Source organism: Rhizobium sp. 10PS4, assembly GCF_032464805.1.
GTDB lineage: Bacteria > Pseudomonadota > Alphaproteobacteria > Rhizobiales > Rhizobiaceae > Rhizobium > Rhizobium laguerreae.
The window spans coordinates 113,687-170,012 of record NZ_JAWDIW010000012.1; the positions used below are offsets into that span (position 1 = coordinate 113,687).

The window sequence follows — 56,326 nt, forward strand, 5'->3', positions numbered from 1 at the left end:
GATAGTTGCAGCAGCGAGGAGGCGCAATGACTTAATCTTGACGGTAAGCAGCATGGTCGGTCTCCTGCGGCAGTTTCCGATTGGCTTCTCAGATCGAGAAGCCACTTTCGATCAAACTATCCCGAGAATACGTTTGACTCGACAGCTTATTCCCTCGCGTGCGAAAAAGCGGAATGACCAACGACACGCAGACAGTACCCGAACGGCTGGTTGCCTTCCTGCCGAACCTCAGGCGTTTTGCGATCTCGCTGTGCCGTTCCCGGGAATTGGCAGACGACCTTGTGCAGATGGCCTGTGAGCGCGCTATCCTGGCAGCCGACAGCTTTGTACCCGGCAGCCGGTTCGATGCCTGGATGTTCCGCATTCTGCGCAATTTGTGGATCGACCACCTGCGCCGCCAGAAAACGGCTGGCCCCAAAGGCGATCTGGAGGATGCGCGCGATGTGTCGATTCCGTCCGGCGAGGCTGCATCGCTTGCGCGCATGGATCTGCTCGAAGTGACCGCCGCCCTCCAAAAGCTGCCGGCCGAACAGCGGGAAGTGCTGGTGCTTGTCTGCGTTGAGGAGTTCAGTTACCGCGATGCCGCCGAGGTTCTCGCTATCCCGATCGGCACGGTGATGAGCAGGCTTGCCCGCGCACGGAAAAATCTGATGGAACTGACGGGAATAAGTTTTGGCGAGAGCCGTTCGCCCGATACGAAAGGCGGCGTTCTATGAGCAGGAAAGATTTTGACGATGAAACATTGATGGCATTTGCCGATGGCGAACTGGACGAGACGCAAAGCCGCGCGCTGGAAGAGGCGCTTGCTGACAACGAGGCGCTCTGCGAACGCCTCGCCGTTTTCCTCGACAGCCGCCGGTTGGTGGGTGATGCGCTGAAACCCCTGATCGACGAGCCGGTGCCTGAGGCGTTGCTTGCTTCGGTCCGCAGGATGGCGGATGAGGCACGGCGCCAAACGCCGCAGGATAACGTCGTTTCCTTCCGTCCAAAACAACAGCAGCAGACGATGCGGCGCTGGCTCGTGCCGGTGGCGGCAAGTCTTGTGGCGATCGTGACCGGCATTGTCGGTTTTGCGCTGGGCCGCATAAACCCGTCTGCATCGAATTCCGGCGCAGAGATCGCTGCTGTCCTCGACCGCGAGGTGTCTGGTCGGGACGTGACGCTGCCTTTCCCGGAAACGGTGCTGCATGTCGTCGCCTCATTCCGCGACGAACGCGGCGAACTCTGCCGCGAATATGAGCTGAAGCAGCCGAAAAGCAGCACGCTCACCGTTGCTTGCCGGCAGAACGGCGCCTGGGCGACGCGGCTCGCACTAACATCTGCGAAAGCCGACGGATACGTACCTGCCTCGTCACAGGAGACGATCGACGCCTATCTGGCCTCGATCCAGGCGGGGGCACCACTTTCGCCTGAGGAAGAGCGAAAGGTTCTGGCCCCTGAATGAATATTTGCGATCATCAGGAATAAGTCTTTCCGGGCGCCGTTCTTCCCCGCATCGATTGATGGGAGAACAGCGATGACAATGGCCTTTCTGAATAAACCGCAGCCCCGATTGACATTTCTCTGCCGCAAGGAGGACGAGGGGGTTATCCCCGCTCCCGTGCGCGCCAAGACGGCGCTGCCCGACTGGTTCCGCAGGCTGCCTGCCGTCGATGAGGCACATGTCTCATCCAACAACAGCGGCTTGACCGTGAAGCGTTGCATGCCCTTCCTCGACGCGATGGCGACGGGCTGGGTGATCGGGCTGGCGGCAAGCGTACGCATGGAAATCTCCGACGATGGCAAAACGGTCGATTGCGGTTGGGATTTCGACCGCACGCTCATCAGCAACCATGCCAGCCATCAGGTCGCTGGCAATCCGCGCGAGCCGCTGCCGCCGTGCAAGTTCCACAATTATTGGACCATCCGCACGCCGCCCGGCTGGAGCTGCCTGTTCGTGCCGCCGCTCAATCGACCGAACGGCGTCTTCGAGGTCGTTGCCGGGGTCGTGGATACCGACACCTACCAGTCGGAAATCCATTTCCCATTCTTCGCCACCGGTGAGGACGGCCTGCATGTGCTGGAGCGCGGTACACCGATTGTCCAGGTCATTCCATTCCGCCGCGACGCATCCGACCTCGACGCCGACATCCGCACCGAAAACCCGGAGGAAGGCACCGTTCGCAAGACGATCCTGCGCAAGACACTCGCATCGGACGGCTGGTACCGCCGCTTCGCCCGCGCGCAGCGATAGTTTTTGAGACATATTTTCCGGTTTGCCGTCGCTGCCCATCGCAGCGGCGGTGCTTCCGCGTGTGTGGCAGATTCAAATTATCCTATTGAAAATATTTCGTTTTTTGAGGAATAAACATCGCCCACCGCCGTTTCTCCCTCGCAGCCAAGGAGGTTGTCACTCAAAGGAGAAACGTCATGAAGAAGTTCATCGCAATCCTGAGCGCGTTCCTGGTGGTCGGTGCCGCGGCACCCGCGCCCGCCCTCGCCGATGACCCGGTCACACGCCTTTTGCAGAAGATGACGCAAAGCAACAAGGCGAGCCACGCCCGCTATAACCGCGACCGGGACGATGACCGGCGCAGCAGCTGGAGCTCGAACCGCAATTCCAACAGTTCGTCGAACTCCTCCCGGAATTCCAATTCGAATTCGAGCTCAAACAGCAGCTCCAACTCGTCGAGCAACTCCAACTCGAACAGTTCATCCAACTCTTCGAGCAATTCGAACTCGAATTCTTCCTCCAATTCCTCGTCAAATTCGTCCTCCGACGACGATTGAGGTTCAGTCTGAAACCCGAAAGGAGGGCGATCGTGGCCCTATATGCAATCGCCCCTCTGGACCCCCACGCCAACCGGCGTGGGGAACCCTCTATGGCAACCGAGCGCACCGTGCCGCTTGCCCGCGTCAAGCAGATCGTCGCAGCGATCGTGCTCGCCTTCAGCGCCATGCTGATCTTCCTGGCGATCGACGACCTCACCCTGAGGATGCGGCTGACACTCGCCGTCTTCGTCGCAACGATCACCGCCTGGACCATCCTTGACCTGCCGGACACGCCCGTGGCGCTCGCCGCCGCCGCTCTTCTGCCGGTCGTCGGCGCGATTGACGAGGATGTGCTTTACCGCTCGCTCGGCAATGATATTGTTTGGCTGATGCTGGCGGCCTTCGTTGTGGCCGGCGTGCTGCGTCAGGTCGGCGTAATCGAACAAATTATCCGTTGGCTGCTCGCCCGCTTCGCCACCGTGCAAGGCTTGTTCTGGGCGCTGACGTTCTTGATCTTCGCCACCGCCTTCATCATCCCCTCGACTTCGGCGCGCGCCGCCATGCTGGCACCGGTCTATCTTGGTCTCGCAGCCGCGATCGACAATACACGGGTCAACCGGGCGCTCGCGCTGCTCTTTCCCTCGGTCATCCTGCTCTCCGCCGGCGCTTCGCTGATCGGTGCCGGTGCCCACCTCGTCGCGGCCGGGATGATGGAGCGCCTGCAGGAGCAAGGGCCCGATTTCCTGGGCTGGATCGCGCTTGCCGCACCCTTTTCGCTGCTATGCTCGCTGCTCGCCTGCGCCGTGCTGCTGCGTCTTTTTCTGACCCGCGAGGAGCGGGCGATAGTGATCGCCGAGCGCAACGCCGACGAGGCCCCGACCCCTTTGACACACCAGCAATGGACCGTGCTCGCCGTGACCGGCGCGATGATCCTGCTCTTCGCAGCGCAGCCCATGCACGGCATCGGCATGCCGCTCATCGGCATCGCCACTGCCCTGCTGTTGGCGAACCAAAAGGTCTCTGGCCTACCGCTGAAGGCGGCGCTCAAGAGCGTGGAATGGAACCTCCTGCTCTTCCTCGCCGGCACGCTCGTCATCGGCGAGGCGCTGTTGGAGACCGGCACCGCGAAAGTGCTGGCCGAGCGGATGGTCGACCTTGCCGGAAACAGCATCGCGGCATCGCCCGCACTCCTGGTCTTTTTCGCTGCCGTGGTCGCGACGCTTTCCCACCTCGTCATCACCTCGCGCACGGCGCGGGCGACCGTTCTCATACCTGCGCTTGCCCTGCCGGTCGCAGCCCTCGGTGTTGACCCGCTCAATCTCGTCATGGTCGTTACGTTGGCGAGCGGCTTTTGCCAAACGCTGATGGTCTCCGCCAAACCGGTAGCGCTATTCGGCGCGATGGATCCGCCCCCCTTCGGACAGGCCGACCTGTTCCGGCTCGCCGGTTGGCTGATCGTGCCCTTCGTGGTGCTGCTGGTCGTCTTCGCCACGCTCGTCTGGCCGCTGCAGGGCCTGCCTCTGTACTGAACAGTACAGATAGACAAAAGGGAAAGACCGCAGCGTGCGGTCTTTTTATTTAGTCGGCTAATTTATTTTCATACTGCTGGAATAACCACGGGGCTGCCCCGTTCCTCCCCTGTCACATCATTGTCATAGTAGAAAGGAACATCCCATGTCGTTCACGGTTCTCGTCGCGCCCTCCGGTTTCAAGGAAAGTCTGTCAGCAGATCAGGCAGCGGATTGCATCGAAAGTGGCGTTCTGCGCGCCTTTCCCGGCCTTACCGTCATCAAAACGCCAATGGTCGATGGCGGCGAGGGTTTCACCAAGGCGCTCGTCAAGGCGACCGGCGGTACGCTTCACCAGCTGACGGTGAGCGGCCCGGTCAACGACCCAGTCGAGGCGCATTTCGGGTTCCTCGGCGGCAGCGACGAGCCGACCGCCGTCATCGAGATGGCTGCGGCCGCCGGGCTCAGCCTCGTACCGCGCGACCAGCGCAATCCCTGCGTGACGACGAGTTATGGCGTTGGCGAACTGGTGCGTGCCGCGCTCGACCGAGGTGCACGCCGCGTCCTTCTCGGCTGTGGCGATAGCGGCATCAACGATGGCGGCGCCGGCATGGCCGAAGCGCTCGGCATCCGTCTCCTGGACCAAGAAGGCAATCGCCTGCCCCACGGCGGCGCAGCTCTTTCCCGCCTCGCCGCCATTGATATGAGCGGCCGAGATCCTCGTCTTGAAGGCGTGCGCATCGATGCTGCCGTCAACTGGCACAATGTCCTCCTCGGTGAACGCGGTGTTGCACGCATTTTCGGGCCGCAGAAGGGCGCAACGCCGATGCAGGTGGAGCTGCTCGCTGCCGCCATGGAGACGTATGCCACGGCGATTCGGTGCACGACGGGCATCGATGTCGGCATGGCGCCCGGATCCGGCGCCTCCGGCGGACTTGGTGCCGCGATACTCGGCCTCCTCGGCGGCAGATTGCATCCGCGTTACGACATCGTCATGCAGTATCTGGAGCTCGACCGGTTTATCGCACAGGCTGATTTGGTCATCACCGCGGAGGGCAGCCTTGACGGGCAAACCCCATATGGAAAGGTGCCTGCCGAAGTGGCTGCACGGGCAAAAATTGCCGGAGTGCCCGTCATCGCACTCGCCGGCACCATCGGCAAAGGCGTACGCCTTAATTTCGAGCATGGCATTGATGCCTTTGCGTCGATACTGAGCAGGCCCTGCTCGCTGGAAGACGCCATCTTCAGCGCCCCGAAACTACTCTCCCGAGCGGCAGAGGATGCAGTCCGCATGGTCATGGTGGGCATGAAGCTTGGAGCACGATGGCGCCAGGTTGCATGACCTTGAGCAAGGGTAAAGGGGACAAAGTTAGCTTCTGCAAGCACCATTTCATCCCGTCTTCGCTCTCATCGGCGAATTGCTGCGGGCAAGGGCCATCAACATCGGTCCGATGGCGAATTCCCCTTTCTCGGCGCGTCGCGTCAGGTCGCGCAGGTAACCACCGGCGGAGTTGATGTGCCCTGCCCTTTCGAGAACGCAGGCCATGACGGTGGCCGCATTTTCAGGTCCCATGATCTCGCAGGCCTGCTCATAGGCCGATGGGCTGACGCCGAGCATCGAGCGAACTACCACAGCCGCGGCCATCAGCTCGCGCCATGTGCCGACCGAGCCTTGCGGTCCATAGGCTGCGATTTCCGGGCAGGCCTGCAGCACCAGCCCCAGCGGGAAGGATTTGAGCGCGGCGTTGGCAGCGGGGGCAGAACTTGCGGCCGGCACACGCCCGTTCCTCTCTTCATCTTTCTGTATTCGGACTGCCGGTTCGGCTCGACCCGCCGATCGATCGTCCGCCGTTGCGCCCTGCTTCTTTTCGGAAGCTGGTTCAAGTTCAGTGATGGATTGTGGATTTGAATTCTGTATGTGCCGCTCATAATGTTGGGCATTGCCGCTTTGATTTTGAGTTTTAACCTGCATTTCCAACTGATTGATGATTTCTTCGCGCAGCAGCTCCAATTCGTCGAGGGCGGCTGCGACCTGTTCGGCGGAAGGCGACCTTGGCAGCCGCTCGACGATCTCACGAAAATGCAGATGAATCCGGCTCCAATCGCCCGCGGCGCCCTCCTCCAATGCCATCTCGATGAGCTTGGCGACATCGCGCCGGCAAAGCGTCAGGCGTTCTCTGAGCCGCTGCAGGTGCAACCGCTCAGCAACCACCTCCGCCGCCAACCGCTCGATTTCCTCAGCGCGCACCAGCAGCGGCGCCAGCGAAAAACCGAATGCCTCGCGAATCTCCCCGCCATGCTCCTTGCGGGCGTAGCGCTTGCCGTTCGGGCTGTCCTTGCGGATCAGCAGCCCGGCCTCGATCAGGGCCGCCAGGTGGCGACGGATCGTCTGCTCCGCCATTCCATGCGCACGTAGCGAGAGCTGTGCATTGGAAGGGAACACCACGAGCCCGTTTTCCTCAGAGAGCTCTCCCTTGGGATAAAAGCTCAGCATGGCGTTCAGGATAGCGAGCGCCCGGTCGGTGATGCCGAGCAGCGGCTTGGCCTCGCACAGGGCACGATAGAGTTTCCACTTGTCGATAGATTGGCCGGGTTCGATTTCTCGAGCAGCCGCCTGGCTTGCTAACATGCCAAGCGTCATCGGCCGCCGCCCGAAGGGCGTCGTCACATGTCCGCTTTCCATTTTCTTCGCCTTCTTCAAGGCAAAAGATCGCGGCTCACCAAATTCGGTGCCAAAGACTCTTGACTATGATTCGCGGAAATGTGATTCTCTGGGTGTCTAGATCAGAGAGGGCTTCCGCGACGGCAACGTTCGGGGGCCTTTTCTTTTGCTTATTGATCTCCGTTCTTGGTCAAATCCTGCGTCTTCTCGAACGCCTCGTAGAGACGATCCAGATTGCTGGCGATGTAGGCTCCAAAGGCAGACGCCTTCTCCGCCTTCAGCGCGATGGTGAACTGTTTCCCGTCATCCTTGATCTTCGCCTTGACCGCGCCGTCCTTGCGCTGCCAGGCGTGGGCGGCGGGCTGAATCGCCGCTATGGATGAGGCCTGTTGTTGCCTCCTGCTGATGAAGGCAACCAGCATATCGAAGCGGGCATCCGGCTCCGCCGTCCCGAATTCCCCCGATCTGGTGAACTCGATCGCTCGTGCGCCAATGTTTTCGGTTTCGAATTTCACTGACAGATCGTGCCACCGATCACGGCCGGTGGTCTTGGCCGCACCGATCGCGGTCAGGACTTCGGCTGGGATCCGCTTGGTGACGGACAGCATCTTGGAAACCGTCGTCTTGTCGGCGCTGAGCGCGGACATGATCGTTTCCCTGTCGAAGCCCAACGTGTCGAGCTTGTCGGCAAACATGGTCCTCTCGATGAAGGAGAGATCGGCGCGTGCCGAATTCTCCTGGCCCTGCGCAATGACATGGTCGCGGTCGTCGAGTTTCTTGACCACGGCCCGGACAGGTCGGCCGAGTTCCTTGGCGGCCCGCGCGCGACGGTGGCCGAAGGCGATCTGATATCGGCCGTCCTTCTCAGGATGCGGCCGGACGAGGATCGGTGAATCCTGACCGCGCAGCCGGATCGCCTCGACCAATTCGCGAAACTGTTCGTCGGTATGCGCCAGCCGGTCCGTCACGAAGGAATCTTCGATCAGGGCAGGGTCGAGATCAATCACCGTCTCACCGGTCGCCAGCTTTTCCTCGATCGCTTTGGCCGCATCGGCCTTGGCAGCCAGCGCATCGATACTGCGCGTCACGGCGCCGAGAGCGCCGATCCCCTTATAGGTGATCTGCTGCTTCTCGTCCCTGTGGAGCGGTTCGTCCTCATTGTTTACCGCAGTAAACTTCTTGGAATCGTCCATCAGACCCGAAAGGAGATTCTTACGCGCCATCAGCCAGCTCCTCGTCCCAGTTTACCGCAGTAAACTTCTCGGTCATTTCCGCCCCCAAGCCTTGTGGATGAGATCGGCGATCTCGGTGTTGACGGCATCCATCGCCTCCATGGCGCGGTCATAGGTCGCGCGGGTAAACTGGTTCCGCTCGACTTCGTAAAGCGTCTGATTGGTCATCGCCGCATCGGAGATGGCGACGCTGCGCAACATCGGATTGGTGAGCACGTGGTTCTTGAACATCGAACGCATGAAGGCGACCATTTGCGTCTGCGGCCCGTCCTGCGGATCGTAGCGGGTGACGAGATAACGCAGCCAGTCGAGGTTCATGTTACCGCCGGCACCTTTCAGTGTGTTCAGCACCTCGCCGAGCATCTGCAGAAATTGGCACATCGACATGACGTCGAGCATCTGAGGATGAACGGTGATCAGAACTGCTGTTGCGCCGCAAATGGCGCTCATGGTCAAAAAGCCGAGCTGGGGAGGGCAGTCGATGATGACCACGTCGTAATCGTCGGCGACTGAGGACAGCGCCTCGTCCAGCCGCGCGAAGAAGACACGTCCATAGTCACCCGCCTTGCCCTGAGCAAGGACGCGCGGCGTATCGTGCTCGAATTCCATCAGCTCGAGATTGCCTGGCACCAGATGAAGGTTCGGGAAATTCGTCGGACGGATGATCTCTCTCAGCGGCCGCCGCTGATCGTCATAACGAATGGCGGCGTAGAGCGTCTCATTTTCGTTGACGTCGAACTCCGGCTGAAAACCGTGAATGGCAGAGAGAGAGGCCTGCGGATCGAGGTCGACGGCAAGGACACGGTGACCCGTCAGGGCAAGATGCTGGGCAAGGTGTGCTGCACTCGTCGTCTTGCCGCTGCCACCTTTGAAGTTGACGACTGCAACGACCTGCAGATGTTCGTTGCCGCGGCGATGACGCATATAATGCGTTCCGGCGCGGGCATTGTGCTCCAGGAAGCTGCGCATCTCTTCCATTTGCTCCGCCGTATAGGATCGACGGCCCGACGGCGTGACCTGGGGAAGGGCGCCTTTGCCTTCCAGCGACAGGTTGCGAAGATAGCCGCTGGTGACGCCGAGGAAACGCGCCGCCTCGGCAAGCTGAAATTCCCTCAAACCCTTCAATGCACGCGGCGGAAACATCTCGAGCCGATGCTGCTTCAGCTTGTCGGATAGTTCCTGCGCCTGACCAATAATCAGTTGGTCGACATCGGAAATTGCTTTTTCTATCTGCGGTGCCATATTCATGGAAATCTCGAAAATGCGATTTAAAAGCCCTACGTGCTGTGAAACCGCATTTAGCGCCGATTCTGGAGGGGTGGCAAGGCAAATAGGGTTAACAAGACCCTACCGCGAGGTTGTCCAATCTTTTTCAAAGGCTTGAACGTGCCGCCCGGTGCCGCAGTCGGATCAGCAATCGCGCATTCGCCGGCCGAATCGGAAGGCCGCACAACCGGCATCATAGCCGATCGGATACGTCGAAATCGAGATATCGAGCGTGCACAGCTCTTTGAAGTGCGCCCGCAATGGGCATAAGCACCTGGACAGTCAGTGGCTGTTCAGGCCGCGTGGCGAAGAACCGTCTTGATATCTGCCTGGGGGAGGGACACGGCGCTTCTGTCGAGGTCCTGCTGCAGAGCGCCCAGCGCAAGATCCAGGCGATAGGCGGAGAATTCAGCGCCGAGCTCGGCGCCGTCCCTCAGATAGCGATCCAGCAAATGCCAAATCGCAAGTAGGCCCTTTCGGGAAATGCCACTGATTGTCCGGTCGGCTCGCCAGGCGCAACGCTGCGATACCCGCCTATTCTCCGAGCGGAAGGGTGATATCCGCTGCGGAGGCTCCTGATGTCAGACCGCGACTTTCCGCCTGCGCCATCGCCTTCACCAGCGCGATGACCGTTTCGCGGATATTGCTGTCGGCGATCTTTAGAAAGGCGCGATTGAGCACCAATCCCTCTTTCGTTCGCAGGAATTCGGCGACCGGATCCATATTCGCGGATAGATCCAGCCCTTGCAGCGTCAACGGCTCGGAATTCTCCTGTTCGAAGAAGAAGCTCGGCGACGTGTGCAGCACCTCGGCGATCCGCTGCAGCCGGCTCGCGCCGATGCGGTTGATGCCCTTCTCGTATTTTTGAACCTGCTGAAAGGTCACGCCGATCTGCTCGGCAAGCCGTTCCTGGCTCATCCCGAGCAACTGCCGGCGCATTCTGATGCGCGCTCCGACATAGCTGTCTATTGCATTCGCTGTCTTGACATTCATCGTGTGTTTTCAGCCTCGATCGCATTTTCAATCGGCGCAGCTGTAGTATCCCCCGCATGGCTTTTCCATGGTTGTTTTCATATAGCATAGTGGATATGCGACGATCGCGCCTGACTGTGATATGAAAGCCCCCGTCCAGAAAAACGTGAAATCACTCGGCGGAAGCGTAAATCGAACAAAAGCCGTACCGATACGGATAAAAGAGGGCTGTAATTGCGCTCCGGCTTACGCTAAATGCAGTTCAGCGACCGTCGCACGAGAGTCTTCCCAGCTCGATCGCCCGAAAATCCATCGAACAAAAGCGACGTCGCACGGCACCGGCCGTGTCTGTGCAGGAGAAGTATTGATGGCAACCGTTGCCGAGCGCGCGCCCCGTTTCGAAAAAACAACGATGTCTATCCTCATGGCGGTCAGCTTCTGCCATATGCTGAACGACATCATGCAGTCGCTGCTCGCCTCGCTTTATCCGCTGTTCAAGGCGAATTACGATCTCGATTTCGTGCAGATCGGTCTCCTCACCATGACTTTCCAGGTCACGGCTTCACTGCTGCAGCCGCTGGTCGGCATCGTCACCGACCGCTGGCCGATGCCCTATTCGCTGCCGGTTGGTATGGCGAGTACCTTCTGCGGCCTCATTCTGCTCGGCAACGCCAGCAGCTTCGAACTGCTGCTGGTTGCCGCTGGCTTAATCGGCTTCGGCTCGGCGGTCTTCCATCCGGAATCTTCGCGCGTTGCCCGTCTTGCCTCCGGCGGCCGCCACGGTTTCGCGCAATCCTTCTTCCAGGTCGGCGGCAATGCCGGCCAGGCGATCGGTCCGCTGCTTGCCGCCTTCATCGTGCTGCCGCTCGGCCAGCACAGCGTCTCCTGGTTCGCCGCCATCGCCATGGTCGGCATGGTCGTGCTGAGTTGGGTCGGCAACTGGTACATCAGCCACAGGCGCCAGAATGCCAGTAAGCCGGCAATAAGCCGGACCCTGCCGCTGCCGCAGAACCGGGTCGTCTGGGCGCTGCTGATTCTCGTGCTGCTGACGGCAACGAAGAATGTCTACATGGCAAGCGTGTCGAGCTACTTCACCTTCTATGTCATCGACAGGTTCGAGCTCAGCGTGCAGCAGGCACAACTGATGCTCTTCCTGTTCCTCGGCTCGGTTGCCATCGGCACCTTCCTTGGTGGGCCGATCGGTGACCGCTTCGGCGCGCGTTTCGTCATCTGGTTCTCGATCCTCGGCGTCATTCCCTTCGCACTCCTGCTTCCCTATGCGAACCTCTTCTGGACAGGTGTGCTAAGCGTCGTCATCGGCCTGATCTTCGCTTCGGCCTTCTCGGCAATCGTCGTCTTCGCGCAGGAACTGGTGCCCGGGCGCGTCGGGCTGATTGCCGGGGTCTTCTTCGGCTTCGCATTCGGGGCAGGGGGGCTTGGTGCCGCGCTGCTCGGCGAGTTCGCCGATACCCATGGCATCGATTTCGTCTACCGCATCTGCTCTTATCTGCCGCTGCTCGGTCTCCTGACCGTCTTCCTGCCGCGCATTCCTGAGCAGAAACCAGCCTAAGACGATATCGGCTGCATCATGCGGTTTCGCATGTCGCGATGGCCAACAGCAGCGGACTTATTTTTCTCCTCCTATGGGGAAGAGGGATCACCATTCCTTTAATCCACTATTTTTATAGATAATATTCATCCAATAATGACGTCGGTCCCGGCACGATATTGGAAGGAAATGGCATGTCTGCTCACAAACTGGTCGGCCTTGCGGGTAGTTTCAACCGCCCCTCGAAGACCTTTGCGCTTGTCGAAAACATTGCCGGTCTCGCCGCCGAGAAATACGACTTCGACAACACCATCTACGATCTGACCGACGTCGGCCCCTCGCTTGGGCAGGCGCTGCGCCGTGACGATCTCGACAGTCGCGCCAGGGAAGTCATCGACGACATCGTCAATGCCGATGTGCTGGTCATCGGAGCGCCAACTTACAAGGGCAGCTATCCCGGCCTCTTCAAGCATCTGATCGACCTGATCGACCCGCATGAACTGCGCGCCAAGCCGATCATCATCACTGCGACCGGCGGCGGCGACCGGCATGCGCTGATGGTCGAGCACCAGCTCCGCCCGCTCTTCGGTTTTTTCATGTCTTACACGCTGCCGACCGCGGTTTATGCGTCCGACCGCGACTTCACCGATTACCGTGTCTCATCCGATCCGCTTTCCAAGCGGATCGGCGAGGTCATCGGCGAGATCGAGGCGTTCTTTCCTGTGCGAAATCACGCCCTTATTGCTGCCGAATGAGCAATGCCGGAATGAGCTTGAGACGGCGCCGAGGAGGCGCCGTTTTCAGTTTTGGAGCATGCTCTCAAGCCGCAATTAATCCATAAATTTGGTGGAAATTTATCCTGCCGATATCGATGGCAGGGCAAGAGTTTTTCCGGCCTTTCCTCCGCATCAGACATTCGTGCTTCGCTCCCGATCCGCGCATTTGCCATGATCGGCCTGCTCGGGGCGTTCGGCCTCATTCAGTCAGACGGGATAACAATGACCAAGAACAAAAATCTTCACAGCTTCCACCTTTCGCGCCGCGCGGCTCTTGCCGCCATCGCCATTTCGGCGGCGGCATTCTTTTCCTTTGCAGCACCCGCTCCTTCCCATGCCGAGGATAAGTCGATCAAGGTCGGCATCATGGCCGGCGAGGAGGAGGATATCTGGCGCGTGGTCGCGAGCGAGGCGGCCAAGAAGGGTCTCAAGATCGAGACCGTCATCTTCAACGACTACACCCAGCCGAATGAAGCGCTGGAGCGCGGCGAAATCGATGCCAACGCCTTCCAGCACCAGCCCTATCTCGACAACCAGATCCAACAGCACGGCTATCACATCGTTCGCGTCGGTTATACCGGGGTCTGGCCGATCGGCCTTTACACCAAGAAATACAAGTCCGTCGCAGAGATCCCGGAAGGTGCCATCATCGGCGTGCCGAACGATCCCTCGAACGAAGGCCGGGCGCTGCGCGTTCTCCAGAGCGAAGGCCTGATCAAACTGAAGGACGGCACCGGTATTCTCGCGACCGTCGCCGACGTCACCGACAATCCGAAGAAGATCGAGATCAAGGAACTCGACGCCGGCATCGTCGGCCGTTCGATCGACGATCTGGATGCCGGTATCGTCAACACCGACTGGGCGCTGAAGAGCGGTCTTTCGCCGGCCGAACGCATTGCCCAGGAGCCGATCACTGATAATCCATACCGCAACTTCATCGCCGTCAAGGACGACAACAAGGATACCGAATGGGTCAAGACGCTTGTGTCTTCTTATCAGAACGACACCGTCAAGGCCGAATTCGACAAGGTCTACAAGGGCACCGGTCTCAGCGCCTATTGATCAGAGGCAGGGCTGGGGTTAGAGCCTTTCCGGGTTAGATTGCAGCATTCTGTTGGCTCAAACGGAGTCGGATGGTCGACCGGCCGGCGCGCGTCGTAGCCAAGCTCTACGGCCAAGCCGGCCGGTCGATCAGCCGGCCCGTTTCAGCCAACCCGAAGGGCCGGGCATCTTTCCGCCAGCGCAGAGGCGATCGGCTCGGACGTACCACGAAGTATGCCCGTCGCCAATCGCCTCTGCCCTGACGAAAACCTGCTCCGGCAGAATGCTTCAATCTAACCCGGAAAGGCTCTAAGGCCTGCCGAGAGGCGGTCCGGGCGTTCTCTGCCCGGACCGCCTTCAGTATTTGTAAGGAAAAACACATGAATTCCCTTGTTTCCACCACGGCGATCGAGGCACAGTCGCAAGCGGCGGCTTCCGAAGAGGTGGTGAGGCTGACCGACGTGAAACGGCGGTTCGGAGCCACTGCAGCCCTCGACGGTATTTCGCTGACGGTGAAGAGAGGCGAGATCCTCGGCATCATCGGCCGCAGCGGCGCCGGCAAATCGACGCTGATCCGCTGCCTGAACGGCCTGGAGCGCGCCGATAGCGGCGAGATCCTCATCGAAGGCCGAGATATCACCGGACTTTCGGAACAGGAATTGCAGCCGCTGCGCCGCCGCATCGGCATGATCTTCCAGCATTTCAATCTGCTTTCCGCCAGAACCGTCGAGGAGAACGTCGCGCTGCCTCTGAAGATCGAGGGTCTTGCAAAGAGCGAGCGCCTGAAACGGGCGCATGAGCTGCTCGAACTCGTCGGCCTTGCAGACAAGGCGAAGGCTTATCCCGCATCGCTATCCGGCGGCCAGAAACAACGCGTCGGCATCGCCCGGGCGCTGGCGGCACGCCCGGCACTGCTGTTGTCCGACGAGGCGACATCGGCGCTCGATCCGGAAACGACCCGGTCGATCCTGGCATTGCTGAAGGACATCAACCGTAAGCTCGGACTGACCATTCTGCTCATCACCCACGAGATGGAAGTGGTACGCGGCATTGCCGATCGCGTCGCGGTCATCGATGCCGGGCGCATCGTCGAGGAAGGGCAGGTCTGGTCGGTCTTCGCCAATCCGCAGGCTGAGATCACGGGGAGCCTGCTCGGCGGCATCCGCCCGCAGCTTCCCGAGCATATTGCCGGCCGGCTATCGGCGACGGCGGGCAGCGAAGCGATCCTCAGCGTCGATCTCGCCGGGCCGCAGGCGCAGGGCGCACTGTTTGCCGAACTCTCAGCAGCATTGCCGCATTCCTTCCGCCTCGTCCATGGCGGCATCGACCATATCCAGAATCAGCCGGTGGCGCGGTTCTTCATCGCCGTTCCCGCGCGCGACCCCGCGCTTGCCGGAAAGGTCGAACAATTCCTGACGGCCCGGTCCGCCCGGGTGGAGGTGCTTGGTTATGACACCGATCATGCTTGAACTGCTTATTCGCTCCCTTTGGGAGACGATCCTGATGACCCTCGCCTCGGGATTGATCTCGCTCGTCGCCGGCCTGCCACTCGGCCTTGCCCTGGTTGCGACGGCGCGCGGCGGCATCGCCGAAAACCCCTGGATCAATCGCGTGCTCGGCGCAGTCATCAACGGCTTTCGCTCGGTGCCTTTCATCATCCTGCTGGTGGCGCTGATCCCGCTGACGCGGCTGATCGTCGGCACCGCGCTCGGCACCTGGGCGGCCATCGTGCCGCTCGCCATCGCTGCAACGCCCTACTACGCCCGTATCGCCGAAGTATCGCTGCGCGAGGTCGACCGCGGGCTGATCGATGCCGTGCGTGCCATGGGCGGCAATCGCTGGACGATCATCCGCGAGGTGCTGGTGCCTGAGGCGCTGCCGGGCATCGTCGCCGGTTTCACCGTCACGCTGGTGACGCTGATCGGCGCCTCGGCCATGGCGGGCGCAATCGGCGCCGGCGGCCTCGGCGATCTGGCCATCCGCTATGGCTATCAACGTTTCGAAACCAGTGTGATGATCGCGGTGGTGGCCGTCCTCATCGTGCTCGTCTGCGGCATCCAGTGGCTTGGCGACCGGCTGGTTGCCAGGCTGGACCACCGATAAGTCAGCGCCGGAACTGGGCGGCGGGATGAGCGGCGGGCAACCTGCCGTTCCCGCCGCCGAAAAGCTTCTGCCGCAAGGGTCCTGCAGCATAGTCCGCCTTGAAGACGCCGCGCTCCTGCAGCACCGGCACCACCAGCTCGACGAAATCGCGCAGGCTCTCCGGCGCCACTGTCCGCGCCAGATTGAAGCCGTCGATGCCACCCTCTTCGATCCATGTCGCGAGACGATCGGCGATCTGTTCCGGCGAACCCACTATCGGCTTCATCCGGCTGCCGAGCACCATCTGGTCGATGATGTCACGCAGCGTCACCGGCTTTGGCGCCTGTTTCGTGATGGCCGCAAGCGCCGACTGATTGGCGTTGGTCGAGCTCTGGTCGATGACGTCGTCCAATCCATACTTCGAAAAGTCGATGCCTGTCGAAGCGGAGTAATGCGCAAGCGAAGCTTCGACGCTCGCATGGCGGCGATACTCCTCCAGTCTGTCCCGTGCTTCCTTCTCCGTCCGCCCGACGACGACGGTGATCAGGCTCAGGATCTTCAATGCGTCGGCGCCGCGGCCGAATTCCGTCGCCTTCGCCCGCAGCGCATCGACGGTCGGCTTGGCCGCCTTGGGATTCGGCCCGGCAACGAAGACGCATTCGGCGTGGCGTGCGGCGAAATCCTGCCCGCGTGCCGAGGCGCCGGCCTGGAAGAGCAGGGGCGTGCGCTGCGGCGAGGGCTCGGAAAGATGGATGCCTTCCATCCGGTAATATTTGCCGTCGTGACGGACAGAGCGCACTTTGGAGGGATCGGCATAGACGCCGCCCGCCTTGTCGCGCACCACTGCATCGTCGTCCCAACTCCCTTCCCAGAGCTTGTAGAGAATTTCGAGATATTCTTCGGCTGCGTCGTAACGCGCATCATGTTCCGGCAGCTTGTCGAAACCCATGCTGCGAGCCGCACTGTCGAGATAACCGGTGACGATGTTCCAGCCGATCCGTCCCTTGGTCAGGTGGTCGAGCGTCGACATGCGCCGCGCCAGCAGGAAGGGTGGCTCATAGGTGGTGTTGACGGTCACGCCGAAACCCAGATGTTTCGTGACATAGGCCATCGCCGAAATCGGGATCATCGGATCATTGACCGGGATCTGCGCGCCCGTCTCGATCACCGGCGACGGGCTACCCCTGTAGACATCGTAGACACCGACGATGTCGGCCAGGAAGATGCCGTCCAGCTTGCCGCGTTCCGCGGTCTTGGCAAACTCCGTCCAGTAGTCAAGATCGGTATAATGCGCTGAGCGGTCGCGCGGATGCGTCCACAGACCGTGGTTGATGTGCCCGACGCAGTTCATGTCGAAGGCATAGATCTGCATGGTCTTCATCTGGCGGTTCCCAAAGCCGGCAATAGAAATCAAGGATTTGCCGCATTAATTATCCTGGAGCATGATGCCGAAAAGTGTGAGCGGTTTTCGGACGACATCATGCTCTAACTATATAATGTAGAACAGGATTCAGATTTTAGCCGGCTCGGCCTAAAATCATCCTCTTTGGGCTCTATCGCACGATGAGCCTGTGAAATGGTAGGGTGGGGATGAAAAAAGCCGGAGGAACCGCATGACGAAGAAGACGCTGTCGGATTGGGCGGAGCTTGCTCAAAAGGAACTGCGCACCTCGCCCGAAACGCTGACCTGGCAGACGCCGGAAGGCATTGCCGTCAAGCCGCTCTATACGGCCGAGGATCTCGATGGCGCCGGGCACCTTGGTTCGCTTCCCGGCTTTTCACCTTTCACCCGCGGCCCGCGCGCGACGATGTATGCCGGCCGGCCTTGGACGATCCGCCAATATGCCGGCTTCTCGACGGCAGAGGAATCGAACGCCTTTTATCGCCGCAATCTCGCCGCCGGCCAGAAGGGCCTGTCGGTCGCCTTCGATCTTGCCACCCACCGCGGTTATGACAGCGATCATCCGCGCGTCGAGGGTGATGTCGGCAAGGCGGGTGTGGCAATCGACAGCGTCGAGGACATGAAGATCCTGTTCGACGGCATTCCACTCGGCGAAATGTCGGTGTCGATGACCATGAACGGCGCCGTCATCCCGATCCTCGCCTCCTTCATCGTGGCAGGCGAGGAGCAGGGCATTCCACGAGCCGACCTTTCGGGGACCATCCAAAACGACATCCTCAAGGAGTTCATGGTCCGCAACACCTATATCTATCCGCCGGAACCCTCGATGCGGATCGTTGCCGACATCATCGAATATACGGCCAGGGAGATGCCGAAATTCAACTCGATCTCGATCTCTGGCTATCACATGCAAGAGGCCGGCGCGACGCTGGTGCAGGAACTTGCCTTCACGCTGGCCGACGGTCGCGAATATGTCAGGGCGGCGATCGCCAAGGGCCTCAATGTCGATGATTTCGCCGGCAGGCTCTCCTTCTTCTTCGCGATCGGCATGAACTTCTTCATGGAGGCGGCAAAACTTCGCGCCGCCCGCCAGCTCTGGACCCGCATCATGGAGGAGTTTGAGCCGAAGAAGGCCTCGTCGCTGATGCTGCGCACCCATTGCCAGACCTCCGGCGTCTCGCTGCAGGAACAGGATCCCTATAACAACATCATCCGCACCGCTTTCGAGGCGATGTCGGCTGTGCTCGGCGGCACGCAGTCGCTGCATACCAACTCCTTCGACGAGGCAATCGCCCTGCCGACGGAATTTTCCGCCCGCATCGCCCGCAACACGCAGTTGATCCTGAGCCACGAAACCGGCGTCACCAAGGTGGTCGATCCGCTGGCGGGCTCTTATTACGTCGAGAGCCTGACGAAGGACCTTGCCGACAAAGCCTGGGCGCTGATCGAGGAGGTGGAAGCGCTCGGCGGCATGACGAAGGCGGTCAATGACGGCCTGCCGAAACGGCTGATCGAGGAAGCGGCTGCGCGCCGCCAGGCAGCCGTCGACAAGGGCGAGGAGGTCATCGTCGGTGTCAACCGCTACAGGCTCGACAACGAGCAGCCGATCGACATTCTGGAGATCGACAATAGCGCAGTACGCAAAGCGCAAATCAGACGTATCGAGGAAACCAAGCGGCGGCGCGATGGCGCAGCCGTGCGCGAGACGCTGGCGGCCCTGGCCGAGATCGCACAGAGCGGCAAGGGCAACCTTCTGGAAGCCGCCATTGAGGCGGCGCGGGCCCGCGCCACGGTCGGCGAGATATCCGATGCGATGCGCGATGCCTTCGGCGATCATGCCGCCACGCCTGTGGTGATCAAGGGCGTCTATGGCCAAGCGTATGAAAATGAGCCGGAACTCGCCGTGCTCAAGACTCGCATGACGGAGGTGGCGGAAGCGATGGGGCACCGGCCGAAGATCATGGTCGCCAAGCTCGGTCAGGACGGACACGACCGAGGCGCCAAGGTGATCGCCTCGGCCTTCGGCGATATCGGCTTCGATGTGCTCGCCGGTCCCCTCTTCCAGACACCGGAGGAAGCCGCCGGCGTCGCACTCAGCGAAAAGGTCAACGTCGTCGGCGTCTCGTCATTGGCGGCCAGCCACAGGACGCTGCTGCCGCAGCTGATCGACAGGCTGAGGGAACAGGGCGGTGGGGACATCATCGTCGTCTGCGGCGGCGTCATCCCGCGGCAGGACTATGAATTCCTGCACGAACACGGCGTCGCAGCGGTATTCGGCCCGGGGACAAACGTTCTCGAGGCGGCAAACTCCGTCCTCGACTTGCTGCAGGGCAGGCGACGGAATCAGTAATTTAGAGAAGACCGCGCTTTGCCAGATTGCTCATCAGCGCCGAAATGCCGAAGGTCCAGGGCGGACATTCGGTGGAAAGGCGCACGGTGTTGACGAGGGCGCCGAGGCCTGCCGAGGAAATCTCGACGACATCGCCAATCTTGTGGGTGAAGCCTTGCTTTGGCGCGTCGCGGTCCTGCGTCGGCGCAAACAGCGTGCCGAGGAAAAGCATGAAACCGTCAGGATATTGATGATGGGCGCCGACCGTCTGCTTGACGAGATCGGTCGGGTCGCGGCTGATCTGTGACATCGAACTCTTGCCATGCAGCACGAAACCGTCCTGGCCGGTGACTTTCAGGTCGAGTTCGGCCTTGCGCACGTCATCGAGGCTGTAATCGGCGTCGAACAGGCGGATGAAAGGACCGATCGAGCAGGAGGCGTTGTTATCCTTGGCCTTGCCGAGCAACAGTGCCGAGCGGCCCTCGACGTCGCGCAGGTTGACGTCGTTGCCGAGCGTCGCACCCTTGATTTCGCCGCGGCTGTTGACCGCGAGCACGATTTCCGGCTCGGGATTGTTCCAGGTCGAGATCGGATGCAGGCCGACATCCGCACCCCAGCCGACGGAGGAGAGCACCGGCGCCTTGGTGAAGACTTCGGCATCCGGCCCGATGCCGACCTCGAGATATTGCGACCACATGCCCTCGTCGATCAGTGCCTGCTTGACCTTGGCGGCCTCCGGCGAGCCGGCCTTCAGATTGGTGAGGCTGCCGCCGATCAACGTGCTGACGCGCTCGCGGATCGAGGCCGCCCGCTCCGGACTGCCGGCGGCCTTCTCCTCGATGACACGCTCGATCATCGACTGCGCAAAGGTAACGCCGCAGGCCTTGACTGCCTGCAGGTCGACAGGCGCAAGGAGATAAGGGCGCGTTTGATCCGAAGCTCCGGTACTGTTAGAGGCGATGTCCGCCAGCGAGCCAACCGCCTTGCCACTTGCTGCACGGACGAAGGTGGCGGCATCCTGCCGCTCGAGCAGGGCGCTCAGCGTTGGCGCCTCGCGCGACGTGATGTCGACCAACATACCCTCTCGTAACATCACAATGCTCGGTCCCTGCACTTCGGGATTCCAGATGCGACCGACAAAAAGACCATCCGAAGTGGCGACATCGAGCAGAGGTTGAGACATGGTGATTTTCCGTCACAGGCGAGCGGGGAGCGCTCTTCAAAACATTGCGGGGTGTTGCCGCCCTCCAGCCCGGCGGCAGCCGAAATCGATCACATTCACGGAGAAGGGGCAAGATGCGTCGGGGAAAAAGACTTTCGCCTGATCGGCTCGGGCGGCTGACTTCCTCGGGAATCCAATTGCAAAAGCTCACAAAATAACTATTTAGATACAAAATAACTGTTATATTTCAGATATTTAAATACAGGCTGTGACGATTTTGCCGTTCATCTCGCCTTGACAGGAGCCGGCTTTCGTTATCTGTTTTGCCCGACATGGAGGAGGCGGGCGTCAGCCGGCCACACGAAAATCCCAGGAGGATATTGCAGCGATGTTGAGATTTGCCGTCGTCGGAATCGACCATGGGCACACGTTCGATCACGTAAAGGGATTGCTGGCCGCAGGTGGCGAGTTCGTCGGCTATTGCCCGCAGACCTCGGTGCCGGCGTTGCGCGAGGCCTTCGAGAAGACCTATCCTGACGCGCCGCAGATCGACAGGCAAAAGCTGTTCGACGATCCGTCGATCGATGTCATCTGCATTTCCGCGATTCCGCGTGATCGTGCCGGGCTTGCCATCCGCGCAATGAGGTCGGGCAAGGACGTGATGACCGACAAGCCGGGCGTGACCACCTTCGCCCAACTCGAGGACGTCAGGCGTACCGTTGCCGAGACCGGCAAGATCTTCTCGATCTGCTTTTCCGAGCGCCACTGCGTCCGCTCCGCCGTCAAGGCCGGCAAGCTCGTCGCTGAAGGCGCGATCGGCAAGGTGATCCAGACGCTCGGCGTCGGTCCACACCGGCTGCAACTGCCGACCCGGCCGGACTGGTTCTTCGATCCCGAAGCCTTCGGCGGCATCATCGTCGATATCGCTTCGCACCAGGTCGACCAGTTCCTGTTTTATACCGGCTCGACCACAGGCGAGGTCATCGCAAGCTCGATCGGCAATTTCGGCATGCCCGACAAGCCCGCCTTCGAGGATTTCGGCGAGGTGCTTCTGCGCTCCGACAAGGCGGCGGGCTATGTGCGAGTCGACTGGTTCACGCCGGAGGCGCTGCCGACCTGGGGTGACGGGCGCCTGACCATCCTCGGCACCGAAGGCTACATCGAACTGCGCAAATATATCGATATCGCCGGCCGGCCGGGCAAGGATCACCTCTTCCTGGTCAACGGCAAGGAAATGACCCATATCGATTGCAGTGGCGAAAAACTCGACTATTTCGACGCTTTCACCGCCGACGTCGGCAACCGCACACAGACGGCGATGACCCAGGATCACGTTTTTGAAGTCTGCCGTCTTTCGCTCGAAGCCCAGGCGAAAGCCGCGCGCATCGGCGCTCGCTGAGGAGGAAATCATGACCAGGAAATTGCGCGTCGGCGTCATCGGCGCAGGCATCGCTGCGCGGCATCTGGCCGGCTTCGGTTGGAACAAGGAGCTTTTCGAAGTTCCCGTGCTCTGCTCGCTCGATGAGGAGCGCGGCAGAGCGCTGTGCGAGGAGTTCGGCATTGGCGAATACACGCAGGATGCGGATGCGCTGTTTGCCCGTGACGATCTTGATATCATCGACATTTCGACGCCGCCGAGCTCGCATTTCGAACTCTGCCGCAAGGGCATCGAATCCGGCAAGCACGTCATCTGCGAGAAGCCGCTGTTCGGCTCGATCGCCGAGGTCGACGAGATGGGGCGCATCCTTGCCCGCTTCCCCAGCAAGAAGCTGATGCCGATCTTCCAGTATCGCTATGGTTCCGGCCTGCAGAAGCTGAAGCTGCTGATCGAACGTGGCCTGGCCGGCAAGCCGTTCCTGACCACGATCGAAACCCATTGGTGGCGCGGGCCGGATTATTATGCCGTGCCGTGGCGCGGCAAATGGGCGAGCGAACTCGGCGGTGGCCTTCTCGGCCACGCCATCCACGCCCATGACATGCTGAACTATGTGCATGGCCCCTGCGCCGAGGTGTTTTCCTATGGGGCGACGCTGGTCAATCCGATCGAGGTCGAGGATACGGCAGCCCTTTCGGTGAAGATGCAGAATGGCTCGCTGGCGACGCTGTCGATGACGCTGGGTTCGCGCAAGGAGATCTCGCGGTTGCGCTTCTGCTTCAACGACCTCGTCGCCGAAAGCATCATCGAACCCTACACGATGGGCCGTGATCCGTGGACGTTCGTCGCCGGGACAGAGGAACATCAGGCGCGGATCGACGAAGTGCTCGCCGCCCATGTGCCTGGCGAGGATGGCTACACCCGTCAGTTCGAGCTCTTCCATAAGGCGATCGTCGAAGACACCGACCCACCGGTGACGCTGCAGGATGCCCGCAATTCGCTGGAACTGGTAACGGCCGCTTATTTCTCGCAGCGAACCGGACAACCGACGCCGATGCCGATCGCCGCCGATCATCCGCTCTATCGCTCCTGGCTTCCGGCAGGGGAATGGCGTGCTGCGGCCACCGTCTGAATCGGGAAGGGCTCTCCGATGCTGAAATCCTTCGAGCACGTCGGCATGACGGTCGGCGACATGGACCGCACCGTCGATTTCTACTGTGGCCTGCTCGGCCTCAGCCTCGTGCTGCGCAAGACGATGGCGAATGGCATGCAGGTCGCGTTCCTCGATGCAGGCGGCGGCATGCTAGAGGTCTTTGCGCCGCCCGGCGGCGCTTCCAGGGCGGTCGACGTGCCTGAAGATACGGCCGGCGTCCGGCACCTCACCTTCTATTTCGACAATGTCGACGAGGCCTTCGCCCGCCTTGAACAGGCGGGCGTCGAGATCAAGGAGCCGCCGCGCTTCGCCGTCCACTCCGAGATGCTGAACAAGATCGCCTTCGTTCGCGATCCCGACGGCATCATCGTCGAGCTTGCCGAACGCTCTCAGAGCCGCCAGGGCTGACACAGGTGCTGCCGATCGCTTCGCTGCGGGCGGTCAGACCGTCCCGCAGCAGATCGATCAGGCGCCGGATGAGTTTAGCCGCCATGCAAGACTCTCCTCAGCTCGCCAGCTTGGCGCTGATATAGTTGCGCCAGCCGCCAAGCGCGGTGATTTCCTCGGCACCTTTCACCGCATGGGCCTCGCAGACGAAGCCGGAGACGCTGGAACCGTCTTCGAGCGTGAGCTTACCGATGCCGAGCGGTGCCGGAATCTTCTGGACGAACCTGCCGAAAGCATCGGCCGGCAGTGCCCAGACCTCGACCTCCAGCCCCTGACCCTTATGGCCGGGTTCGCGCAGCAGCCCCGGTTTCGGCGGCGTGGTATTGGGCAGAACGAAGAGGCGATAATCCCCGGCCGTGCGGCAGGTCTTGACCAGACGCCCGCCCGAGCCTGCCAGTTCGTGATTGAGCGGCATGCCGGTCAGATGCGCCCCGACGACCGCGATTTCGATGAAACCGTCATCGCCAGGCACAACACGGCTCGCTTCCGGTATTGCCGCCTGCCGGTCGATGCCCATGCCGGAGCTTGCTGCGCGGTGCAGCGCATCGGCGAGTGGCGCCAGCGCATCGTCGGTGAAGGCAGGCGCGATGACGGTGACGCCGCCCGGCAAGCCGCCTTTGCCGAAACCGGCCGGAACGGCGATCGCCGCGCAATCGAGCAGGTTGACGAAATTGGTGTAACGGCCGAGGCGGCCATTGAGCACGACGGGATTGGCCAGCATGTCGGCGACCGTGTAGGTGGTCGGTGCGGTCGGCAGCAGAAGCACGTTCGCCTTTTCCCATTCGGCTTCGGTCTTGCGGCGCAGCTCCTCCAGCCGGTATCGGCCGTTAAAGGCCTCGACCGCGGTCTTGCCCTTGGCGCCTTCGATAATCCCCCGCACCGTCGGGTCGAAATCGGCCGCGTTCGTTGCGAGGAAGGTCTCGACCGCCGCCAGACGTTCGGCGACCCACGGCCCGTCATAGAGAAGGGCGGCGGCCTCGCGGAATGGCGCATAATCGAAGGGCACGATCGTCGCGCCGAGCGCTTTGGCCCGCTCGATCGCCTGGTCGTAGAGCGCCTCCACCTCCTTGTCGCCGAAGAACTCCCGCTCGGCGTCGGTGAGGACGCCGATACGCAAGCCCGATACCGGCAGGTTCCCCGGCGTGGCGCGACGCGAGAAAGCATCGGCGGCATCGAAGCCTTCGGCGACCTTGCGGATCGCAACACCGTCACCGACGGTCGCGGCAAAGATCGTCATGCAGTCGACGCTCTTGCAGGCCGGAACCGCGCCGGTATTCGGCAGAAGGCCCGGCGTCGGCTTGATGCCGACAAGATTATTGAAGGCAGCCGGCACGCGGCCGGAGCCTGCCGTATCGGTGCCGAGCGCGAAGGCGGCGAGGCCGGAGGCCACCGTGACCGCCGATCCGGAGCTCGAACCGCCGGAGATATAGGCCGCATCGAAGACCGAACGCGGCGCGCCATAGGGCGAGCGCGTGCCGTTGAGGCCGGTCGCGAACTGATCGAGATTGGTCTTGCCAATGATGATGGCGCCGGCAGCCTTCAACCGGGCAACGACGGTGGAGTCCGCTTCCGGCCGATAGGCATAGGCCGGGCAGGCCGCTGTCGTCGGCAGGCCGGCGGCATCGATATTATCTTTCACCGCGAAGGGAACGCCCCAGAGCGGCAGGCTGTTTGCCTCGGGCGCACGTGCCATCAGCACTTTTGCGGCAGCGCGCAGCTCGTCGTCCGGCACCGGGGTGATGAAGATGGCCGGATCTTTCGAGGCGGCACGCCGCGCGATCACTTCTTCGATGGCGTTGAGCGGCGTCAGACCGGATTGATAGGCGGCGCGAAGGCTTGAGAGATCGAGGATGGTCGGCAGCATGTCAGCATTCCTCCAGAACGACGATGATATCGCCGGCTTTGACGTTTCTTCCCGGCCCGGCGCGCAGGTCGCGGACGCGGCCTGCCGCATGGGCGGTGACGTTGATTTCCATTTTCATCGATTCGATGATGGCGAGTGTATCGCCGGCCGCAACCGAGGCACCCCGCTCGACCAGCAATTTCCAGACATTGCCGGGCACTGCGCTGGCAACCCCGAAGCAGCCGTCGGGAATATCTCCATCCGGACTTTCGCCTGTGCCTTCGTCGGTGACGAAGCTGTCGAGCCCGGCTTCCTTCCAGCGCTGGCGCTCGGCATCGAAGGCGGCCTGCTGGGTTGCCTTGAAGCGGCCGATCGAGGCCGAGTTCGTCTGCAATTCCTTCTCATAGGCGGCATAGGAGAATTCCGTTTCCTCGATCCGGATCGGATAGCCGCCATGCGGGAAGGCGGCGCGCGCCTCCGTCAGCTCCTGGTTACTAACAGGGAAGAAACGGATCTGGTCGAAGAAGTTCAGCAGCCAGGGCTTGCCCTTAGCAAAGGCCGGCGTCTCCCGCCAAGTGTTCCAGACTTGGATGGTGCGGCCAAAGAGCTGGTAGCCACCCGGTCCTTCCATGCCATAGATGCACATATAGGCGCCGCCGATGCCGACGGCATTTTCCGGCGTCCAGGTGCGGGCGGGATTGTATTTCGTCGTCACTAGACGGTGGCGCGGATCGGTCGGGGTAGCAACCGGCGCACCGAGATAGACGTCGCCGAGACCGAGCACCAGATAGCTTGCATCAAAGACGATATCGCGGACGGCCTGTTCGTCAGGAAGACCGTTAATGCGGCGGATGAACTCGATATTCGATGGGCACCAGGGCGCGTTCGGGCGCACGAGCTCCTGATATTTGCGCATGGCAAGTTCCGCATCCGGATCGTTCCAGGAAAGCGGCAGATGCACAATGCGGCTCGGCACCGTGACCTCCTGGGCCGCCGGCAGCGTCGCCTCGATCTCGGAAAGCAGCCCGAGCAGGCGCCGGCGCGTCAGCTGCGTGCCGTCATAATGGATCTGCAGCGAGCGGATGCCGGGGGTGAGGTCGACGACGCCGGGGAGGCGGGCCTCCACAACCGCCTGCATCAGCAGGTGCACCCGCAGCCGAAGCGCGATATCGAGCGTCATCGGCCCATATTCGACAAGCAGATTGTCGTCGCCCTGGCGGCGATAAACGACGGAAACCGGGCCATCCTCGCAGATGCCGAGGATCGGCGAACCTGTTTCTTCCGCGACCCGCCGCACTGCCGGGCCGGCGATCGGGTCTTCCGGCCGCACTACTGCATGAAAACGGATGCGGTCGCCGGGCTTGAACTGGCCCATCTTCCACTGCTCGTCGCGAGCAATTACCGCCGGGCAGACGAAGCCGCCAAGGCTTGGACCGTCGGGGCCGAGAATGATCGGCATATCGCCGGTGAAATCGATCGCCCCGATCGCATAGGCATTGTCGTGCAGGTTGGAGGGGTGCAGCCCCGCCTCGCCGCCGTCGCTGCGCGCCCATTGCGGGGCCGGGCCGACCAGCCGCACACCGGTGCGGGCGCTGTTGAAGTGCACCTCGTAAGCCGTCGAAAACAGCGTGTCGATATCCCCATCCTGAAAGAAATCAGGTGCGCCGTGCGGGCCGTAAACGACGCCGACGTCCCATTCGCGCGTCAAGGCGGCGGGCTCCGTCGCAGACGTTGCCGGTTCGGCCGGCACTTGGCGGGCAAAATGCAGCACATGCCCTGTCTTCAGCGTGCCGGTGGCGTTGCCGCCGAACTGGCCAAGGCCGAAGGTCGCGCGCGAGCCGAGCACAACGGGAGCGGCAAAACCACCGGCGACGGCGAGATAGGCGCGCTGCCCCGGTCCTTCGATCGTACCGATCGACAGAACCTGACCGGCACGGATCAGTACTGGCGCATCATGCGGCAATTTTACGCCGTCGCATGTCATTGGCATCCACGCGCCGGCAAGCGCGATCGTCTGGTCGGCATAAAACTGCAGCGTCGGGCCGGAAACGGTCAGTTCGAGTGCTGCCGTCACATCGGCATTGCCGACTAGCCGGTTGGCGTGGCGGAAGGAGCGTTCGTCCATCGGCCCGCTCGGCGGCACGCCGACATGCCACAGGCCGAGCCGCCCCGGCAGTTCCTGAATGCTCGATTGCGCCCCGGGCGCAAGCACCTCGACGACGTCGGGAACGAAGGCGAAGTCGCGCAACGCCGTCGTCGCCACCTTGGCGCTTGCAAGCAGTTCGGAGGCGGCGATCGTTCTCAAATAATCGAGATTGGTCTCGATGCCTGATATCGACGTTTCGGCGAGTGCTGCCTTCAGCTTCTCGATCGCCGCCGGCCGGTCTTCCGCAGCCACGATCAGCTTGGCAAGCATCGGATCATAGAAGGGCGTGACTTCGGTACCCGTCTCGATCCAGCCGTCGACGCGAGCATTATCAGGGAAGACGACTTCGGTCAGCAAGCCGGCACTCGGGCGGAAATCGGCATGCGGCATCTCGGCGTAGATACGCATCTCGATCGCCGCACCCCTTGGCGTCAAGGCATTCGCACTCAAGAGCACGTCCTCGCCCGCCGCTTGCCGGATCATCCATTCAACGAGGTCAATGCCGAAGACGGCCTCCGTCACCGGGTGCTCGACCTGCAGGCGGGTATTGACCTCGAGGAAATAGAATTCCTCGCGCTGGGGATCATAGATGAATTCGACGGTTCCGGCCGATTCATAGGAGACCGAAGCCCCCAAATCGACTGCCGCCTTGTGCAGCCGCGCCCGCGTTTCCGCGGAAAGGCCAGGCGCAGGCGTCTCCTCGACCACCTTCTGGTTCCGCCGCTGCAGCGAGCAGTCGCGTTCGCCGAGCGCGATCACGCGGCTCTTGCCATCACCGAAGATCTGCACCTCGACATGGCGCGCTTCGGCTACGAAACGCTCGATATAGACGCGCGCATCGCCGAAGCTGGCGCGGGCTGTCCGCTGCACGCTTTCGAAAGAGGCCTTGAGGCTTGCCGCATCGGCGCAGAGCTGCATGCCGATGCCGCCGCCGCCGGCCGTGCTTTTGAGCATGACGGGATAGCCGACGGTCTCGGCAGCCGAAAGCGCCTCTTCGGCGCTCTGCAAGAGATCGGTGCCGGGCAGCAGAGGCACGCCGCTCGCTTTCGCCAATTCGCGCGCCGTATGCTTCAGGCCGAAGGCCGACAGATGCTCCGGCCGCGGGCCGATGAAGGCGATACCTTCGGCGGCGAGCCGCTCGGCAAAGCCGATATTCTCTGAGAGAAAGCCATAGCCCGGATGCACGGCCTCAGCGCCCGTTGCCTTGCAGGCGGCGATGACGGCGTCTACGTCAAGATAGCTTTCGGCAGCGGGCGCCGGACCGAGGCGGACGGCCTCGTCGGCGGTCAGCGCCGGCATCGAGAAGCGATCGGCATCGGAGTAGACGGCGACCGAGGCGATGCCCATCCGCTTCAATGTGCGGATAACGCGGACGGCGATTTCGCCGCGATTGGCGATAAGGACCTTGGTGAACATCGATCAGCCCTCGCCGTCCCAGATCAGCACCCGGATCGGCGTCGGATCGAAGCCGTTGCAGGGATTGTTGATCTGCGGGCAGTTGGAGATGACGCAGAGCACGTCCATCTCCGCCACCAGTTCGACGTAGTCGCCGGGCGCGGAAATGCCGTCGACAATGGTCATCTCGCCGTTCGGCTTGATCGGCACGTTCATGAAGAAATTGATGTTCGGCACGATGTCGCGCTTGCTCATGCCGTGTTTTGTCACCTCGAGCACGAAATTGTCGCGGCAGGCATGCAGGTATTTCGTGCCGTGGCCAAAGCGCACCGTGTTGCTCTCGCAGGAGCAGGCGCCAGCCGATGTATCGTGGCGGCCGCAGCTGTCGGCCGTCATGACAAGCATGACGTTGCCTTCGTTCGAGATGATCTTCGTGCCGGTGCCGATATAGGCGCCACTCTGCGCCCGCATCGTATCCTGGTTGGAATAACGCTCGGCAAAGTCGTCGGCTCGATAAAACAGCGTGTCGATCGCCTGCTGGCCGTAACTATCCTCGATGCGGATCGTCTGGCCCTTGCGCACGATGCCTGACCATGGCGCTTCGGCCGCGATGAAATGATCCTGCACGGCATTTTCGAGGCTGCGCGAAGCTGAAGTGATGAAATCGGTCATCGTATCTTCCCTCAGGCCAGCATCGCGGCGTTATTCTCGAAGCCGCGAAGGGCTTCGGCGGTCGCGGTGCGAGAGAGATCGTCGACTGCGGGCGCGGCTGCGCGAAAGCGCGTGACGATGACCGGCTTCGGCGCGTAGACCGGATCGGGATCGAGCGGATGCGGGCAATTCGAGAAGCCGACGATCATGTCCATCTCGGCGCGCAACTCGGCATAATCGCCGCTGTTGGAGAGCTTGCCGCGCCAGTGGAAGCCGCCGTCATCGTCGACTCGGACCGGGGCGAAGAGATTGAGAATCGCCGGGATGTCGCGCCTGATGAGACCAAGCTTGCCGGCGACGAGCACGAGATTGTCTCGGGTGTTGCGGGTCTTGGCGTCAGGATATTTTGCGGCGTTCGAAGCTGCCGTCGAACCACCCATCAGGCAGTCATGAGCGCCGGAACTATCCTCGATCAGCGAAAACATCACCCGGCCCATATCCGAGAAGATGACGCGGCCCTTGCCGAGGGCGGTCGTCCACTGAACCTTGACCGTATCGACGAGATTGAGTCGTTCGCTGGTGTCAGTGGCGTTCCAGGCGACGAGCGCCACGGTCGATCCGCCTTCGCCCTGATCGATGCGGAGAGCTTCGCCGCGCTTCAGCGCGGTCGACCAGTACCAGCCGCCGGGGATGATTTCCTGATGGATGATCGCGGCAGCATCGATGGCGGGGGCGGGCAGGGGGCTCGGCGCCGGCAGGGCCTTCGGGGCAAATTCCAGCCCCTTTTTCTGATGTTCCTCGTAACGCTGCCGGTTGGCGGCGATCTCCTCGGGCGAACGTCTGACATGCATCATGGTTTTTCTCCTGGCGGACTGGAAGCCGGGTCGTCCCGGCGAAGGCCCAGAGAAATGACCGGGCCGTCCCGGTCGGGGCTGAAGATGGAGGGCGCGCCGGCGAGCCTGGGCGGCCAGATCGAAATATCCTTGGTGATCGTCGCGCCGTAGCGCTCCTTTTCCTCCGGGCGATCACGCTTGCGCTCGAAGGCGACGACGCGCGTCGCCAGGGTGAAGGCTTCGCGCATGTCGTGGGTCACCATGACGACGGTCATCTGCGTTTCGTGCCAGAGGCGTTTCATCAATGTGTGGATCTCCGCACGAATGCCGGGATCGAGCGCGCCGAAGGGCTCGTCGAGCAGCAGCACCTTCGGTTTCATGATCAGCGCCTGCGCCAGCGCCAGGCGCTGCTGCATGCCGCCTGATAGTTGCGCCGGATATTTGCCCTCGGCGCCGGAAAGGCCGACCTCGCCGATCAGCCGCCGGGCTTCGTCGACGGCGTCGCGGCGGGCGGCGCCGAAAAGCTTGGCCTTGTAGCGGGACGCCGAGAGTTCCCGCCCGAGCAGCACGTTTCCGACGACGGTCAGATGCGGGAAGACGGAATAGCGCTGGAAGACGACGCCGCGATCCGACCCTGGCTCCTGCGGCAGCGCTTGCCCGTCGAGCAGGATCGTCCCTCGCGTCGGCCGCTCTTGGCCGAGCAGCATGCGCAGGAACGTCGACTTGCCGCAGCCGGACGGGCCGACAAGAGCGACGAAGGCGCGCGAGGCGACGGTCAGCGACACATCCTCGAGCACGATCTGGTCACCATACTCTTTCCAGACCTTTTCGATCACCAACTCGCTCATGCCTGCTTCTCCAGCTCAGACCAGGGGAAGACAGCAATGCGGATGCGATCAAGGATATAATTCATGACCACGGCGAGCAGCGTGATCCAGACGACATAGGGAAAGATGACGTCCATCGAGAGATAACGGCGGACGAGGAAGATGCGGTAGCCGAGGCCGGAATCCGACGAGATCGCCTCGGCCGCGATTAGGAACAGCCAGGCCGGGCCGAGCTGAAGCCTCAGACAAGTGATCAGCCGCGGCAGGATCTGCGGCAGCACCACACGAAGGCCGATCTGCCAGGAGGAGCCGCCGAGTGTTTCAGCCTTGACGATCTGTTCGCGCGGCAGCTCCAGCGCCTTCAGCGCGAGGTCGCGGATCATTGTCGGCGCAACGCCGATGACGATCAGCGCGATCTTCGAGGCTTCTCCGAGCCCTATGGCGATGAAGAGGATCGGCAGCAGCGCCAGCGGCGGCACCATCGAGATAACGGCGACGAAGGGGGAGAGCAGCGCTCTCAGATAAGGCAGCATGCCGATCAGCATGCCGATGACGAGTGCGATGATCGTGGAGATGCCGAGGCCGGCAAACAGCCGTATCAGGCTCGCGCCCGTATCGGACCAGAGCAGATATTGTCCGGTGCGCGGATCGGCGATGAAGGCCAGGCGATCGATCGCATCGGCAAATCCGGCAAGACCGGGCAGCAGTTTGTCGTTGGCGTTTTCCGCCAGCCGTGCGGCCGAGCCGGCCGTGTAGGCAACGATAAGCAGCACGAAGGGCAGCAGCGTCAAGGCAAGCTGTGCGCCCCGGCTCGGCCTCGTGTTGATCCAGCGCATGAGGAAAGCTCCGCTGATGAAGTGTGGGCGGTGCGGTCAACGCCGCACCGCTGCTTTGACATCGCTCAGAGCGAACCGTCGGCGGCCGCCTTCATGTAGGTCTCTGTGAAGCGCAGCTTGACGTTGCCGCTATCGCCAAGGATCTTGCCATCGGGCATTTCGATGCCGATGACGTCGGCCGACGGCGCACCATTGCCGAGCAGGCCTCTTTCGAACAGGAAGTTGCGGACAAGATCCATTGTCTTCGGCAGGTTGCCCGAGGCCGTGAAGGCAACGGCATCGGCCGGCTTGGCAAACAGCTTGGTGGCGACAAGCTGGGATTCAAAGCCCTTGAGATCGGTGCCCGATGCCTGGCCCATCGCCTCGCGCGCAGCCTTGCCGTCGGCACTGTCGGCAGTCAGCAGTGCTGCGGTTTCATACCAGATGCCAGCGAGCGCCTTGCCGAAATTCGGATTGTCCTTCAGCACGCCTGTATTGGCGACCATCAGGTCAATGATCTCGCCCGGCACCTGCGAGCTGTCGAAGACCTTCTTGGCCGTGGGATCTTCGAGGATGGTCGAGACCAGCGGGTTCCAGGTGACGACCGCGGTCACGTCAGCCGTCTTGTAGGCGGCGACCATATCGGCGTCGGAGGTGTTGACCACCTTGACGTCGCGCTCGGTCAGCTTGATGCTTTCGAGTGCGCGGGCCAGCAGATAATGTGAGACGGAAAATTCAACGAGATTGACGTTCTGGCCCTTGATGTCGGCAAGACTCGCCTTGTCCTTCAGGATGACCGCATCATTGCCGTTCGAGAAGTCGCCGACGATGACGGCTGTCGTATCGACGCCGCCGGCGGCCGGGATCGACAGGCCATCCATATTGGTGAGCGTCACGGCGTCGAAGGCGCCGGCCGTGTACTGGTTCATCGATTCGACGTAGTCGTTGAACTGGGTGACCTCGATCTTGATGCCGTATTTGTCGGCCCATTTCTTGACGATACCGTGATCGGCCGCGTAGCCCCAGGGCATCCAGCCGACATAGATCGACCAGGCGACCTTGAAGTCGGTCTTCTGTTCGGCCTTGGCGATGGAGCCGAGTCCTAGCGCCAGGGACGCCGACAGTGCGGTAATCGATAGTATCTTCGAAAAAGTCTGCATTGAAATTCCCCTTTTGCTTTTCTTCAAAAGGGATCGGCAATGACCATCGTGCCGCCAATCCCTTGGCTTACGAGGTCTCCCGGGCTTTTGTCCCGCCGTGCACCCGGCGGGATGTCTCCCTCGCCGGTGGCAGCTCTCGGACCAGCGCGTCTTGCGACGCCGGAACCCTAGCCACCAACTCTGCAACTATCGAAGCAAAGTGTGTGCCAAATTATATATCATTGATTTTATTGAGAGTGCGATGGCGTCAATTTCCCGGAAAATGCAATAGTGCATGCACTTGCACAGAAAATGTGCGTATTCTGCCGACACCTTAGGCGTTGGTTATTTTTTGCCCAGTGAAAACAAGATCGCAGGCAGAACGAACATAACGCCGAATTGCGGCTGGCCCTGACCTAGTTCCGGAAAGCGCCGGCCGGGACCGTCGTCACCAGCCGGATATCGCGGCGGAAGTCCGACGGCGACATGCCGGCGATGTGGCGGAAGGATTTGTTGAAGGCGCTGATCGAGCCGAAGCCGCTGTCCATCGCCACCTGCAGCACGTTGGCGCCCTCGCTCATCAGCATCGCCTGGGCGCGCGACAGCCGCAGCAGCGTCACATATTTGCTGAGCGTCATGCCGGTCGATCGCTTGAACAGGTTCATTGCATATTTCGGGTGCAGGTCGGCGGCGCGGGCGATATCGACCGAATCGATGTCGTGCAGGAAATTTGCGGCGATGAAATCGCACATGCGCGCGACGCTGCGCGAGGAATGCGGGTGCGGATGATCGCCGTCGAGACTGATGACGGCCTGCGACGTCATCGAATAAGGTTCGAGCGCGATCCGTTCGATGCGCAGCAGCAGCTCGTCGACGGCGTGCTGAGCCTTGGCGGGATCGCCTGAGTTGGCATAGTGGAACCAGCGGGTGAAATTCTCGCTGTCGGCGGCATCCGTTGCCGAGGTCAGCAGCGTCTCACCCTTCATAAGCCGGCTGGAAACGCTGATCGGCAGGCGCAGCCGGAAGAAATAGACGAGCGGCAGATGGGCGCCGGCATAGAGCGAATCATCCGAGGATTCGTCCATCTGATGCGGCTGACCACCCCAGAAGAGGCACATTTCGCCAGCGCTCAGCCGGAATTCGTGATCGCTCATCCGGTAGTGCACGGTGCCGCGCATCACGTAGTTGACCTCGACCTGCGCGTGCCAGTGCGGCATGGCCATAACAGGCGGATGGGCATGAAACATCTGCAGCGCTGTCGGCAAACCCTCGATGCTGCTCGCGCCGGGCTGATAGATTGCACGTGTGCCGACCTTACTTTCCGCCAAATTCATGTTCCCTTTTTAGGAGACACCCGCTCCCTTACAGATAGTCTAACCGCGTTCGTGAAAGATCGGCAATTGAAAAGGGAGGATTTTCAATGCGCTTCAAACTTCTCGCTGCGACCGCAGCTGTCGCAGTGCTTGCTTCCGGCTCCGCATACGCGCAGTCGGCCAATCTCACCATCTGGAGCTGGAATGTCGCCGCGTCGGCATTGAAGTCCACGCTTCCAGGCTTCAACAAACAGTTTCCCGATATCAAGATCACCGTCGAGGATCTTGGCAACAGCCAGGTCTTCGACAAGACGCTGGCTGCCTGCGCCGCTGGCGGCGACGGCTTGCCCGATATCGTCAGCATCGAGAATTTCGAGGCTGAGATCTTCTGGAGCCGTTTCCCGGATTGCTTCGCCAATCTGAAGGAGCTCGGTTACACGCCCGAGATCCAGGCGAAGTTCCCCGAATTCAAGCGCACCGAGCTTGAGGTCGGCGACGTCGCCTATGCCATGCCGTGGGATTCCGGCCCTGTCGCCGTCTTCTATCGCCGCGATCTCTACGAAAAGGCTGGCGTCGATCCAAGCACGATCGGCACCTGGGACGACTTTATTGCCGCCGGCAAGAAGATTTCCGCCGCCAATCCCGGCGTCGTCATGGCGCAGGCGGACTTCAATGGCGACAGCGAATGGTTTCGCATGATCGCCAACGAACAGGGCTGCGGCTATTACTCGGCCGACGGCCAGTCCATCACCATCAACCAGCCGGCCTGCGTCTCCTCGCTGCAAAAGGTGAAGGAAATGAAGGATGCCGGCACGCTGACGGCGGCCAATTGGGACGAAAAGATCCAGGCCAACACCGCCGGCAAGGCCGCGAGCCAGCTGTATGGCGGTTGGTATGAGGGCACCGTCCGCTCGACCTCGCCCGATCTCAAGGGCAAGTGGGGCGTCTACAAGATGCCGAGCCTGACGGCCGACGGCCCGCATGCCGCCAATCTCGGCGGTTCGTCGCTCGCTATTTCGGCGACCTCCGCAAATAAGGAAGCCGCCTGGAAATTCGTGAACTACGCCCTCGGCACGAACGAGGGTCAGGTTACGATGCTGAAGGAATTCGGTCTGGTGCCATCATTGCTCTCGGCCGTACAAGATCCCTTCGTCAACGAAGCGCAGCCCTATTGGGGCGGTCAGAAGGTCTGGGCCGATATCCTCGCCACGCTGCCGAAGATCGTGCCGAGCCGCGGCACCGCCTTCCAGAGCGATGCCGAAGCCATCTTCAAGGCGACGCAGACGAAGTTCTTCTCCGGCGGCTATCCCGATGCGAAGGCGGCTCTCGACGATGCCGCCAACCAGATCGCTTCGGCGACCGGCCTTCCGATCGCGCAGTGAATGACGAAGCCGGGCGCTTGACGCGCCCGGCTCTCCGTCCGCCGCAAGGCGGCTGGTCATTCGTTGGTTTTGTCAGGAGGAGGCTCGATGCCGTTCAGAACCCGGAGCGCTTATGCGTTCCTCGCCCCTTATCTGCTGATCTTTGCCACCTTCTGGGTGTGGCCGATCATCAATTCGTTCCTGATTTCCTTTCAGAACACCCGCATCAACCCGTGGAAATATAGTTTCCAGTCCAATTGGGGTCGGCTCTTCTACGACCCGGCCTTCTACAATGCCCTCTACAACACGCTGATCATCCTGGTGATCCAGGTGCCTGTCATGATCGCGCTTGCGACCGTTATGGCCGTAATGCTCAATTCGCCGCTGCTGAAAGCGCGGCCGCTCTTCCGCTTCGCCTTCTTCGCCCCCGTGGTCGTCGGCGAGGTCGCCTATGCCGCGGTGTTTCGGCTGATGTTCAGCCTCGATTTCGGCATCATCAACAAGCTGATCTCGGCCGTCGGTCTCAGCCCGGTCTCCTGGTTCGACAATGCCAATGCCGCCATGGCGCTGATCATCCTTGCCGTCACATGGCGCTGGGCGGGCTACAACGCCATCATCATCCTCGCCGGCCTGCAGTCGATTCCCGATGATGTCTACGAGGCGGCGACGCTCGACCGGGTGAGCAAGGTCCAGCAGTTCTTCCACATCACCCTGCCGCTCCTGAAACCGATCATCCTCTTCTGCGTGGTGCTCTCGGTGATCGGTACCATGCAGCTCTTCACCGAGCCCTTCCTCATCACCAATCGTGGCGGTCCCGGCGGCGGCACCGAGACGCTCGGCCTGCTGCTTTATCGACAGGGCTTCACCTCGCTGAACTTCGGCTATGCCTCGGCGATCGCCTATACGATGGCTGCCCTTGCCGTGGCGATCTCGCTTCTCAATCTCTGGGTCGGGAGGGATCCGAAATGAAATCCAAATCGCAATCGCTTCTGCTGCGCCAGATCGCGTTGCATGCCGCACTGGCGCCGCTCGCTCTCATCTGGCTGTTTCCGCTCTGGATGATGTTCGTCTTCTCGACCATGCCCGACAACGGTATCTTCAGTCCTGACATCGTGCTGTGGCCATCGACCAACTTCGTCGAGAATTTCAAAAACCTACAGGCCGATACCGATTTCATCGGCGCAATGGTGATCTCCATCGGCGTGGCGCTCATTTATACAGTGCTCTCGGTGCTGCTGACGTCGATGGCCGGCTGGGCACTGGCCCGTTACCGTTTCGTCGGCCGCTCCGTCGTCATCGCCATCATCCTCGGCACGATCACGCTTCCCTTCTCCGTGGTCGTCATCCCGCAATTCATCATGGTGGCGCGCGAGTTCAAGCTGGCAAACACCTGGGTAGCTCTGATCGTGCCGCCGCTGTTCAATTCGCTCGGCGTGCTGTTCATGCGGCAATCCTTCTCGATGATGCCGGGCGAGCTCTTCGATGCGGCCCGGGTCGAGGGCGTTAAGGAATGGCAGATCTTCCTGCGCATCGCCTTGCCGCTGGCCCGCCCAACCATGGCGGCATTGGCGATCATTCTCTTCCTGCACTCGTGGAACAATTACCTCTGGCCGCTGCTGATCAATTCCAGACCGGGGATGATGACGGCGCCTGTGGCACTGGGAACGCTGATCGGCCTCACCAAGGTCTCCTGGGGCGGCATCATGGCCGGCGCGGTACTGCTGACGGCGCCGATCCTCGTCATCTTCGTGGCTCTTCAGCGCCATTTCATCGCCGGCATCGCGGCCGGCGCAATTAAATAATCGGGAGGCTGCATGGCAGAGCTTTCACTCAGCAACATCATCAAGCGCTTCGGCGGCTTTGAGATCATCCACGGCGCCAATCTGGAGGTTAAGGACGGCGAATTCGTTGTCTTCGTCGGCCCCTCCGGCTGCGGCAAGTCCACGCTGCTCAGGATGATCGCCGGCCTCGAGGACATTACGTCAGGCGAGCTTCAGATTGGCGGCAGGGTCGTCAACGACGTCGAACCGGCCGATCGCGGCATCGCCATGGTCTTCCAGTCCTATGCGCTCTATCCGCACCTGACCGTCGAGGAAAATTTGAGCTTCGGCCTGCGCATGAATGGCAATCCGAAGGCCGACACCGAGCGGCGCGTGCGCCATGTCGCCGAGATCCTGCAGATCACCGAACTCATGAAGCGCCGGCCGAAGCAGCTTTCCGGCGGTCAGCGCCAGCGTGTCGCGATCGGCCGCGCCATCGTCCGTGAACCACAGGTCTTCCTGTTCGACGAACCCTTGTCGAACCTCGATGCGGAACTGCGCGTGCAGATGCGCGTCGAAATATCAAGACTGCACAAGAAGCTCGGCACGACGATGATCTACGTCACCCACGACCAGACGGAAGCGATGACGCTCGCCGACAGGATCGTCGTGCTGCGCGCCGGCAATATCGAGCAGATCGGCGCACCGCTCGACCTATACGACGATCCGGCAAACCAGTTCGTCGCCGGCTTCGTCGGCTCGCCGAAGATGAATTTCCTCAAGGCCGTGGTGGTTGATACGCAGCCGGGCAGGGCGGTGATCGCGCTGGAAAGTGACGCCAATACCCGCTTGAAGCTGCCGGTCGCCGATCCCATCGAAGCCGGCGCTAAAGTGACGCTCGGCATCCGTCCCGAACATTTCGTCGATGCGGGCACGGGCGATGCCGACCTCACCGTCACCATCGACGTCGCCGAACACCTCGGCAATACCAGTTACATCTACGCCACCATGGGCCCCGAGCAACTGATCATCGAGCGGCCGGAATCGCGCGTCGCCGGCAATCGCGAGACGCTGACAGTCGGCCTTCCCGCCAACCGCTCATTCCTTTTCGACGGCGCCGGCAAGCGGCTTCGCTGAACCAAATCCCAGGACAGAAAGACGAAAGAGGATTTTCCATGACTTCAGATCAACCGATCCGCTGGGGCATCATCGGCCCCGGCACCATCGCCCGCACCTTTGCAGACGGCGTCGCCCATTCGCGCACCGGCAGACTGGTGGCGATCGCCACCCGCAATCCGGCAAAGCCGGGCCTTGCCGAAGGTTTCCCCGGCGCCCGCATCGTCGATGGTTACGAGGCGCTGCTCTCCGACAAGGAGGTCGATGCGATCTATATCGCCGTCCCTCACACCGGCCACGCCGAATGGGCGATCAAGGCGGCACGCGCCGGCAAACACATCCTGGTGGAAAAGCCGATCGCGCTCTCGGCCTATGATGCCGAGGCGGTTTACTACGAGGCGAAAAAAGCCGGGGTCTTTGCCGGCGAGGCCTTCATGTACCGCGTGCATCCGCAGACGGAGAAGCTGGTCGAGCTCGTCAAAAGCGGCGTCATCGGCACCGTTCGCATCATCCGCTCGAGCTTCGGCTTCAACATGGGCAGCTATAAGCCCGAACACCGGCTTTTCGCCAACGACACCGCCGGCGGCGGCATTCTCGATGTCGGCGGTTATCCGGTCTCGATGGCCAGACTGATATCAGGCGCCGCGGAGGGCAAGACCTTCCTCGAACCGGAGAAGGTCTCGGGCGTCGCCCATCTCGGAGAGAGCGGCGTCGATGAATGGGCATCTGCCGTGCTCAAGTTCCCGAACGAGATCATCGCCGAAGTCTCCTGCTCGATCATGGCGCAGCAGGACAATGTGCTGCGCATCATCGGCTCCGAGGGCCGGATCGAGGTCCAGGACTTCTGGTTCGCCTCCGGCCACAAGGGCGGCGTCGGCAAGATCGAGATCTTCAAGGGCGGCAGCCGAGAAACCGTCGAGGTCAAGGAAGATCGCTGGCTCTATTCCTTCGAGGCGGACGCGGCGGGTGATGCCATCCACGCCGGCAAGACCGAATTCAGCTCTCCCGGCATGAGCTGGGCGGATTCGATCGGAAACCTGCGTGTACTCGACCAGTGGCGCGCGTCGGTGGGTCTTGAATACGGCGTAGAAAAAGCCAGCAAGCGCACGGCAAACATTGCCGGCGGCACGGTCGCGCGCGGGAACAGCGTTCCGCAGCGTCAGATTCCCGGCATTTCCAAGCCGGCCTCGGTGGTGACACTCGGCTTCGAGTTCTTCCCGAATTTTGCCTCCGCCTCGCTGACGCTCGACGCCTTCTATGAGGCCGGCGGCAACGCCTTCGACACGGCCTATGTCTACGGCGGCGGCAAAACGGAAGCGATCTTCGGCGACTGGCACACGAGCCGCAAGGTGCCGCGCGAGGAGATCGTGCTGATCGGCAAGGGCGCCCACTCGCCGCTCTGCTATCCTGACATGATCGCAAAGCAGCTCGACCAGTCGCTTGCCCGGCTGAAGACCGACTACGTCGACATCTATTTCATGCATCGCGACAATACCGACGTGCCGGTCGGCGAGTTCGTCGATGCCATGGATGCCGAGCTCAAGCGCGGACGCATCCGCGGCATATTCGGCGGCTCGAACTGGACGCGGGCGCGCTTCGACGAGGCGATCGCCTATGCCGGAAAGACCGGCAAGACGGCGCCGGCAGCACTTTCCAACAACTTCTCGCTTGCCGAGATGCTCGATCCGATCTGGGCCGGCTGCGTTGCCGCCTCCGACGACGACTGGAAGAAATGGCTGAACGAGAAGCAGATCCCGAACTTTGCCTGGTCGAGCCAGGGCCGCGGCTTCTTTACCGACCGCGCCGGCCGCGACAAGCAAGACGATGAGGAGATCGTGCGGGTCTGGTATTCCGAGCGCAACTTTGGACGCCGCGACCGGGCCATCGAGCTTGCCAACAAGCTCGGCCGCAATCCGATCCACATCGCGCTCGCCTATGTGATCGCCCAGCCTTTCCCGGTCATTCCGCTGATCGGGCCGCGCACCGTCGCCGAATTGGAAGACAGCCTCTCGGCGCTCGACATCAAGCTGACGCCCGAGCAGGTGAAGTGGCTGGAAGGCTGAAGCAGTGGAGAAATGGCTGCGGCTTGAACCGCAGCCATTTACCTACAAAATGGGCGTAAGGCGACGCGCCGAGCGTTGCGCCACCGTCATACGGTCTTCTCTTTGTCTTCTTCATCATGGTCGTCTACGGACAGCATCTCGACTGGAGCGTATGCATCCTTCTGCCGTGCATCCCTGATTGCCGCAATCTCAACAATGCCGCCTCGTGAGCGAATTGTGAGCACGAGGGGAGGCATACTCACTTTGCGAGTTCCTTCCAGTATCCCCCTTTCGGTCATTTGGGGAAACGATGAAAGAAGGTCTCTTTGCCTTTCCAGGCGTTCAACGAGTTTCCTTGCGGCGGCTGGGTTAACCTCTGCGAGTTCGGCGATCTTGCTCAAGAACCAGCGTTCTGCACTTTTGGAAAGGCGAACGGGAGGCATCAACCCACCCGCGTACGGCGTCGATATTCGGCGGCATTGACGATTGCCCGAGCCTTCTCGAGCACATCCTCCAGATCGACGCTATCCCCGCGATCCAATTCGTCGAGGCCTTGCGCATCTGCTAGGATTTCGGCCCCTTCAGTTGCAAGGTATTGACTAAGCGCCTTCTGCATTACCCAGGTACGATCACGTTCAAGAATTGCGGCGATACGATCAAACTCCGAAACCAGCGACGTGGGCAGTCTCAGAGAAACTTGAGATTTTTCACTGTTCAGCATGGTTATCGCTCCGTAATACAGTGAATTACACGGTAACCCAAACCCAGGCGAAGTCAATTCCCTTGGCCTTACGACGCCGCGATCAGCTTTAGCGGCATCATGCTCTGGAAAGGACGATGCCGCCCATTCCGCCGATTCCACATTTAAGTAAAGGGCGCGGTTTGAACCGCGCCCTTGCATTTCACTTACGCGGCTCGGAAGCCTTCTTTTTGGCTGCGTCGTCCATCAGCTCATACCACATGGCGTTGAGGACGGCGAAGGCGGCGGCCAGCGGCAGGCCGAGGATCCATGCGAAATACCACATCGTTTCGTCTCCCTCAGTAAGCGTGGCTATTTTTATCGGTGATCGACTTCTCATCGACCTTGCCCCACAGAACCTTGTAGACCCAGGCCGTGTAGGCGAAGATGATCGGCAGGAAGATCACCGTCACGACTAGCATGATGAACAGTGTCATATGGCTGGAGGATGCATCCCAGACCGTCAGGCTCGATCGCGGATCAAGCGAGGAGGGCAGGATGAACGGGAACATCGAGAGGCCGACCGTCGAGATGATCCCGAAGATCGCGAGTTTGCTGAAGAGCAGTGTCATGATCTCGCGCCTCGCCCGCATGGCAATGAAGGCCAGTGCCGCGCCGACGAAGCCGAGGACGGGCGCGATGATCATCCAAGAATGGGCGGTGTAGTTGGTAAGCCACGCGCCTTTCTCCAGCGCCACGGTCTTCAGCAGCGGATTGGAGGGGCCGATCGGGCTGATATCGCTGGTGATGCGATAGCCACCGACGCTGATCCACAGGAAGAGACCGCCGAGTGCGAAAAGCAGAATAACGGCAAGGGCGGCGACGCTGCCATAGCTTCTGGCACGCTCGGCGACCGGGCCACTCGACTTCAACACCAGCCATGCCGCACCATGCATTGTCAGCATGGCTAGGGAAAGCAGGCCGCAGAGCAGCGCATAGGGGTTGAGCAGGGCGAAGAACGAACCTTCGTAGAAGATCCGCATATCGTCGGCAAAGCGGAAGGGAACGCCCTGCAGCACATTGCCAACGGCAACGCCGAAGATCAGCGACGGCACGAAACCGCCGATGAACAGCGCCCAGTCCCAGCCGTTGCGCCAGCGGGCGCTTTCCCGCTTCGAGCGATATTTGAAACCGACCGGACGCAGGATGAGCGCGAAGAGGATCGCGAACATCGCCAGATAGAAGCCCGAGAAGGAGACCGCATAAAGCGGTGGCCAGGCGGCGAAGATGGCGCCGCCGCCGAGGATCAGCCAGACCTGGTTGCCTTCCCAGGTGGCGCCGATGGTGTTGATCGCCACGCGCCGTTCCGTATCCGTCCGGGCGACGAAAGGCAAAAGTGTGCCGACGCCGAGATCGAAGCCGCCGGTCGTCGCAAAAGCGATCAGTAGGACGCCGAGCAACAGCCACCAGATGAGACGCAGGGTTTCATAGTCGATGAGTTCGTGAAGGATCATGGCAGTCACTCCGCGGCCGGGACGAGGGTTTCGGAAATCAGAACTGCTTCCGGCACGTCGTCCGGCTCCGGTCCTTGCTTGATCGCCTTGATCATCAGGCCCATCTCGATGACGATCAGCGTCGTGTAGAGTGCCGCAAAACCGATGATGGTCAGAAGCACGGTGCCGGCGCCGAGGCTGGAGACAGCTGCGGCCGTCGGCAGAACGCCTTCGATCACCCAGGGCTGGCGGCCGAATTCGGCGACGACCCAGCCGAGCTCGATGGCGACCCAGGGCAGGGGGATCGCCAGCACGGCAATCTTCAGAAGCAACGGATATTTGTCGAGATGGCGGCGCGCCGACAGCCAGAAAAAGGTGGCGGTCAGCAGGATAAAGAAGATACCCAAGCCAACCATGATGCGGAACGACCAGAAGAGCGTCGGCACGTGTGGGATGGTATCACGCGCCGCCTGAACGATCTGCTCGTCGCTCGCCTGGCGCGGATCGTCGACGTAGCGCTTCAGCAGAAGCGCGTAGCCGAGATCATGGCCGAGATCCTCGAAGGAGCTGCGCACTTCCTGTGCAACCTGATCCTGTACCGGTGCCGAACGGATCTGCATCAACGCGTCGTAAGCCTTGATGCCGTCCCGGATCCTGATTTCGGCCTGTTGTTCGAGCTTGTCGATGCCGGGGATTTCGGTGGTCAGCGACCGCGTGCCGATCAGGCCCATGACCCAGGGTATATGCACGGCAAAATGCGTTTCGCGCGCCTCCTGGTCCGGAAAGCCGAAGGCGGTGAAGGCCGCCGGCGCCGGTTCCGTCTTCCACATGCCCTCGATCGCGGCGAGCTTCATCTTCTGGTTCTCGGTGGCGAGATAGCCGCTCTCGTCGCCAAGCACGACGACGGATAGAGCCGAGGCGAGGCCGAAGGAGGCGGCGACCGTCACCGAGCGCTTGGCAAGCTCGATATGCCGGCCCTTGAGGACATACCAGGCAGAAACACCGAGCACGAAGATCGAGGCGCAGACATAACCCGCCGACACAGTGTGGACGAATTTTGCCTGGGCAACCGGGTTGAAGACCACGTCGAAGAAGCTTGTGATCTCCATGCGCATGGTCTGCGGATTGAGCGCCGATCCCACAGGGTTCTGCATCCAGCCATTGGCGATCAGGATCCAGAGTGCGGAAAAGTTCGATCCGAGCGCCACCGCCCAGGTGGCGACGAGATGCCCGACCTTCGACAGCTTGTCCCAGCCGAAAAAGAATAGGCCGACGAAGGTCGCCTCGAGGAAGAAGGCCATCAGGCCCTCGATCGCCAGCGGCGCGCCGAAGATGTCGCCGACATAATAACTGTAGTAGCTCCAGTTCATGCCGAACTGGAATTCCATGACGATGCCGGTGGCGACGCCGAGCACGAAATTGATGCCGAACAGCGTGCCCCAGAATTTTGTCATCTGCCGCCAGATCTGGCGGCCGGTCATGACATAGACGGTTTCCATGATCGCCAAAAGCACGGACAGGCCGAGCGTCAAGGGCACGAACAGGAAGTGGTAAAGCGCCGTCAGCGCGAATTGGAAGCGCGATAACGCGACGATATCTAGTTCCATTGTCTTTCTCCCACGGTCCCACGGGGTACAGGGCGTTCCTCAGCGCCGACCGGCGCGTGAGGGCATGCAGTCTCGCTCAGTCCGGCCGAAGCCGGTCGAGCGCCTTTTCGAACGCCGCCTCTCCGCGGCGCGAAACTTCTGTGATGCGACCACCTTCGATGATGGCGATACGGTCTGCGATCGCCGCCTCCCGGCGGATATGCGTGGCGATCACCAGCGAGCGGCCCGCCGCCATTGCCGACAGCCGGCTGAGCACGTCGCGGGCGGTGACGCCGTCAAGACCCTCGGTCGGCTCATCGAGCAACCAGAGCGGCGTGTCGCGCAGGAAAAGCCGGGCAAGCGCCAGCCGGCTCGACTGTCCACCGGAAAGACCGAGCCCGCCTTCGCCGAGCCGGGTATCGATCCCCCGCCGCATGGCCTCGATATCGGCAAGCAGGCCGGCGGCGGCGAGCGCTTCGCAAAGACGGGCCTCGTTCGCATCCGGGTTTGCAAGGAGCAGGTTGCCGCGCAGGCTGTCCTCGAAGAGCTCCGTCCGTTGCGTGAGCAGGGTTGCTGTCATCACGGCAACATTTCCTTTCCTTGCCGGCAATTCGCCGGAAAGCAGGGCAAGCAGGCTCGACTTGCCGGCACCGCTGCTGCCGATGACGGCGAGGCGTTCGCCCCGATGAAGCGCAAGTTCGATATCCTCGAGCGCCGGCACGGCGGAGTTTTCATGGAAGGCTGACACCTTCACCAGCGAAAAAGCGCATCCCGGCAACGGCGCCGGCAATGGTTCGGGTGCCGCCGCGACGGCAAGCCGCGGCGCGATGCGCCGTGCCGCAAGCAGCGTCCTGCCGAGTTCCACGGCGCCACGGCGCAGCGCTGCGAAGGGTTCGACTGCCGCAAAAGCGACGAGCAGGCCGAGCGCGGCGACAGGGGCGTTGATCGCCTTCGTTTCCGCAAGTGCTGCGACGGCAAGCAGCGAAGCCGTCAGCAGCAAGGTCGAGACGAGGCCGAAGCCGAATGTCAGGCCGGTCTCGACGCGGTTCAACTGGTCGTCGGCGCGGGCAGAGTAAGCGTCGGCCGCAGCGATGGTACCAGTCTGCGCGGTAAGCCGGCCGGCCATCAGCAGATCGGTCTGGCCGGCGACGAGATCGATCGTCCGCGACCGCAGCGCCTCGATGCCATGGGCGCGTCTGCGAGCATGTTTGCGCGCCACCCGGCCGGCGATCAACGGCAGACCGAGGCCGGCACCGGCGAGAAAAAGGCCGAAACACAGGCCGAACACGGGATGCATCAGCCCCAGCACGAGGCTTGCCGCCAGTGCTGCACCGATCGCCACCGCGGCCGGCACGAGGATGCGCAGGTAGAGGGAATCGAGCGCATCGATATCGGCCGTCAGTCGGAAGAGCAGCCGTGCGGGACGATGGAGCAGGGCGCGGGCAGCACCCGGTTCGGCAAAGCCGCGAAACAGCCTTTCGCGCAGGGCGGCGAGCACGCCAAGCGTTGCGTCATGGGTCGCAAGCCTTTCGCCGTAGCGCGCGGCCGTACGGACGATGGCGAGCAGGCGGATGCCGGCTGACGGCGCAAAGACGTCGAAGGTTATGGCGGCAGCAGCCGAAAGGCCGGCGAGTGCGGTGGCGGTGATGAACCAGCCGGACAGGCCGAGCAGGGCGATGCCGGCGGTCACCGTCGCCGCCGAAAGTGCTGCGCCGAGCAGCAACGCACGCCGGCGCTCGGCAAGGAACAGGCGCAGGATCGGCTTGAGGTCCGCAGCAAATCCGCTCATTCGGCGGCCTCCCTCATAACGATGCCGGCATCGACGCGCATGGTGCGATGCATACGGGCGGCAAGCAGCGGATCGTGGGTCGCAACGATCAAAGTGCGGCCCCTGGCGAGCGAAAGCAGGCTCTCGGTCACCTCGGCGGCGGTGACGGCGTCGAGATGTGCGGTCGGCTCGTCGGCCAGGATGATCCGGAGATGCGGATTGCAGGCGGCACGCGCGATCGCAAGCCGCAACGTCTCGCCGCCGGAAAGCCCGATCCCGCCTTCGCCGAGCGGCCGGTTGCCATAGGCGGCGGCGACTTTTCCAAGCCTGGCGACGTCGAGCGCATCCGTCACGTCGCCGCGCAGGATACCGGGCCTGCCGAGCGCGATATTGCCGGCGATCGTGCCTGCGAAAATATGCGGTCTTTGGCCGATCCATGCCATGCTGGCCCGCAAGGCGTGGGCGCTGTCATCCGCAAGTGCGGTGCCGCCGATGACGATGCCGCCACCGGTACAGGGCGCCAGTCCTGATATGAGCGAAAGAAGCGTCGACTTGCCGGAACCGCTGGCGCCGAGAAGCGCCAGATGTTCGCCGGCCGCGACATCGAGGTTGAAACCGTCGAGGATCAACGGTTCGTCGGCGTTGTAGCGGAAATCGACATTCTCAAGTCGGATGGCCGGCGCTTCGACGACGGCAGATGCTGCTGGCGCAACGTCGGCTGCTCCTTGGATGGACAGCCCGCCGGCAGCGAGGGTGTCCAGGGCCTTCAGCGCCGCTTCGCCGGCCGCCCGATCATGCCAGACGGCCGAGAGTTCACGCAGAGGCTCGAAGAAGGCCGGTGCCAGCAGCAGGATGAACAGTCCCTCGGTCAGGTCGAGCCGGCCTACCCAAGTGCCGAAGCGGATCTCACCGAGCAGGCTGAAGCCGACATAGACGGCAATCATCGCCACGCCGAGTGCGGCGAAAAGCTCGAGCACCGCCGAGGACAGAAAGGCGATTTTCAGCACCGCCATGGTGCGCACACGCAGCGACTCCGCCTCCGACCGCAGGCGGAGTGCCGTTGCATCGACTGCGTCGAGCGCACGGATGGTCGCCAGTCCGCGCAGCCGATCGAGCAGGAAGCCGTTTAGGCCGCCGGTCGCGACAAGTTGCCTTTCACTGGCCGCCTGGGCACGCCAGCCGATCAGCGCCATGAAGATCGGGATCAGCGGCGCGGCAAACAGCAGAACCAACGCCGCGGTCCAGGAGACCGGAAGGATAAAGGCAAGGATGATGAGCGGCACGAGGCTGGCCTTCATCCGTGCCGGCTGGAAACGGGCGAGATAAGGCACGATCAGCTCGGCCTGTTCGCCAACGACACTTGCCGCTTTGCCGGAGGCAGATCGGTCGCGATCGACCGGCGACGACACGGAAATTGCCGCGGCGGCGATCTGCCGCCTGCGGCTGAGTTCAGCGCGGGCGGCTTGAAAAGCCAGGCGGCCGCCAGCCGCATCGAGACAGCTTCTTGCAAATCCGAGGACGAGGATACCGAGGGCGGGCCAGAGAACGTCATGCAATCCGCCGCCATCGGCGATGCGGCCGACCGACACGGCCAGCAATGCCGCCTGCGGGATCCAGACGGCAGCAGCCAGCGCCTGCAGCATTGCCGCTCTGCGCAGCGCACCTTTCGCATCATCGGGGCCGGTGACAGACGAGACCGTATCGCCGTCCGGCACCGGCTCGGCGCCCCGTCCGTCCTTCGCGTCGAAGAAAGCAGTGCTCATGGCGCTAACTCTTGTTCGCAGGATTTGGCCGGCGGCTGCGGCCGAGCGAAACGACGCGGTCCTTGGCCTCCAGAAGCTTGGTCACTTTCGCGCCCAGCGAGAGTAGCGTTGCGAGCCTTTCTGTTTCAAGTTGTTTTACGTCTTCATACCAATGCGTCAGTTGCTCGATCAGCGTGTGCATCTCGCTCATGCGCTGCTGCGCATGCCGCTCGGCGTCGCTGGCCGGCCGCTGCATCAGGATCTCACGCAGAACCGACAGCGTCGGATCGACTTCACGCTTCTTTCGCTCCTCGGCAAGCGTCCTCAATATCTGCCAGACATCATCAGGCGTGGTGAAGAAATCGCGGCGGTCGTCTGGCTTGTGTTTCAGGATGACAAGGTTCCAGGCCTGCAGTTCGCGCAGGCTCATCGACACATTGGAGCGCGAGATGCCAAGCGACTCGGCGATTTCCTCGGCGCAGACCGGCGCGGGCGAAACGAAGAGCAGGGCATAGATCTGGCCGACCGTGCGGTTGATTCCCCAGCGGGACCCCATTTCGCCGAAGTGGAGAACGAAGGACTGGACGAGAGGCGGAAGGTTCATGGTCGTTTCCGTTGCGTCTATGATTTCAGAAATTTCTGAAATCACTATACTGACTTTCGCGTCTCACCGGCAATCGGCAAGGCAGGCCTGCGTCAATTTGGATGTTCGTTCGTTGATCGTGGGCTAGATATAGCCGGACGCGATGTGGCTGGATTTGACTTGGGTCAAGTCCACAGCACTTTGCAGCGATGACGCAGAAACGCCCGGCGATGCGTTACGCAAGCCGGGCGTCCTCTCGGATTGAGATGTCTAGGCCGCCGATGCCGCCCAGTTCTTGTTCAGGAATGCTGTCAGGCTCAGATCAAGCCGGCCAGAATGCCGACACCGGCAACAGCAGCAAGACTGCCGGCCGTGCGTGTCACGAAGAGGCCATGACGTTCACCGGCGCGGCCGATGAGATAACTAAGGACGAGGCCGGCGACATGCAGCAGTGCGGTCGCGACCATGAAACCGGCGGCATAGGCGGCACCGGCGGCATTTTCCGGCATTTCGGCGCCATGTGCAAAACCGTGGAAGATGGCGAAGAGGCCGACGATGCCGAGTGCTGCGGCGAGCGGCGCCTTGACGTGGAGCGCAACGACGGCGCCGAGGACGACAACGGAAAGCGCGATGCCGATTTCAACGAAGGGAACGTTGATGCCGGCAACGCCGAGGGCACCACCGAGCGCCATCACCAGAACGAAGGTCGTCGGCACGAGCCAAGTGGCGCGGCTGCCGAGCTGAAATGCGAAAACACCGACCATCACCATGGCGAGAACATGATCAAGGCCAGAGATCGGATGGGCAAAGCCATGGCTGAAGCCGGCAGCTTCGCCGATGGCGGGATGGGCATAGGCGACAGCCGGAAGCGCTGCGGCAGCCAAGGCAAGCAGGCCGCTCTTGAGTGCTGATTTCATTGGCTCATTCCCCTCGTGAGTTTTCGAATATCCTGCGGCCGCCGAACACAGGCACGGTTCCAAGTCGCGCGCATCACGCTAATTCAAAGAATTCACGCCGTCAACGAAAATGCCATGAAATACCGAGCCAATTCAATTGCTTATCTGATAGGCAGATGCCACTTTCGATAGCTTCTCCCGGCGCGCCGCGCCTCAAGATCGAACTGGAAACAACTCCGCACAGGGGCTATCAATCGTCCGGCAGAAACGGTGCAAACCGCCGCGATGGAGGAGACGCCCATGACGAATACCGAACGGCCGCTGGCGATCAGCGCGCCCGAGCCGCGCACGCTTGATCTGATCTTCAGCGACAGCGCGCGCGCCGACCTGCAGGCGAAATATGAGATCGTCGAGGCCGACCCCGAGAATATCGCCGGGCTCGGTGACGGCATCCTCGGCAGGGCACGCTACATCATCGGCCAGCCGCCGCTTTCGGCGGAAACGCTGGCCAGAATGCCGGGCCTGCGCTCGATCCTCAATGTCGAAAGCAATCTGCTCAACAACATGCCTTATGAGGTGCTCTTCCAGCGCGGTATCCACGTCGTGACGACAGGGCAGGTCTTTGCCGAACCGGTCGCCGAAATCGGCCTCGGTTTCGCCCTGGCCTTGGCGCGCGGCATCGTCGACGCGGATGTCGCGTTTCGCCAAGGCAGCGAACTCTGGGGAGGGGAGGGGAATGCAAGTGCGCGGCTGATCGCCGGTTCCGAGATCGGCATCGTCGGCTTCGGCGATCTCGGCAAGGCGCTGCGTCGTGTGCTTTCCGGCTTCAGGGCGCGCATCCGGGTATTCGACCCCTGGCTGCCGCAATCGATCCTTGAGGAAAACGGCGTCGAGCCCGCAAGCCTTCAGGAGGTCCTGACAAAGAGCGATTTCATTTTCGTCGCCGCCGCCGTCACCAGCGAAAACAGCAAATTTCTCGACACTGAGGCCTTCGCCAGCATGCGCAGGGGCGCGGCCTTCATCCTGCTCAGCCGCGCCGATGTCGTCGATTTCGATGCGCTGATGGCGGCCGTCTCGTCAGGCCACATCGTCGCGGCGAGCGACGTCTACCCTGAGGAACCGCTGCCGCCCGACCATCCGGTGCGGAGCCTGAAAGGTTTCATCCGCTCGGCGCATAGGGCAGGCGCGCTCGACAGCGCTTTCAAGAAGATGGGCGACATGGTGCTCGAAGACATGGACCTGATGGATCGCGGACTGCCGCCGATGCGTTGCAAACGGGCGGAACGCGAGACGGTCTCCCGCATGCGTTCCAAACCGGTCGCGGTGAATTAGAGCATTGGTTTTGAGCGCCGCATCAAGCGGCGCGCTCCTCGGCACCCTGGATCGCCGCAAGCTTCCAGTCGGCGCCAGACTTGCGCACGAAGGTCCAAACCTCGGTGCTTTCGCTCGGACGGCGGTCGTCGCCGGAAACGACGCGGCCGCTGTCGCGTTCGACCATCGCGTCGATCGAGGAATAACGCATGGCGAGCGTCGCATATTCCTGGCCGTCCTCGCGCCAGGCCTCGGCAATATCGCCCTGCAGCAGCTTGACGTCGGAGACGCTGTTGCGCACGCCATTGGTGGCGTTTTCGCCAAGCTCCTCGGCGAGATAGGACATCGCCTCGGGCGTCGTCAGCCGGCGCAAGGTGCCGTAATCCTCGGCGCCGTAAGCGGTCTGCACTTGGGTCAGCAGTTCCTCGAACTGATCGAGATCAGCCTGCGTCAGCCCAATCTCGTCACTCGGCCGATTGCCGCGCGACTGCCCGCCGAAACCGCCCCCCGAACCGATCGTCGGGATCTGGAAGGACGAATTATTCGTGGGCGACATATTATAGGACCGGCTCTGACCGCCACCGACGCCGTAGGAAGGCTGGCGGCGGTTGGCGAAATAACGCATGGCGAGCATGACGGCGCCGCCGATCAATGCGATCTGCAGCAACATGCCGAGGAAGCCGAAGCCGCCGCCGAAACCGTGGCCGAGCAGCATGCCGAGAAGGCCACCGGCAATCAGGCCGCCGATCATCGAACGGCCGAAGCCGCCGAAGAAACCGGGGCGCTGAGCGCCGAGGGGCTGCTGAGCGGTAGCAGGTGCGGTGGTCTGCGGACGTGGCGTCATCGACCGTTCGATCGGTGCTGCGGTCCCAGGCGCGGTGCTGGTGACAGGCGGCGCCTGGAAGGTGCGCGTGCCGCGGCTTCCGAAACCGAAGCTGCCGGCGCGGCGCGCCTCGGCATCGTCGAGGGAAGCAAAAACGGTGGCGCTCGTCAGAGCGGCAATGGCCGCGATCTTGGCAAAACGCGAAACGGCACTCGGCATTCCTGATCTCCTGTCATGCGCAATCACGGCATGTCGAGTTGTAATATAGGGACTCTTTCCGCCGTGTGAAGCTCTTCGGCGCCATTACTGGCAGACGTCGACCCAGCTGGCGCCGGCCAGCTCTGCCAGCCGTCCGGTTTCGATGCGCACGGCCGAGTTTGTCGAGCCGGCGGCCGGCACGACTTCATCGAAGCGTTTCAGCGAGATATCGCAATAGATGGGCAACGGCGAGGGCAGACCGAAGGGGCAGACGCCGCCGACCGGATGGCTGGTGACGGCCACAACCTCTTCGGCATCGAGCATTCGCCCCTTGGCTCCGAAGGTGTCCTTGAACTTGCGATTGTCGAGCCGCGCCGTGCCGCCGGCAACGACCAGCATCATCTGCTCGCCGACACGCAGGCAGATCGTCTTGGCGATCTGGGCCGGCTCGACGCCATGTGCTTCGGCGGCAAGCGCCACCGTCGAGGAGCTCTTGGCGGTTTCGATGATTTCGATATCGGGTGCGCGGGCGCTGAGGAAGGCGCGGACGGATTCAAGGCTCATGACGCGATGCTAGCCCAGCAAATACGCAATTTGAAGCGTAAAAGACGCCTGTCAAAAACCGCCGCTTGCAAGTCGTGCGGACATCGTCATAATAATTTTGCACACGTGCTCAATTTTGTCATTCGGCCGTTACGTTCAACCCCTAGAGCGGGATACGCCACGTTTTCGTGGGGTTTTCGGAACGGCCGTCACGCAACAGTGATGACCCGTCAAGAGGCCTCACACTGCTCTTCCAGGGAGATGAAGAAGATGACCATTTTGCCGACATTGAAATCGCTTGCCGTCGCCGCCGCCATCCTGGCTTCGACCTCCGCAATTGCACTCGCCAAGGACGTTCACATCAGCGTCTGGGCCGGCGGTACCGGCCCGAACGACGTCTATCGCCTCGACGCCATCGAGATCGCAGCCCAGCAGCTGCAGCGCGAAGCCGCCCTCAAGGGCGAAGAGCTGAAGATCACCGTCGAGAAGAAGCCCTATTCGGCCTGGGAGGACTTCAAGCAGGCGCTGACCCTCGCCGCCGAAGCCAAGACCGCTCCGAATATCGTCGTCAGCGGCCATGAAGACATCGCACCCTGGTCGCAGGCCGGGCTCATCGTTCCGATCGAGGACTATGTCGATCTCGATTCATGGCCGCTCAGCGACATCTATGAAAACCTGTTGCAGATCGCCTCCTACAACGGCACCGTCTACGGCATCCCGCAGGATGCTGAATCCCGTCCGATGTTCTTCTGGAAGCCTTACATGAAGGCGATCGGCTACAGCGACGCCGATCTGGATGCGCTGCCGCAGAGCGTCCAGGACGGCAAGTACACCATGAAGAACCTGCTCGAAGACGCCAAGAAAATGCAAGACAAGGGCCTCGTCCAGGCCGGCTACGGTTTTTATCCGCGCACCAGCAACGGCCCTGATTACTGGCAGTTCTACACCAGCTTCGGCGGCACGATGGAAGAAGGCGGCAAGCTCGTTTTCGACAAGGCCGCGATGACCCGCACCTATCAGTTCTTCGCCGATGCCGTGAAGACCGGTGTTACCAAGAAGAACCACATCGGCATGCCGGGCGACCAGTGGTGGAAGGAAGTCGCTACCGGCAAGGCCGGCATCTGGGACGGCGGCACCTGGCACTATGCCCGCCTCGTCAACCAGGAAGGTCTGAAGGACTTCTTCGGCAACGTGATCTTCACGCTGATCCCCGCCGGTGAAGGCGGCAAGGCCAACACGCTGACCCATCCGCTCGTCTACCTGCTGACCGCAGGTCATGACCAGGAAGACACCGAGATCGCCGCCCAGCTGGTGAAGATCGCCTCCGAGCCGCGCACCAACGCGCTGCATGCGGTCAAATCCGCCCATCTCGGCATCTCCAAGTCGGAATCCACGGTCGACTTCTACTCGGCTGACCGCTGGACCCGCGAAGCCACCGAGCGCCTGCTGCCGCATGCCAATGCGATGCCGAACAATTCCGATTTCGGCAAATATTGGAACATCATGTGGAAGAACCTCGAAGCATCCTGGACCGGCGCCAAGACCGTAGACGCCGCGATCGGTGACGCCGAAAGCGAGCTGAAGAGCACGCTCGGCGACAAGATCGTCATCCGCTAAGATCGAAGCACTCTACCGGGCGGCGGCACCGCCGCCCGGTCGGTCCGCGATGAGGGGGCTTCCATGAAATCGTCCAGAACGCTCGGACTGGTGATGATCGCGCCTGCCGCGATCATGATCGTCCTGTTCTTCCTGATGCCGGTGGTTCTGACGGCGGTCTTCTCGATGACCAATATGACGACGGCGACCGGCATTTCCGGCGGTGTCTACCAGATCGCGCCCAATTCCCTGATCGCGCTAAAATCGGCGATACCAGACATCGCAGCCGAGATGGCCGAACCGCGCTACACGATCGACGATGCGGGCCTCAAGGCCATTGAAGGCCTCGGGCTTGCGCCTGGGATTGCCGCGGAATTGCGCGCCAAACATACAGGTGAGGTGTTCACGGCACGCCGCGACGTCGAGCGCATGATCAAGGATCTTGCCGAGCGACCTTCGACACGCGAGGTCAAGCAGATCTCCGAACAGTTCAACCGCTCCGTCCTCAACACCCGTTTCGACAGCAAGGAGCAGCTCTTTTCGTCGCTGGATAGTCTGGGGTTCAAGCTGACGCCGGAACAGAAGGAAACCGTCGCCAGGGTCACCTATACCGGTTGGACCTGGACGACCGACAATTTCTCACGCATGGCCACCTCGCCCGACATGGCGCGTGTGCTTTTCAATACCGTGCTCTACGTCGCGCTGGTGCTGATGCTCTTCAATGTCGGTTATGCGCTGTTGCTCGCCATCCTGACGCATTACATGCCGCCGACGCCTGCCTCGATCTTCCGCGGCATCTGGCTCCTGCCGCGCATAACGCCCGTCGTCATTTACGTCATGCTGTGGAAGTGGCTCGCCTGGGACAGCGGATTCATCTCTATCCTGATGGGCAAATTCGGCTATCCGCCGAAGAACTATCTTCTCGACAACGCCTATAATGCCTGGTTGTTCGTCGTGCTGATCAACGGCTTCATCGGCGCCTCGATGGGCATGCTGGTGTTCTCCTCGGCGATGAAGGCCATTCCGAAGAGCCAGTTCTATGCGAGCGAGGTCGACGGCGCCTCCCGCTGGCAGCAGATCCGCTACATCATCCTGCCGCAGATGCGCTGGCCGATCCTCTTCGTCACCTGCTATCAGACGCTGTCGCTGCTTGCCTCCTTCAATGAAATCCTGCTTGCGACCAATGGCGGACCGGGCAATGCGACCGAGGTCTGGGCGCTGTCGGCCTATCACACTGCGCTGAGGAACTATGCCGGCAACCTCGAATACGGCTTGGGTGCCGCCATGGCCTTGGTGCTGGTCGTCATCGGCGTGGCGATGTCGCTTCTCTATCTGCGCGTCTTCAGCTACGGCACGCTTGTCGCCAAGCCCTTGATCGAGGATTGACCATGGCCGAACGATCGCAGCCCTCGGCAAATTACCGCAGCTGGCCTGTCATAACGGCGCTGACTATCGTCAGCCTGCCGCTGCTCCTAATGTATGTCTATCTCTTCCTCGACACCGTGACGGTGAAGCAGGCGGACGCGCTGCTGCCTTCGGGCTTGACGCTCAATCACTGGCGCTTCCTGTGGCAGACGACGGAGGGCAAGGCGAACATCTGGCAGGTGACTGTGAATACGTTGCTCTTTGCCGCCTGCACCACCAGCCTCGTGCTCATCGTCTCGTCGATGGCGGGCTATGTTCTGTCACGACTGAACGTGCCGGCGCGTGGCTTCTTCCTTGCCGGCGTCATGGTACTGCATGCCTTTCCGTCGGTGACGCTGATCATCGCCATCTTCATCGTGCTGCAGATGATCGGCCTCTACAATTCGCTGATCGGCGTCATCCTGGTGAAGGCGGCGATCGACCTGCCGCTCGGCATCTGGCTGATGAAGGGCTTCTACGACACAGTGCCGTGGGAAATCGAAATGGCCGGCGTCGTCGACGGCGCCTCGCGCTTCCGGGTCTGGCGCAGCCTCGTGCTGCCGCAGGTCAAGCCCGGGATCATGGCGCTCGGCCTGTTCTCCTTCCTCTCCGGCTGGGGCGAGTTCATCCTGCCGCAGGTGTTGGCGCCTGGTAACCAGGTGCAGGTGCTTTCGGTCTATCTCGCGGCATTCCTCGCCGACGACAACAATTATGACTTCAACATGTTCAAAGCGGTCGGCGTCTTCTACCTCGTTC

General features: G+C 61.7%; 51 protein-coding genes and 1 riboswitch (2 of these 52 cut by a window edge). Of the genes, 24 read left to right on the forward strand and 27 right to left on the reverse strand.

Translation table 11 applies throughout. The features are described from left to right. On the reverse strand, positions 1-54 hold the 5' portion of the coding sequence (locus RWJ89_RS22750) for a S8 family serine peptidase (protein ID WP_260692921.1). 1,365 nt of this gene lie to the left of the window's left edge; the window shows 54 of its 1,419 coding nt (coding positions 1-54); it begins with the start codon at positions 52-54; its stop codon lies off the left edge, out of view. A 119-nt stretch (positions 55-173) separates the two neighbouring features. Between RWJ89_RS22750 and RWJ89_RS22755 the strand changes: the two genes are divergently transcribed. From RWJ89_RS22755 to RWJ89_RS22780, 6 genes are all read left to right on the forward strand, one after another. Further along, positions 174-716: an RNA polymerase sigma factor gene (locus tag RWJ89_RS22755; protein ID WP_168282830.1), complete on the forward strand. Its 543-nt coding sequence runs from the start codon at positions 174-176 to the stop codon at positions 714-716. Continuing rightward, positions 713-1,444 (forward strand): anti-sigma factor family protein, encoded by a 732-nt coding sequence (locus tag RWJ89_RS22760; RefSeq protein WP_131665586.1) that lies wholly within the window; start codon positions 713-715, stop codon positions 1,442-1,444. Before RWJ89_RS22755 ends, RWJ89_RS22760 begins: the two co-directional genes overlap by 4 nt. Positions 1,445-1,516: 72 nt before the next feature. Further along, positions 1,517-2,233: a DUF6065 family protein gene (locus RWJ89_RS22765; RefSeq protein ID WP_168271126.1), complete on the forward strand. Its 717-nt coding sequence runs from the start codon at positions 1,517-1,519 to the stop codon at positions 2,231-2,233. 176 nt (positions 2,234-2,409) lie between these two features. Continuing rightward, positions 2,410-2,769, forward strand: a complete 360-nt coding sequence (locus RWJ89_RS22770) for a hypothetical protein (protein ID WP_085994509.1) — start codon at positions 2,410-2,412, stop codon at positions 2,767-2,769. A 92-nt stretch (positions 2,770-2,861) separates the two neighbouring features. Then, a complete protein-coding gene (locus tag RWJ89_RS22775; protein WP_131665583.1) occupies positions 2,862-4,280 on the forward strand; it encodes an SLC13 family permease in 1,419 nt (472 codons plus the stop codon). Between the two features lie 145 nt (positions 4,281-4,425). After that, entirely contained in the window at positions 4,426-5,601 is a 1,176-nt protein-coding gene (locus RWJ89_RS22780) for a glycerate kinase family protein (RefSeq protein ID WP_131665582.1), read from the forward strand. A gap of 48 nt (positions 5,602-5,649) precedes the next feature. Here RWJ89_RS22780 and repC read toward each other — a convergent pair whose 3' ends face one another. The 5 genes from repC to RWJ89_RS22805 all read right to left on the reverse strand — a co-directional run bounded on the left by repC (position 5,650) and on the right by RWJ89_RS22805 (position 10,412). Beyond that, a complete protein-coding gene (gene repC, locus RWJ89_RS22785) occupies positions 5,650-6,942 on the reverse strand; it encodes a plasmid replication protein RepC (RefSeq protein WP_131665581.1) in 1,293 nt (430 codons plus the stop codon). A gap of 149 nt (positions 6,943-7,091) precedes the next feature. Then, positions 7,092-8,144: a plasmid partitioning protein RepB gene (repB, locus tag RWJ89_RS22790; RefSeq protein WP_131665580.1), complete on the reverse strand. Its 1,053-nt coding sequence runs from the start codon at positions 8,142-8,144 to the stop codon at positions 7,092-7,094. Between the two features lie 42 nt (positions 8,145-8,186). Then, positions 8,187-9,401: a plasmid partitioning protein RepA gene (gene repA / locus RWJ89_RS22795; RefSeq protein ID WP_020047615.1), complete on the reverse strand. Its 1,215-nt coding sequence runs from the start codon at positions 9,399-9,401 to the stop codon at positions 8,187-8,189. 311 nt (positions 9,402-9,712) lie between these two features. After that, positions 9,713-9,871, reverse strand: coding sequence for a hypothetical protein (locus tag RWJ89_RS22800; protein ID WP_020047616.1), 159 nt, complete (start codon positions 9,869-9,871; stop codon positions 9,713-9,715). An 82-nt stretch (positions 9,872-9,953) separates the two neighbouring features. Then, positions 9,954-10,412, reverse strand: coding sequence for a helix-turn-helix domain-containing protein (locus tag RWJ89_RS22805; protein ID WP_020047617.1), 459 nt, complete (start codon positions 10,410-10,412; stop codon positions 9,954-9,956). Between the two features lie 346 nt (positions 10,413-10,758). Here RWJ89_RS22805 and RWJ89_RS22810 point away from each other — a divergent pair, with 346 nt between their 5' ends. The 5 genes from RWJ89_RS22810 to RWJ89_RS22830 all read left to right on the forward strand — a co-directional run bounded on the left by RWJ89_RS22810 (position 10,759) and on the right by RWJ89_RS22830 (position 15,860). Then, on the forward strand, positions 10,759-11,961 hold the full coding sequence (locus tag RWJ89_RS22810; RefSeq protein WP_131665577.1) for an MFS transporter: 1,203 nt from the start codon (positions 10,759-10,761) through the stop codon (positions 11,959-11,961). 173 nt (positions 11,962-12,134) lie between these two features. After that, positions 12,135-12,695, forward strand: coding sequence for an FMN reductase (gene msuE, locus RWJ89_RS22815; protein ID WP_131665576.1), 561 nt, complete (start codon positions 12,135-12,137; stop codon positions 12,693-12,695). A gap of 243 nt (positions 12,696-12,938) precedes the next feature. Further along, positions 12,939-13,778, forward strand: coding sequence for a MetQ/NlpA family lipoprotein (locus RWJ89_RS22820; protein ID WP_168282811.1), 840 nt, complete (start codon positions 12,939-12,941; stop codon positions 13,776-13,778). 359 nt (positions 13,779-14,137) lie between these two features. Further along, positions 14,138-15,226, forward strand: coding sequence for a methionine ABC transporter ATP-binding protein (locus RWJ89_RS22825; protein ID WP_131665574.1), 1,089 nt, complete (start codon positions 14,138-14,140; stop codon positions 15,224-15,226). Continuing rightward, positions 15,207-15,860 carry a methionine ABC transporter permease gene (locus tag RWJ89_RS22830; RefSeq protein WP_168282809.1) on the forward strand — a complete coding sequence of 218 codons (654 nt, stop codon included), beginning with the start codon at positions 15,207-15,209 and terminating at the stop codon, positions 15,858-15,860. Before RWJ89_RS22825 ends, RWJ89_RS22830 begins: the two co-directional genes overlap by 20 nt. Position 15,861: 1 nt before the next feature. Here the strand turns inward: RWJ89_RS22830 and RWJ89_RS22835 are convergent, their stop codons facing one another. Continuing rightward, the gene (locus RWJ89_RS22835) at positions 15,862-17,220 is read right to left on the reverse strand and encodes an LLM class flavin-dependent oxidoreductase (protein WP_168282807.1); all 1,359 of its coding nucleotides are present in this window, start codon (positions 17,218-17,220) and stop codon (positions 15,862-15,864) included. A 232-nt stretch (positions 17,221-17,452) separates the two neighbouring features. On the opposite strand from RWJ89_RS22835, the gene scpA reads away from it, so the two are divergent. After that, positions 17,453-19,591 (forward strand): methylmalonyl-CoA mutase, encoded by a 2,139-nt coding sequence (gene scpA / locus RWJ89_RS22840; RefSeq protein WP_316031475.1) that lies wholly within the window; start codon positions 17,453-17,455, stop codon positions 19,589-19,591. 1 nt (position 19,592) lies between these two features. On the opposite strand, the gene RWJ89_RS22845 is transcribed toward scpA, so the two are convergent. Next, positions 19,593-20,753, reverse strand: coding sequence for a fumarylacetoacetate hydrolase family protein (locus RWJ89_RS22845; RefSeq protein WP_168282803.1), 1,161 nt, complete (start codon positions 20,751-20,753; stop codon positions 19,593-19,595). Positions 20,754-21,120: 367 nt separating this feature from the next. Here RWJ89_RS22845 and RWJ89_RS22850 point away from each other — a divergent pair, with 367 nt between their 5' ends. The 3 genes from RWJ89_RS22850 to RWJ89_RS22860 are packed head-to-tail and all read left to right on the forward strand — an operon-like array spanning position 21,121 to position 23,668. Beyond that, positions 21,121-22,131 (forward strand): Gfo/Idh/MocA family protein, encoded by a 1,011-nt coding sequence (locus RWJ89_RS22850; RefSeq protein WP_003549180.1) that lies wholly within the window; start codon positions 21,121-21,123, stop codon positions 22,129-22,131. 10 nt (positions 22,132-22,141) lie between these two features. Further along, positions 22,142-23,239 (forward strand): Gfo/Idh/MocA family protein, encoded by a 1,098-nt coding sequence (locus RWJ89_RS22855; protein WP_168282802.1) that lies wholly within the window; start codon positions 22,142-22,144, stop codon positions 23,237-23,239. 18 nt (positions 23,240-23,257) lie between these two features. Then, positions 23,258-23,668, forward strand: coding sequence for a VOC family protein (locus RWJ89_RS22860; RefSeq protein WP_128407582.1), 411 nt, complete (start codon positions 23,258-23,260; stop codon positions 23,666-23,668). Between the two features lie 97 nt (positions 23,669-23,765). On the opposite strand, the gene atzF is transcribed toward RWJ89_RS22860, so the two are convergent. From atzF to RWJ89_RS22900, 8 genes are all read right to left on the reverse strand, one after another. Beyond that, positions 23,766-25,571, reverse strand: a complete 1,806-nt coding sequence (atzF, locus tag RWJ89_RS22865) for an allophanate hydrolase (protein WP_316031476.1) — start codon at positions 25,569-25,571, stop codon at positions 23,766-23,768. A gap of 1 nt (position 25,572) precedes the next feature. Continuing rightward, entirely contained in the window at positions 25,573-29,112 is a 3,540-nt protein-coding gene (gene uca, locus RWJ89_RS22870) for an urea carboxylase (protein ID WP_316031477.1), read from the reverse strand. A 3-nt stretch (positions 29,113-29,115) separates the two neighbouring features. Further along, complete coding sequence (locus tag RWJ89_RS22875; RefSeq protein WP_316031478.1) at positions 29,116-29,763, reverse strand: urea amidolyase associated protein UAAP2; 648 nt, start codon at positions 29,761-29,763, stop codon at positions 29,116-29,118. Between the two features lie 11 nt (positions 29,764-29,774). Next, complete coding sequence (locus RWJ89_RS22880; protein WP_221946703.1) at positions 29,775-30,596, reverse strand: urea amidolyase associated protein UAAP1; 822 nt, start codon at positions 30,594-30,596, stop codon at positions 29,775-29,777. Further along, positions 30,593-31,423 carry an ABC transporter ATP-binding protein gene (locus RWJ89_RS22885; RefSeq protein WP_131665860.1) on the reverse strand — a complete coding sequence of 277 codons (831 nt, stop codon included), beginning with the start codon at positions 31,421-31,423 and terminating at the stop codon, positions 30,593-30,595. Before RWJ89_RS22885 ends, RWJ89_RS22880 begins: the two co-directional genes overlap by 4 nt. After that, the gene (locus tag RWJ89_RS22890) at positions 31,420-32,238 is read right to left on the reverse strand and encodes an ABC transporter permease (RefSeq protein ID WP_316031479.1); all 819 of its coding nucleotides are present in this window, start codon (positions 32,236-32,238) and stop codon (positions 31,420-31,422) included. Before RWJ89_RS22890 ends, RWJ89_RS22885 begins: the two co-directional genes overlap by 4 nt. Before the next feature lie 65 nt (positions 32,239-32,303). Then, complete coding sequence (locus RWJ89_RS22895) at positions 32,304-33,377, reverse strand: putative urea ABC transporter substrate-binding protein (RefSeq protein ID WP_131665859.1); 1,074 nt, start codon at positions 33,375-33,377, stop codon at positions 32,304-32,306. A gap of 74 nt (positions 33,378-33,451) precedes the next feature. Continuing rightward, positions 33,452-33,559, reverse strand: a riboswitch (guanidine-I (ykkC/yxkD leader). Between the two features lie 213 nt (positions 33,560-33,772). Continuing rightward, entirely contained in the window at positions 33,773-34,690 is a 918-nt protein-coding gene (locus RWJ89_RS22900) for a helix-turn-helix domain-containing protein (RefSeq protein WP_131665858.1), read from the reverse strand. Positions 34,691-34,776: 86 nt separating this feature from the next. On the opposite strand from RWJ89_RS22900, the gene RWJ89_RS22905 reads away from it, so the two are divergent. The 5 genes from RWJ89_RS22905 (at position 34,777) to RWJ89_RS22925 (ending at position 40,969) form a co-directional block, all read left to right on the forward strand. Further along, the gene (locus tag RWJ89_RS22905; protein ID WP_131641801.1) at positions 34,777-36,051 is read left to right on the forward strand and encodes an extracellular solute-binding protein; all 1,275 of its coding nucleotides are present in this window, start codon (positions 34,777-34,779) and stop codon (positions 36,049-36,051) included. Between the two features lie 87 nt (positions 36,052-36,138). Next, entirely contained in the window at positions 36,139-36,999 is an 861-nt protein-coding gene (locus tag RWJ89_RS22910) for a carbohydrate ABC transporter permease (protein ID WP_132614002.1), read from the forward strand. After that, the gene (locus RWJ89_RS22915; protein WP_011649800.1) at positions 36,996-37,832 is read left to right on the forward strand and encodes a carbohydrate ABC transporter permease; all 837 of its coding nucleotides are present in this window, start codon (positions 36,996-36,998) and stop codon (positions 37,830-37,832) included. Before RWJ89_RS22910 ends, RWJ89_RS22915 begins: the two co-directional genes overlap by 4 nt. A 12-nt stretch (positions 37,833-37,844) precedes the next feature. Further along, positions 37,845-38,927, forward strand: a complete 1,083-nt coding sequence (locus RWJ89_RS22920) for an ABC transporter ATP-binding protein (protein ID WP_316031480.1) — start codon at positions 37,845-37,847, stop codon at positions 38,925-38,927. A 38-nt stretch (positions 38,928-38,965) separates the two neighbouring features. Beyond that, entirely contained in the window at positions 38,966-40,969 is a 2,004-nt protein-coding gene (locus RWJ89_RS22925) for an aldo/keto reductase (protein WP_316031481.1), read from the forward strand. Between the two features lie 86 nt (positions 40,970-41,055). Here RWJ89_RS22925 and RWJ89_RS22930 read toward each other — a convergent pair whose 3' ends face one another. The 9 genes from RWJ89_RS22930 to RWJ89_RS22970 form a co-directional block, all read right to left on the reverse strand. Then, entirely contained in the window at positions 41,056-41,391 is a 336-nt protein-coding gene (locus RWJ89_RS22930) for a type II toxin-antitoxin system RelE/ParE family toxin (RefSeq protein WP_027667096.1), read from the reverse strand. Next, positions 41,391-41,669 (reverse strand): CopG family ribbon-helix-helix protein, encoded by a 279-nt coding sequence (locus RWJ89_RS22935; protein ID WP_077979781.1) that lies wholly within the window; start codon positions 41,667-41,669, stop codon positions 41,391-41,393. The genes RWJ89_RS22930 and RWJ89_RS22935 overlap by 1 nt, the downstream gene beginning before the upstream one ends. 181 nt (positions 41,670-41,850) lie before the next feature. Next, complete coding sequence (gene cydX / locus RWJ89_RS22940; protein WP_008529896.1) at positions 41,851-41,973, reverse strand: cytochrome bd-I oxidase subunit CydX; 123 nt, start codon at positions 41,971-41,973, stop codon at positions 41,851-41,853. Between the two features lie 13 nt (positions 41,974-41,986). Beyond that, positions 41,987-43,141, reverse strand: a complete 1,155-nt coding sequence (gene cydB / locus RWJ89_RS22945) for a cytochrome d ubiquinol oxidase subunit II (RefSeq protein WP_131665853.1) — start codon at positions 43,139-43,141, stop codon at positions 41,987-41,989. A 5-nt stretch (positions 43,142-43,146) separates the two neighbouring features. Beyond that, entirely contained in the window at positions 43,147-44,727 is a 1,581-nt protein-coding gene (locus RWJ89_RS22950) for a cytochrome ubiquinol oxidase subunit I (RefSeq protein ID WP_316031482.1), read from the reverse strand. 76 nt (positions 44,728-44,803) lie between these two features. After that, complete coding sequence (locus tag RWJ89_RS22955; protein WP_316031483.1) at positions 44,804-46,495, reverse strand: amino acid ABC transporter ATP-binding/permease protein; 1,692 nt, start codon at positions 46,493-46,495, stop codon at positions 44,804-44,806. Beyond that, positions 46,492-48,237, reverse strand: a complete 1,746-nt coding sequence (cydD, locus tag RWJ89_RS22960; protein ID WP_316031484.1) for a thiol reductant ABC exporter subunit CydD — start codon at positions 48,235-48,237, stop codon at positions 46,492-46,494. The genes RWJ89_RS22955 and cydD overlap by 4 nt, the downstream gene beginning before the upstream one ends. A gap of 4 nt (positions 48,238-48,241) precedes the next feature. Beyond that, positions 48,242-48,820: a GbsR/MarR family transcriptional regulator gene (locus RWJ89_RS22965; protein ID WP_026157699.1), complete on the reverse strand. Its 579-nt coding sequence runs from the start codon at positions 48,818-48,820 to the stop codon at positions 48,242-48,244. A gap of 296 nt (positions 48,821-49,116) precedes the next feature. After that, positions 49,117-49,716 (reverse strand): HupE/UreJ family protein, encoded by a 600-nt coding sequence (locus RWJ89_RS22970; protein ID WP_170269300.1) that lies wholly within the window; start codon positions 49,714-49,716, stop codon positions 49,117-49,119. A gap of 279 nt (positions 49,717-49,995) precedes the next feature. Here RWJ89_RS22970 and RWJ89_RS22975 point away from each other — a divergent pair, with 279 nt between their 5' ends. After that, positions 49,996-51,027: a hydroxyacid dehydrogenase gene (locus RWJ89_RS22975; protein WP_221946710.1), complete on the forward strand. Its 1,032-nt coding sequence runs from the start codon at positions 49,996-49,998 to the stop codon at positions 51,025-51,027. 22 nt (positions 51,028-51,049) lie between these two features. On the opposite strand, the gene RWJ89_RS22980 is transcribed toward RWJ89_RS22975, so the two are convergent. Beyond that, positions 51,050-52,048, reverse strand: coding sequence for a Tim44 domain-containing protein (locus RWJ89_RS22980; RefSeq protein WP_316031485.1), 999 nt, complete (start codon positions 52,046-52,048; stop codon positions 51,050-51,052). 84 nt (positions 52,049-52,132) lie between these two features. Beyond that, the gene (locus RWJ89_RS22985; RefSeq protein WP_316031486.1) at positions 52,133-52,591 is read right to left on the reverse strand and encodes a YbaK/EbsC family protein; all 459 of its coding nucleotides are present in this window, start codon (positions 52,589-52,591) and stop codon (positions 52,133-52,135) included. A 249-nt stretch (positions 52,592-52,840) separates the two neighbouring features. On the opposite strand from RWJ89_RS22985, the gene RWJ89_RS22990 reads away from it, so the two are divergent. The 3 genes from RWJ89_RS22990 to RWJ89_RS23000 form a co-directional block, all read left to right on the forward strand. Continuing rightward, positions 52,841-54,187: an extracellular solute-binding protein gene (locus RWJ89_RS22990; protein ID WP_131665845.1), complete on the forward strand. Its 1,347-nt coding sequence runs from the start codon at positions 52,841-52,843 to the stop codon at positions 54,185-54,187. Between the two features lie 63 nt (positions 54,188-54,250). Continuing rightward, on the forward strand, positions 54,251-55,552 hold the full coding sequence (locus RWJ89_RS22995) for a carbohydrate ABC transporter permease (protein ID WP_131665844.1): 1,302 nt from the start codon (positions 54,251-54,253) through the stop codon (positions 55,550-55,552). A 2-nt stretch (positions 55,553-55,554) separates the two neighbouring features. After that, positions 55,555-56,326, forward strand: the 5' portion of a protein-coding gene (locus RWJ89_RS23000; RefSeq protein WP_221946712.1) for a carbohydrate ABC transporter permease. It continues 71 nt past the right edge of the window; the window shows 772 of its 843 coding nt (coding positions 1-772); it begins with the start codon at positions 55,555-55,557; its stop codon lies beyond the right edge, outside the window.

What these genes read in the sequence shown, in the direction of transcription:
- RWJ89_RS22835 (WP_168282807.1), bottom strand. Translation starts at nt 17,220, where the DNA reads ATGAAGACCATGCAGATCTATGCCTTCGACATGAACTGCGTCGGGCAC.
- RWJ89_RS22980 (WP_316031485.1), bottom strand. Translation starts at nt 52,048, where the DNA reads ATGCCGAGTGCCGTTTCGCGTTTTGCCAAGATCGCGGCCATTGCCGCT.
- RWJ89_RS22765 (WP_168271126.1), top strand. Translation starts at nt 1,517, where the DNA reads ATGACAATGGCCTTTCTGAATAAACCGCAGCCCCGATTGACATTTCTC.
- RWJ89_RS22955 (WP_316031483.1), bottom strand. Translation starts at nt 46,495, where the DNA reads ATGAGCGGATTTGCTGCGGACCTCAAGCCGATCCTGCGCCTGTTCCTT.
- scpA (WP_316031475.1), top strand. Translation starts at nt 17,453, where the DNA reads ATGACGAAGAAGACGCTGTCGGATTGGGCGGAGCTTGCTCAAAAGGAA.
- RWJ89_RS22905 (WP_131641801.1), top strand. Translation starts at nt 34,777, where the DNA reads ATGCGCTTCAAACTTCTCGCTGCGACCGCAGCTGTCGCAGTGCTTGCT.
- RWJ89_RS22875 (WP_316031478.1), bottom strand. Translation starts at nt 29,763, where the DNA reads ATGACCGATTTCATCACTTCAGCTTCGCGCAGCCTCGAAAATGCCGTG.
- RWJ89_RS22895 (WP_131665859.1), bottom strand. Translation starts at nt 33,377, where the DNA reads ATGCAGACTTTTTCGAAGATACTATCGATTACCGCACTGTCGGCGTCC.
- RWJ89_RS22970 (WP_170269300.1), bottom strand. Translation starts at nt 49,716, where the DNA reads ATGAAATCAGCACTCAAGAGCGGCCTGCTTGCCTTGGCTGCCGCAGCG.
- atzF (WP_316031476.1), bottom strand. Translation starts at nt 25,571, where the DNA reads ATGCTGCCGACCATCCTCGATCTCTCAAGCCTTCGCGCCGCCTATCAA.
- cydX (WP_008529896.1), bottom strand. Translation starts at nt 41,973, where the DNA reads ATGTGGTATTTCGCATGGATCCTCGGCCTGCCGCTGGCCGCCGCCTTC.
- RWJ89_RS22810 (WP_131665577.1), top strand. Translation starts at nt 10,759, where the DNA reads ATGGCAACCGTTGCCGAGCGCGCGCCCCGTTTCGAAAAAACAACGATG.
- RWJ89_RS22935 (WP_077979781.1), bottom strand. Translation starts at nt 41,669, where the DNA reads ATGCTGAACAGTGAAAAATCTCAAGTTTCTCTGAGACTGCCCACGTCG.
- RWJ89_RS22890 (WP_316031479.1), bottom strand. Translation starts at nt 32,238, where the DNA reads ATGCGCTGGATCAACACGAGGCCGAGCCGGGGCGCACAGCTTGCCTTG.
- RWJ89_RS22820 (WP_168282811.1), top strand. Translation starts at nt 12,939, where the DNA reads ATGACCAAGAACAAAAATCTTCACAGCTTCCACCTTTCGCGCCGCGCG.
- RWJ89_RS22975 (WP_221946710.1), top strand. Translation starts at nt 49,996, where the DNA reads ATGACGAATACCGAACGGCCGCTGGCGATCAGCGCGCCCGAGCCGCGC.
- RWJ89_RS22910 (WP_132614002.1), top strand. Translation starts at nt 36,139, where the DNA reads ATGCCGTTCAGAACCCGGAGCGCTTATGCGTTCCTCGCCCCTTATCTG.
- RWJ89_RS22825 (WP_131665574.1), top strand. Translation starts at nt 14,138, where the DNA reads ATGAATTCCCTTGTTTCCACCACGGCGATCGAGGCACAGTCGCAAGCG.
- RWJ89_RS22990 (WP_131665845.1), top strand. Translation starts at nt 52,841, where the DNA reads ATGACCATTTTGCCGACATTGAAATCGCTTGCCGTCGCCGCCGCCATC.
- RWJ89_RS22770 (WP_085994509.1), top strand. Translation starts at nt 2,410, where the DNA reads ATGAAGAAGTTCATCGCAATCCTGAGCGCGTTCCTGGTGGTCGGTGCC.
- repA (WP_020047615.1), bottom strand. Translation starts at nt 9,401, where the DNA reads ATGAATATGGCACCGCAGATAGAAAAAGCAATTTCCGATGTCGACCAA.
- RWJ89_RS22780 (WP_131665582.1), top strand. Translation starts at nt 4,426, where the DNA reads ATGTCGTTCACGGTTCTCGTCGCGCCCTCCGGTTTCAAGGAAAGTCTG.
- RWJ89_RS22920 (WP_316031480.1), top strand. Translation starts at nt 37,845, where the DNA reads ATGGCAGAGCTTTCACTCAGCAACATCATCAAGCGCTTCGGCGGCTTT.
- cydB (WP_131665853.1), bottom strand. Translation starts at nt 43,141, where the DNA reads ATGATCCTTCACGAACTCATCGACTATGAAACCCTGCGTCTCATCTGG.
- RWJ89_RS22950 (WP_316031482.1), bottom strand. Translation starts at nt 44,727, where the DNA reads ATGGAACTAGATATCGTCGCGTTATCGCGCTTCCAATTCGCGCTGACG.
- repC (WP_131665581.1), bottom strand. Translation starts at nt 6,942, where the DNA reads ATGGAAAGCGGACATGTGACGACGCCCTTCGGGCGGCGGCCGATGACG.
- RWJ89_RS22930 (WP_027667096.1), bottom strand. Translation starts at nt 41,391, where the DNA reads ATGCCTCCCGTTCGCCTTTCCAAAAGTGCAGAACGCTGGTTCTTGAGC.
- RWJ89_RS22900 (WP_131665858.1), bottom strand. Translation starts at nt 34,690, where the DNA reads ATGAATTTGGCGGAAAGTAAGGTCGGCACACGTGCAATCTATCAGCCC.
- RWJ89_RS22830 (WP_168282809.1), top strand. Translation starts at nt 15,207, where the DNA reads ATGACACCGATCATGCTTGAACTGCTTATTCGCTCCCTTTGGGAGACG.
- RWJ89_RS22925 (WP_316031481.1), top strand. Translation starts at nt 38,966, where the DNA reads ATGACTTCAGATCAACCGATCCGCTGGGGCATCATCGGCCCCGGCACC.
- RWJ89_RS22885 (WP_131665860.1), bottom strand. Translation starts at nt 31,423, where the DNA reads ATGAGCGAGTTGGTGATCGAAAAGGTCTGGAAAGAGTATGGTGACCAG.
- msuE (WP_131665576.1), top strand. Translation starts at nt 12,135, where the DNA reads ATGTCTGCTCACAAACTGGTCGGCCTTGCGGGTAGTTTCAACCGCCCC.
- RWJ89_RS22860 (WP_128407582.1), top strand. Translation starts at nt 23,258, where the DNA reads ATGCTGAAATCCTTCGAGCACGTCGGCATGACGGTCGGCGACATGGAC.
- cydD (WP_316031484.1), bottom strand. Translation starts at nt 48,237, where the DNA reads ATGAGCACTGCTTTCTTCGACGCGAAGGACGGACGGGGCGCCGAGCCG.
- repB (WP_131665580.1), bottom strand. Translation starts at nt 8,144, where the DNA reads ATGGCGCGTAAGAATCTCCTTTCGGGTCTGATGGACGATTCCAAGAAG.
- RWJ89_RS22855 (WP_168282802.1), top strand. Translation starts at nt 22,142, where the DNA reads ATGACCAGGAAATTGCGCGTCGGCGTCATCGGCGCAGGCATCGCTGCG.
- uca (WP_316031477.1), bottom strand. Translation starts at nt 29,112, where the DNA reads ATGTTCACCAAGGTCCTTATCGCCAATCGCGGCGAAATCGCCGTCCGC.
- RWJ89_RS22845 (WP_168282803.1), bottom strand. Translation starts at nt 20,753, where the DNA reads ATGTCTCAACCTCTGCTCGATGTCGCCACTTCGGATGGTCTTTTTGTC.
- RWJ89_RS22850 (WP_003549180.1), top strand. Translation starts at nt 21,121, where the DNA reads ATGTTGAGATTTGCCGTCGTCGGAATCGACCATGGGCACACGTTCGAT.
- RWJ89_RS22805 (WP_020047617.1), bottom strand. Translation starts at nt 10,412, where the DNA reads ATGAATGTCAAGACAGCGAATGCAATAGACAGCTATGTCGGAGCGCGC.
- RWJ89_RS22965 (WP_026157699.1), bottom strand. Translation starts at nt 48,820, where the DNA reads ATGAACCTTCCGCCTCTCGTCCAGTCCTTCGTTCTCCACTTCGGCGAA.
- RWJ89_RS22880 (WP_221946703.1), bottom strand. Translation starts at nt 30,596, where the DNA reads ATGATGCATGTCAGACGTTCGCCCGAGGAGATCGCCGCCAACCGGCAG.
- RWJ89_RS22755 (WP_168282830.1), top strand. Translation starts at nt 174, where the DNA reads ATGACCAACGACACGCAGACAGTACCCGAACGGCTGGTTGCCTTCCTG.
- RWJ89_RS22760 (WP_131665586.1), top strand. Translation starts at nt 713, where the DNA reads ATGAGCAGGAAAGATTTTGACGATGAAACATTGATGGCATTTGCCGAT.
- RWJ89_RS22775 (WP_131665583.1), top strand. Translation starts at nt 2,862, where the DNA reads ATGGCAACCGAGCGCACCGTGCCGCTTGCCCGCGTCAAGCAGATCGTC.
- RWJ89_RS22995 (WP_131665844.1), top strand. Translation starts at nt 54,251, where the DNA reads ATGAAATCGTCCAGAACGCTCGGACTGGTGATGATCGCGCCTGCCGCG.
- RWJ89_RS22985 (WP_316031486.1), bottom strand. Translation starts at nt 52,591, where the DNA reads ATGAGCCTTGAATCCGTCCGCGCCTTCCTCAGCGCCCGCGCACCCGAT.
- RWJ89_RS22915 (WP_011649800.1), top strand. Translation starts at nt 36,996, where the DNA reads ATGAAATCCAAATCGCAATCGCTTCTGCTGCGCCAGATCGCGTTGCAT.